Below are 54763 nucleotides of genomic sequence, written 5' to 3'. Positions count from 1 at the left end.
GCCGAGCTGGTCGCCATCGCCGGGCACTACCGGGTGTTCGAACAGATTCCGAAGGACCTGGAGGGCCAGAGCGTGCAATGCTGGCTGGAAGGGGAAAAACTGCATATCGCCCGGCTGTGAACGGGCCCACTACAAAAGCATAAGCGGGAGATGAGCCTTGACTGAGATTATCGTTGTCACGTCCGGCAAGGGCGGCGTCGGCAAGACCACCACCAGCGCATCCCTGGCCACGGGCCTGGCGATGGCCGGCAAGAAGGTGGCGGTGATCGACTTCGACGTGGGCCTGCGCAACCTCGACCTGATCATGGGCTGCGAACGTCGCGTGGTGTACGACTTCGTCAACGTGATCCACGGCGAGGCCACGCTCAAGCAGTCGCTGATCAAGGACAAGCGCCACGAGAACCTCTACGTGCTGGCCGCCAGCCAGACCCGCGACAAGGACGCGCTGACCCAGGAAGGCGTGGAGAAGGTGCTCGACGAGCTGGGCAAGGAAGGCTTCGACTATGTGGTGTGCGACTCCCCCGCCGGCATCGAGAAGGGCGCCCACCTGGCGATGTACTTCGCCGACCACGCGGTGGTGGTGGTGAACCCCGAGGTGTCCTCGGTGCGCGACTCCGACCGCATCCTGGGCCTGCTCTCCAGCAAGACCCGCCGCGCCGAGCGCGGCGACGGCGCGATCGCCCAGCACCTGCTGCTGACCCGCTACAACCCCGCGCGCGTGGCGATCGGCGAGATGCTGAGCGTGAAGGACGTGGAGGAGATCCTGGGCATCAACGTGGTCGGCGTGATCCCCGAATCGGAGAACGTGCTGGCCGCCTCCAACGCCGGCGTGCCGGTGATCCTGGACGAGCAGTCCAACGCCGGCCACGCCTACCGCGACACCGTCGCCCGCATTCTCGGCGAGGAGCGTCCGCTGCGCTTCGTCGACGTGGCCAAGAAGGGCTTCTTCCAGCGCGTGTTCGGAGGTTGATCACGATGGGCATTCTCGATTTCCTGAAGCGCAAGCCGGAACCCACCGCGACCGTCGCCAAGGAACGCCTGCGCATCATCGTGGCGCAGGAGCGCTCCACCCGTGGCGCGCCCGACTACCTGCCGCTGCTGCGCAACGAGCTGCTCGAGGTGATCAAGAAATACGTCCACGTCGACATCGAGGCGATCAACATCAACGTCGAGCGCGACAGCGGGCACGAGGTGCTGGAACTCTCCGTGGCGCTGCCGGACGGCAAGCCCGCCACCTCGTCGGCGGGTTGAAACGAATCGTCGTTCCGGCGCAGGCCGGAGGCGCTTCACAACAGCGAAGCTGGTCATCCAGTCGCGACCGAGCAAAGCCGTGGAGCGGCATCGCCGCTCCGCACGCCCCGTCGCTGGATTCCGGCCCGCGCCGGAATGACGGGATATATCGCACCGTGAACACACCCGCCGCCGCCTTCTCCACTACCTCCGTCGACGTGCTGCGCCTGGCCGACATCGGCTTCGCGGCGCCCGCCGCCCTGCTCGCCCGCTACGGCCTCGCTCTGGAGCGCGTGGCGGATGGCGCGGCCATCCCCGGCAGCTTCTGGGGCGATGAGGAGGCCGGGCTGATCGGCAGCACCGTGTACGCCCGCACCGACACGCCGGTGCACTCGCTGCTGCACGAGGCCGGCCACCTGATCGTGCTGCCGCCGGAGCGCCGCGCCGCGGTGCACACCGACGCCACCGACTCGATCGAGGAAGAGGACGCCACCTGCTACCTGCAGATCGTGCTCGCCGACGAGCTGCCCGGCGTGGGCCGCGAGCGCCTGATGGCCGACATGGATGCCTGGGGCTACTCCTTCCGCCTGGGCTCCACCCGCGCCTGGTTCGAGCAGGACGCGGAGAACGCGCGCCGCTGGCTGGCCGAACGCCGGCTGCTGCCGGACGCGCGCTGACCTTCATCGCAGAGGATTGGCCATGGCGATCGACACCGTGATCTTCGACCTCGGCGGCGTGCTGATCGACTGGGACCCGCGCCGCCTCTACCGCCGGCTGTTCGACGAGGAGGCCGAGGTCGAGCATTTCCTCGCCACCGTCTGCACGCCCGCCTGGAGCAGGACGCCGGCCGGCCGCTGCGCGAGGCCACCGAGGCGCTGGTGGCCGAGCATCCGCGGCACGAGGCGCTGATCCGCGCCTACTACACGCACTGGCACGAGATGCTGGGCGGCGCCATCGAGGCCACCGTGGGCGTGCTGCGCGACCTGCGCGAGGCCGGCCGCTGCCGGCTGATCGCGCTCACCAACTGGTCGGCCGAGACCTTCCCGGTGGCGCTGGAGCGCTACGACTTCCTGCACTGGTTCGAGGGCATCGTGGTCTCCGGCGCCGAGCGCCTGGCCAAGCCCGATCCGGCCATCTACCGCCTGCTGTGCGAGCGCCACGGCGTGGTGCCGGCACGCGCGCTGTTCACCGACGACGCCCCGCGCAACATCGAGGCGGCCCGCGCGCTGGGCATGCACGCGGTGCCCTTCACCGGCGCCGACGCGCTGCGCGAGGCCCTCATCGACCACGGCCTGCTGCCCGCCTGATCGGACCGCGCCATTCCCGCTCCCCGCTCCCCGCTCCCCGCTCCCCGATTCCCGATTCCCGATTCCCAGCTCCCAAGCTAGACTCCCCACCCAGGGAGATGGCATTCCTCCTCGAACCGCCGCAAGGCTGATGATGCCTGGTCAACCCCACACGGGGCGGCTGGGCGTTCCCGCTTCCAGCCCGTCCGCCCCGCCAACCGAACCGGAGCCCGGATGCGCATGGATCTTCTCTCGCTACTCGCCGTCGGCGGCGGCGCTTTTCTCGGCGCGGTGCTGCGCTGGGTGCTCAGCCTGCTGCTCAACCCGCTGTTTCCCACCGTGCCGCTCGGCACGCTCGCCGCCAACCTGCTGGGCGGGCTGCTGATGGGCCTGGCGCTCGGCCTGTTCGCACAGTTCGACGCGCTCTCGCCCACCGCGCGGCTGTTCTTCACCACCGGTTTCCTCGGCGGGCTCACCACCTTCTCCACCTTCTCCGCCGAGACCACCACCCTGCTGCTGCGCCAGCAGTACGCCTGGACCCTCGCCATCGTGGCGCTGCACCTGTTCGGCAGCCTGCTGATGACGCTCGCCGGCATCGGCCTGGTGCGCGCCATCGCGCGCTGATCCGGCCCCGCTTTGGAGGACCACGCGATGAAAGGCTATTCGCTGCGTTTCTACATGGCCGAGAACCAGAAGCACCACGGCACGCTGTTGTACGAGTGGCTGCTGGAGCAGGCACGCCGGCTCGGCGTGCCTGGCGGCTCCGCCTTCAAGGCCATCGCCGGCTACGGCCGGCACGGCCAGATGCGCGAGGCGCACTTCTTCGAACTGGCGGGCGAGCAGACGGTGCTGGTGGAGTTCATCGTCGGCGAGGAGGAGGCCAGCACGCTGATCGAGATCGTGCGCGGCGACCATGCGCCGCTGTTCTGGGCGCGCTTCCCGGCCGAGTTCGGCGTGGTCGAGCCGAGACCCTCCTGACCGCAAGATTCCACGCGACGAAGGCCCGCCGGACGGGTGTAGGATCGGGCGCCATCGGGCGATCGCCAGGGACGCCGCCGCCGCGGCCGACGATCGTCCGCGCGTCTTTGGTCACAGCGATGGCGGAGCGAATGAGCGTCGAGTCACTGCAAGAGAAAGCACGAACCCTGCTGGCCCATGCCGGCATCCACATCAACGGCGACGGCCCCTGCGACCTGCGCGTGCACGACGAGCGCCTCTACGCGCGCGTGTTCGCCCACGGCTCGCTCGGCCTCGGCGAGGCCTACATGGACGGCTGGTGGGACTGCCAAGACCTGCCCGGCCTGTTCGCCCGCCTGCTCGGCTCGCACCTGGATCAGGAGCTGAAGACCCTCGACACCCTGCTCGCCCACCTGCGCGCCCGCTTCATCAACCTGCAGCGCGGCGAGCACGCCTACGAGATCGGCCGCGCCCACTACGACCTCGGCAACGACCTGTTCCAGGCCATGCTCGGCAAGCGGCTGGTGTACTCCTGCGGCTACTGGGCCGAGGCGACCAACCTCGACGACGCGCAGGAGGCCAAACTCGACCTGGTCTGCCGCAAGCTTAAGCTCAAGCCCGGCATGCGCGTGCTGGACATCGGCTGCGGCTGGGGCGAGGCGCTGAAGTTCGCCGCCGAGCGCTACGGCGTGGAGGGCGTGGGCGTCACCGTGTCGAAGGAGCAGGCCGAGTTCGCGCGCGCGCTGTGCGCGGGGCTGCCGATCGAGATCCGGCTGGAGGACTACCACGCGCTCGACGAGCGCTTCGACGCGGTGTTCTCCATCGGCATGTTCGAGCACGTCGGCGGCAAGAACTACCGCGGCTATTTCGAGACGGTGCGCCGCTGCCTCGCCCCGCAGGGGCTGTTCCTGCTGCACACCATCGGCAGCAACGAGTCGCCCGGCCGGCCGGACCCGTGGATCGAGAAGTACATCTTCCCCAACTCGGTGATCCCGGCCGCCAGCCAGGTCGCCACGGCGCTGGAAGGCCTGTTCGTGGTCGAGGACTGGCACAACTTCGGCCCCGACTACGACCGCACGCTCACCGCCTGGCAGGCCAACTTCGACGCCGCCTGGCCGGCGCTGTCGGCCAGCTACGACGAGCGCTTCCGGCGCATGTGGCACTTCTACCTCACCGTCTCCGCCGCCGTGTTCCGGAGTCGCCGCGACCAGCTGTGGCAACTCACGCTTAGCCCCGACGGCGTGCCGGGCGGCTACCGCGTGCCGCGCTGAGCGCCGCCCCGCTGTCGTAAGGAGCGCGCCGCCGCGCGAGCGCGGCGTGACGGCGTGCGCATCGGCCCGAAGCGGCGAGAAGCCGGCGCGCGCCGGCGCGCTCCTGCAACGGCATCGCCCTGCGATGACGGCCGAGCCTGCCTGCTTCTTCACATACGCCCCGCTAGCCTCGGCGCATGCCAGCACCACGACCCGACATCGTGGCGACCGACGTGCCCGCGCGGCTGGACCGGCTGCGCTGGGGGCGCTTCCACACCCTGGTGGTACTCGCGCTCGGCATCACCTGGGTGCTGGACGGGCTGGAGGTCACCGTCACCGGCGCGGTCGCCGGCGCGCTCAAATCCAGCCCGGTGCTGCACCTCACCGACGCGCAGGTGGGCCTGGCCGCCAGCTGCTACCTGGCCGGCGCGGTGGGCGGCGCGCTTGGCTTCGGCTGGCTCACCGACCGGTTCGGACGCAAGCGCCTGTTCAACGTGACGCTCGGCCTCTACCTGCTCGCCACCGCGGCGACCGCGTTCAGCCCCGGCTTCGGGATCTTCGCGCTGTGCCGCGCGCTGACCGGCGCCGGCATCGGCGGCGAGTACGCGGCGATCAACTCGGCCATCCAGGAGCTGGTGCCCGCGCGCTACCGCGGCCGCACCGACCTCGCCATCAACGGCAGCTTCTGGCTGGGCGCGGCGCTGGGCGCGCTCGGCGCGGTGCTGCTGCTCGACCCGCGCCACCTGCGGCCGGAGCTGGGCTGGCGACTGGCCTTCGGCATCGGCGCCGTGCTGGGCCTGGGCATCCTGTGGCTGCGCCGCTACGTGCCGGAGAGCCCGCGCTGGCTGATGCTGCACGGCCGCCTCGGCGAGGCCGAGCGCATCCTGGAAGACATCGAGCGGCAGGCCGGCGCCCCGGTGCTGGAAGCCACGCTGCCCCGGCTGCGCCTGCGGCCGCGCCCGCTGCGGCCGTCGGACCTGGCGCGCACCCTGCTGCGCGCCTACCCGCAGCGCACCGCGGTCACGGTGGTGCTGATGGCGGCGCAGGCGTTCTTCTACAACGCGATCTTCTTCACCTACGCGCTGGTGCTCGGGCGCTTTTTCGGCGTGGCGGACGAGCGCGTGGGGCTGTTCCTGCTGCCCTTCGCGCTGGGCAACTTCCTCGGCCCGCTGCTGCTGGGCCGCTGGTTCGACCTGCTGGGCAGGCGGCCGATGATCGCCGGCACCTATGCGCTGTCCGGCCTGCTGCTGGCGCTCACCGCGTGGCTGTTCCGGTTCGGCTGGCTCGATGCATCGGGCATGACGCTGTGCTGGAGCGTGGTGTTCTTCTTCGCCTCCGCCGCGGCCAGTTCGGCCTACCTCACCGCCAGCGAGAGCTTTCCGCTGGAATTGCGCGCGATGGCGATCGCGCTGTTCTACGCCTTCGGCACCGCGGTGGGCGGCGTGGCGGGGCCGTGGCTGTTCGGCGCGCTGGTGGGCAGCGGGCGGCGCGAGGCGATCGCCTGGGGCTATGCCTTCGGCGCCGTGCTGATGCTGGTCGCCGCCGCCGTGGCCTGGCGCTGGGGCCTCGCCGCCGAACGGCGGCCGCTGGAGCACGTGGCGCGGCCGCTTTCGCACGAGGACGAATGACGCCCGCCGCATGGCGTGCCAGCCGCGCCCGCCGCTCCGATATGCTCAAGGGCGACACCCACCGGGCGGACGCACGACACGGCCGCCCGCGCCGCCAGGACCACGCATGAAACGCCCGCGCCTGCTCGCCGCACTCGCCTGCCTCGCCCTGCTCCTCGCCGCGCCGCTCGGCGCGCGCCCCGCGCTGTGGACGGTGAAGGATGCCGACACCACCATCTACCTGTTCGGCACCGTGCACCTGCTGCCCCACGACGCCGACTGGCACTACCCCGCGCTGGACCAGGCCCTGGCCGCGAGCCGCGCGCTGTACATCGAGCTGACCGACGACGGCCAGGCCAACATGACCGCGCTGGTGCTGCGCTACGGCCTGGACCCTTCGCACCCGCTGTCGGCCCAGCTGAGCCAGGCCGACCAGGGCCGGCTGGCGCGCGCGGCGCAGCTCGCCAACGTGCCCGGCGGCAGCGGCGCGCTGAACATCATGCGGCCCTGGCTGGCCGCGCTGACCCTGGCGGTGGCGCCGCTGACCCAGGCCGGCCTCGATCCCGCCCTGGGCGTGGACAAGCAGCTGCGCGCGGCGGCGGAGAAGGCCGGCAAGCCGGTCGAGGGGCTGGAAAGCGCCGAGCAGCAGATCCGCTTCCTCGCCGACATGCCGAGCGCGCTGCAACTCGCCCTGCTGCGCGCCACCCTGCACGACACCGACCGCGCCAAGGTCGAGCTGAAGGCCTTGATCGAGGCCTGGAAGCGCGGCGACGACGCGGCCATCGCCCGGCTGGAGAACGACACCCTGCGCAAGGAGGAGCCGCAGCTCTACCAGCGCCTGCTGGTGACCCGCAACGAGGACTGGGCCCGGCGCATCAAGGCCATGCTGGACCGGCCCGGCACCGTCTTCATCGCCGTGGGCGCGGCGCACCTGGCCGGGCCGGACAGCGTGCAGGCGCAGCTCGGCAAGCTGGGCGTTGCGGCGACGCGCGAGCAGGCGCCATGAAGGCCGCGTGGGTCGCCACGGCGGCCCGCTCCGCTCAAGCCGGCTCGCGGCGGTGTATCGCGCCGGCCAGGGCCGGCGCGTCGCCCACCTGGATGAGCCCCGCCCGCCGCGCCGCCTCCACCAGCCACGCGGCGATGCGCTCGCCCCACTCGCGCTGCCCGGCCTCGTCGGCGATCAGGTCCTGGCGCACCTCCAGCTCCACGTGCGGCAGGCCACGACGCTCGCCGTACACCGGGATGGCGTAGTCGGAAGCGTCGCTCACCGCGTAGGGCTGGTTGTCGCCCACGGTCCAGCGGCCGTCCTCGCGCATGAGCGCGAGCAGCGCGTGGGCGAGGCGCGCGTCGCGCTGGTAGAGCACACCGAGCTGCCACGCCCGCTCCTCGTCCAGGTAGACCGGCGTGAAACTGTGCACGGTGACCAGGATGGTCGGCCGGCCCAGGGCCGCGCGCCGGTCCAGCTCATCCTCGGTGCGCCGGTGGTAGGGCAGGAAGATCTCCTCGCGCCGCGCGGCGACGGCGGCGGCATCGAGGTCGCGATTGCCGGGCACGTCGGTGCGCTCGCTGCGCAGGGGGATCGAGGTCGGCGATTCGAACGGCCGGTTGCAGTCGATCACCAGGCGCGAATAGGTCTGGCAGATCAGCCACGCATCGAGCCGCCCGGCGAGCACGCGGGCCAGGCCTTCGGCACCGATGTCCCAGGCGATGTGGCGTTCCAGCTCGCTGGCCGGCAGGCCGAGCGCGCGCAGGCGCCGCGGGACGAGCCTGCCGGCGTGGTCGCAGGTGAGGAAGAACGGCGAGCCCGCGTCGGGCCGGTGGACGGTGAACGGCGCGGGCTCGTCGTCGGCGAGCAGGCGCCGGACGGCATCGGAATGGGGTTCGGCGGAATCGGGCATGGCGAAGTGGGCGCGGGAACCGGGGCCGCTCCATGCTAGCGCCTGGCGGCCCCGGCCGCAGGACTCGGGCGATGCACGGGACGGGCCCCGGCGCAACCTGTCCCCCTCGGGCCGCTTCTGGCACCATCGTCCGGTTGTCGGCGCGCCATGGCGCCCAGTGGAACCGCACGATGAACCTGCAAGCCAATTACGAACAGATCCCGCTCAAGGAATACGCCGAGCGTGCCTACCTCGACTACTCGATGTACGTGGTGCTCGACCGCGCCCTGCCCTTCGTGGGCGACGGCTTAAAGCCCGTGCAGCGGCGCATCGTCTACGCGATGAGCGAGCTGGGGCTCAATGCCGCGGCCAAGCCGAAGAAGTCCGCGCGCACTGTGGGCGACGTGATCGGCAAGTTCCATCCGCACGGCGACAGCGCCTGCTACGAGGCGATGGTGCTGATGGCGCAGCCGTTCTCGTACCGCTACCCGCTGATCGACGGCCAGGGCAACTTCGGCTCGCCGGACGATCCGAAGAGCTTCGCGGCGATGCGCTACACCGAGTCCAAGCTCAACCCGATCGCCGACGTGCTGCTGGGCGAGCTGGCGCACGGCACGGTGGACTGGGTGCCCAACTTCGACGGCACGCTGGAGGAGCCGAGCTGGCTGCCCTCGCGCCTGCCGCACGTGCTGCTCAACGGCTCCATGGGCATCGCCGTGGGCATGGCCACCGACATCCCGCCGCACAACCTGCGCGAGGTCGCCTCCGCCTGCATCCGCCTGATCGACGACCCGGACGCCACCGTCGCCGACCTCGCCGAGCACGTGCCGGGCCCGGACTACCCGACCGAGGCGGAGATCATCACCCCGCGCAACGAACTGCTGCTGATCTACCAGACCGGCACCGGCTCGGTGCGCGCCCGCGCGGTGTACCGGCAGGAAGACGGCAACATCGTGATCACCGCGCTGCCGCACCAGGTCAGCCCGTCCAAGATCCTCGAGCAGATCGCCGCGCAGATGCGCGCCAAGAAGCTGCCGATGCTGGAGGACCTGCGCGACGAGTCCGACCACGAGAACCCGATCCGCCTGGTGCTGGTGCCGCGCTCCAACCGCGTCGACACCGGCGAGATGATGCAGCACCTGTTCGCCACCACGGACCTGGAGAAGAGCTTCCGCGTCAACCTCAACATGATCGGCCTGGACGGCCGGCCGCAGGTGAAGGACTTAAAGCGCATCCTGAGCGAGTGGCTGAAGTTCCGCGTCGACACGGTGACGCGCCGCCTCGAGCACCGCCTCGGCAAGGTCGAGCGCCGCCTGCATCTGCTGGAAGGCCTGCGCATCGCCTACCTCAACCTCGACGAGGTGATCCGCATCATCCGCACCGAGGAAGAACCCAAGCCGGTGCTGATGGCGCGCTTCGGCCTCAGCGAGGAGCAGACCGACTACATCCTGGAAACCCGCCTGCGCCAGCTGGCGCGGCTGGAAGAGATGAAGATCAACGGCGAGCGCGACCAGCTGGAAGAGGAGCGCGCGCGCATCAACGTGCTGCTGAAGTCGCCGGCCAAGCTCAAGGGCCTGATCAAGGAAGAGCTGCGCGCCGACGCCGCCAAGCACGGCGACGACCGCCGCTCGCCACTGGTCCAGCGCGAGGCCGCGCAGGCGCTGGACGAGAGCGCGCTGGTGCCGAGCGAACCGGTCACCGTGGTGCTGTCGCAGAAGGGCTGGATCCGCGCCGCCAAGGGCCACGACGTGGACGCCGAGGGCCTCTCCTACCGCGAAGGCGACGGCCTGCTCGCCGCGGTGCGCGCGCGCACCACCCAGCAGGTGGCGGTGATCGACTCCACCGGCCGCAGCTACTCCACCCCCGCCCACACCCTGCCCTCCGCGCGCGGCAACGGCGACCCGCTCACCGGCCGCTTCAGCCCGCCGGCGGGCGCCCGCTTCGACGCGCTGGTCGCCGCCGACAACGACACCCGGCTGGTGCTCGCCAGCGACTTCGGCTACGGCTTCGTGACCCGCTTCGAGGCGCTCACCGGCCGCAACAAGGCCGGCAAGCAGATCATCACCCTGGGCGATGGCGCCCGCGTGCTGGCACCGCAGGTCAGCGCCGACCCGGCGCGCGACCGCATCGTGGTGGTCACCACCGAGGGCCACCTGCTGATGTTCTCGGTGGCCGAACTGCCGGAACTGGACAAGGGCAAGGGCAACAAGCTGATCGAGGTGCCCAAGGCCAGGCTCGCCAGCGGCGAGGAGCGCGTGGCGGGCATCGCGGTGGTGGCCGAGGGCAAGGGCGAGGTCACGCTCTACGCCGGCCAGCGCAAGCTCACGCTGAAGTGGTCGGACCTGGTCGAATACGGCGGCAGCCGCGCCACCCGCGGCGGCTTGCTGCCGCGCGGGCTGCGGCGGGTGGAGCGGATCGAGACGACGGGCTGATCCGCGAGGGATGCCGTGGCGGGGCTGATGATTGGCCGCGCGGCCTGATCGATGCCGTTGCTTGGTTGGCCGCGGGCCCGCGAGCGATCCACCGATGGCGGCGGCGGTACGGGCCGCGCCATGGGGCACGCTTCCACGCCTCCTCACGCCTTACGGAAGGCGGCTCCTTGGCTTTTCTCCCGCTCCCCGGCGGGGAGAGGGTCGGGGTGAGGGGCCGGTGCTCGCGGGAACGCCCCCTATCCCGCTCTTGTTCGGCCACTCTTGCTCGGCCGCTTTCGCTTGTCGTTCCGGCGTAGGCAGGACAAATGCGCAGAACGTCCGAAGAACGTCCCCGCAGGGGCGAGCGGAGCGAGTCACCCGGTACCGCGCATTTCGCTTCAAACCCAGGCGTACGGCGCTGGGTGACCCGCTTCGCTGTTCTGTTGTGAAGCGCCTCCGGCCTACGCCGGAACGACAAGGCAAGAGCGGCGAGCAAGAGCAGAGTCGCTGCGTTCCCGCACACCCATGGCTACCGCAAGACGCGCTCCATGGCTCCAGCCCGTCGACGGCAAGATCGCGAACAGGCTCAGAGGCGTGAGCCCTGGTTCGCGGCATTCCTCCGGCTTGCCGTTGGCCACCGCGACACAGCGATGGCCGGTGATCGCCTCCGGCGACAGCGCTCCTTCTTCGCATGCGTTGGAGCGTCCGCGGATGCGTTAGAGCGCCACGCCCTCGCGGCACCCGCGGCCCCATGCTCCCCGCCGGTAGTTCTTTCCGGCGCCGGTAAATAGTGCCGAGCCCGCCGTTGCGGCGGCGCGCCCCCAGCTCTTCCAAACCGCGCCCCGATGCGGTCCGGCACCCCGCTTCAGCGCGACGAACCCATGGCATGGATGTTGCGATCCGCCCTAGCACCGCATGCGGTGCGCCGGCCCTGCGCCGGCGTCCTTCACTCAGCGGAGAACCCCGCCATGGCCACCAACACCCAGCAAGGCACCGGCTCCGGCACCAGCAACCGGGGCTTCGCCGGCATGAAGCCGGAGCGTCAGCGCGAGATCGCCAGCGAAGGCGGCCGTGCGGCGCACGCCAGCGGCAACGCGCACGAGTTCGACTCGGAGGAAGCCCGCCGCGCCGGACAGAAAGGTGGCGAGGCGGTCAGCCAAAACCGTGAGCACATGGCCACCATCGGGCGCAAGGGCGGCGAGCGCAGCCACGGCGGCACCACGCGGCGCACCAAGCGCACCGACCAGGACACCGGCAGCACCGGCAGCACCGGCAACGCCGGCAACGAGTGAACCCGCGCTTCGCGCACCTTGCCCGCAGCGCTCCGCAGCACCGTCAAGGAGAACCGCCATGCCGCATCGCATCCGCTGGATCGCCACCCTGACCCTGCCGCAATCGCCGCCCGACGTGAGCAGCGCCAGCCACCGCTCTTCGTGGCGACGGCCTCCGCCGACGGCGCGGCCGAAGTCGAACTGGGACAGCTCGCGCTGCAGACATCCAGCTCGGCCGGCGTGAAGCAGATGGCGCAGCGGATCATCGACGACCACACCCGCGCCAACCGCGAGCTTGCCGGGCTCGCCGGCCGCAAGCAACTGACGCCGGCCAGCCACCCCGACGCCGCCGCGCAGGCCACGGCCCGGCGCCTGCAGGCGCTGGACGGCGTCGCCTTCGACCGTGCCTATGCCGGCGAAATGGTGAAGGATCGAGCGGACCTCCACCGGCAACGGCAACCGCGACCTCAGGCGCTTCGTCGCCGACACCCTGCCGGCGCTCAGGCACCACCTGCAGATGGCCCGTGCGCTGGCCGGCAACGGGCACGGCGAGACGGCGCCGGAGGAACGCTCCGCGCCGCGCGACATACACGACAGCGGCAACGCCCGGCCCATGGGCGTTGAGTTCTCGGCGCGGCAAGTGCCGGCAGTGTCCTTTCCCCACCACGCACATGCTCAGGAGAACCCCATGAACCATCGTTACAACCCCTCCTCGCCACGGGACGAATTCAGCCGCCGGGAAAGCCAGCAAGGCCACCAGGGCTACGGCCGGCAGCAGGGCGACGACTTCGAGGCTCAGCGCTGGGAGCGCGACTACGAGCCGGGCCAGTCGCCCGAGCGTGAGCCCTACCGCGGCCGCGCCTCGGCCTCGGAACGTGGCTACAGCGAATATGGACAGGACTACGATTCGCCCTGGGGCGAATCGGGCGCCATGCGCGGCGGCAGTTACGGCCAGCGCTACGGCGGCGAAGGCGGCTCCCGCGGGCAGCCCGGCGGCTACGGCGGGCGGCAGGGCTACGGCGGCCAGCACGGCGGCTACGGCCAGGGCCGCTTCAGCCACAGCCAGTCCAGCCATGGCTGGTACGGCGGCCAGCGCGAAGAGCCCTGGCAGGGCCAGGGCGGCGGCTGGCAGAACCTGGGCTGGCAGGATCAGGGCGGCGACGACCTGCGCTACGTCGGCGGCCGCGAGTCCGGCGGGCGCGGCGGCGAGCAGCGCTACGGCGGCGAGTACCAGGCCGGCCGCTACGGCGGCATGGGCGGCGGCATGGGCCAAGGCCAGGAGATGGGCCAAGGCATGGGCGGCGGGATGGGCCGCAACCTTCGCGGCAAGGGCCCCAAGGGCTACCAGCGCTCCGACGAGCGCATCCGCGAGGACGTCTGCGAACGGCTCAGCGACGATCCGGAGATCGACGCCAGCGAGGTCGAGGTGCAGGTGAAGCAGGGCAACGTGACCCTGCAGGGCGAGGTGCCCTCGCGCTACATGAAGCACCGCGCCGAGGACTGCGCCGACGCCTGCAGCGGCGTGAAGGACGTCGACAACCGCATCCACATCAGCGCATCCGCCACCGGCGAGGCGCAGGGCGCGACGCTGCGTGGCGAAGGCCCGCGCAGCGGCATGGGCGCCACGCCCGGCGGCGGCACCGGCAAGCCCAGCTGAGGGGTGGACCGGGAAGCGGACGGCCTGCCGGCGGAAAGACGGGCGCCGGCAGGCCGGGAGCGTGCGGGGCCGTTTCTCGACGGCGCCTAGACTTCCTTGCGGGCATGCTTCATCGGCCAAACCCCGCTCATACCCGTCGCGCCGCATTCTGGGAAAGGTCGCAAGACGGGGGCCACGTTTCAGGAGCCCGCATGCGCCGTGCCATCCCAACCGTCTTGTTGGTCGACGATGATCAGGACTTCTTGAACTCCGCCTCGGCCTACGCCCGCCTGCGCGGCTGCGAAGTGTCCGTGGCCTCCACCCTCAAGGACGCCGCCCGGCTGGTGAGCGAGGCGCGCCTGCCCGACCTGATGCTGCTCGACATCGGCCTGCCCGACGGCAACGGCCTGGACCTGCTCGAACGCATGCCCGCGGACAGCCGCAGCCGCGTGGTGGTGGTCACCGGCAACCCCAGCGTGGACACCGCCCTGCACGCGATGCGCCACGACATCATGGACTACGTGGTCAAGCCGGTGGAGCAACGCCGCCTCGACGCGCTGCTGGAGCGCGCCAGCGTGCACGCCAGCGCCCGCCTCGACGTGCCCGGCGAACCGGAGAGCTGCGGCGGCCTGCTCGGCAACACGCCGGCCATGCGCAAGCTGTTCCGCATGATCCGGCGGGTGGCGCCGCTGGAGAACACCGTGCTGCTGTTCGGCGAGAGCGGCACCGGCAAGGAACTGGCCGCGCGCGCCATCCACGACTTGAGCGGCCGGCCCGGCGCCTTCGTGGCGGTGAACTGCGGCGCGGTGGCGCCGGAGCTGCTCGGCAGCCAGCTGTTCGGCCACGAGCGCGGCAGCTTCACCGGCGCCGTGCGCGACCACGCCGGCTACTTCGAGCAGGCCCAGCACGGCACGCTGTTCCTGGACGAATGCACCGAGATGCCGCCCTCGCTGCAGACCTACCTGCTGCGCGTGCTGGAGAGCAAGAACGTGACGCGGCTGGGCTCCAGTGCCCGCCGCACGCTGGATGTGCGCGTGGTGGCCGCCTGCAACCGCAACCCCGCCGAGGCGGTGCGCGACGGCGCGCTGCGCGCGGACCTCTACTACCGCCTGTCGGACTTCCCGCTGCTGATGCCGCCGCTGCGCGAGCGCGTCGCGGACATCCCGCTGCTGGCCGAGCGCTTCCTGGCCCAACTGAACGCGCAGTACCGCACCGCGCACACGCTCTCCGCCGCGTCGATGGAACGGCTGCTGGCGCACGGCTGGCACGGCAACGTGCGCGAGCTGCAGCACGTGATCAACCGCGCCTACGTGCTGGCCGAGAACGGCATGCTGGAGGCGATGCCCGCGCACCCGCCCGGCTGGGCGGCCGGCGACAGCGCCATCCTGGTCGGCCAGACGCTGGAAGAGATCGAGAAGCGCGCCATCCTCACCGCGCTCGACCGCTACAACAACGACAAGACCCGCGCCGCCAAGGCGCTGGGCATCAGCGTGAAGACGATCTACAACAAGCTCACGCGCTACCGCGAGGGCACCGGCCCCGGCCAGACGTGACCGCCGGCGCCGGTCCGCCGTGGGAACGCGCCCTGCACCTGGCGGCCGCCCGCGCCCTGCGCGCCGGCACCGCCGCGCATGCCACCCATGAACTGCTGGCGACCGCCGCGCAGGCACTCGCCGCACCGCTGGCGGTGCTGTTCGAGTTCGCGGACACGCAGCACGGTCCGCACCTGCTCGGCCTGTACGACCCCGAACACCGCCTGCGCGGCGGCGACATCGCCTCGGCCGAGATCCACGCCGCGCGCGCGAGCGCCCGCGCATGCCGCTGGCGCCGCACCGAAGCCCCCCGCTGGTTCGAGCCCGAAGGCCTGCTCGACGGCTGGGCCGTCCGCCTGCCCGCCTCGCACGCGGGCGCGCCCGTGGTGTTCGCGCTCTATGCGCGGCTGCCGCTGGCCACGCTGCCCAAGGCGCGCTTCTTCCACGCCGTGGCCGCCTGGCTCGCCGCCGTGCAGGCACGCCCCGCCCCGGCCGACGAGGCCACCGCCGTTCCGGACGGCCTGATCGCTTCCGGCTGGCTGCACCGGCTCAACAACCGGCTGGGCGTGATCGCCATGCAGGCCGACATCGGCCGCCTGCACGCCCGGCAGCGCGAGGACAAGGAACTGGAAGCGGTGTTCGAGCAGATCGCCGCCTACTGCATCCAGTGCTCGGTGGAGGCGCGCCTGCTCGATACCGGCCGCGGCACTTGAGCGAAGGCGACGGATTTCGCCGCGCCAATGGAATCAGGACATCAAGATCGGCGAGGGCATGCCGCCGCCCTCGCCTGCCTGCGGCCGCTCGCCGGGCGGCGGGATCGGGTCCTGGATCGGCGGCGGCGAAGGTTCGGGGTCGGTCAGCGGCGGCCGCGCCGGCTGCGGCGAGGGCGGCTCGCCGGGCGGCAGGTCCGGGTCGGGCTCCGCCGGCGGCGAAGGCGGCTTCACCGGGTCCGGCGGCGGTGCAGGCTCCGGTGGCTCCGCGCCGAACCGTACCCGCGGCGGCTCGTCCAGCCAATGGGAAGATGAAGGCGTGACGTGGATGCGCGGATTCATAGCGAGGCGGGGTCCTGGATCTTAAAGGATGCGTGATGGCGGACGGGGCCGGCGACGGGGACGGCGAGGCGGCCGCGCCGGGGCCGCCGGGCGGGTGCTCGCCACGACTGCAGCCGGCCAGGGCCTGCAGCGCCCACAGCCATGCGCCTCGACGGATCATGCTCCGCCGGATGGCCCGCGGCCCGCACCCGGCGCGCTTTCGTATGGACGTCCATACGCCCACGTCAATGCGGTATGGAAACGCTCTCGAACACCTCGGCCTTGAGCGAGCGCGCGTCGGAGCGCTCCAGGTCGGCCAGGGCGACAATGCCGCAGATGGCCTCGTTGCGGTCGGTGATCGGCACGCGGCGGATGCGGTGGAAGGCCATCAGGTTGGCCAGCTCCTTCACGCTCGCGTCGTCGTGCAGGCTGAGCGCGGGTGCGGTCATGCACTGCTCCACGCTGACCTGGCTGGGTTGATCGCCTGTCGCCACGCAGCGTGTGACGATGTCGCGATCGGTGATCACGCCGACCAGGTGCCGCTCCTCGTCGATCACCGGAATCTCGCCCACGTCCTCCTCGCGCATCAGCATCGCGGCGCGGTGCAGGGTATCGCCCGCCGTGCAGCAGCGGGGGTTGGGGGTCATGATCTCGCGTACGTTCATGCTGCCTCCTCGTTCCGGTCGCGCCGCGGCGGGCGGACGCCACGGGGCGACCCGTGGCGTTCCCTCCGCTCAGCTGTTCTTGTGACTCTGCTGGCCGGCCCGAACGTGCTGCTCGTGACTGCCGCCCCGGCTGCCGGCGCTCTTGGCCGCGCCTTCCTTGCCTTCCTTGCCCTGGCCACCGTGACTGACGCGGCCGCCCTTGGCGGCGGCCTCGCGCTGCTTGTTTTCGTCCATGGCACCGAAACCGCGTTTGTCGCGCTCGTTCGCCATCTCGCCTCTCCGTCTCTTCAGCGGGCGCGCGTAGATCGGGGCCGCACGGACACGCGCCCTCGATCCGCGCAGGCATGCAGCATGGCGCAGTCGACCTAAACGCGGCGCATGGGAAACATCAACGACCTCGTCGACATCGTTAACCGGCGCGGCGAGCGCGAGCGGACGCGCCGCGCGTCCTACGTCGCCGCCTCAGGCGTGCAGCCGGGCAGCCGCAGTTCCACGCAGGTGCCTTGCCCCGGCGCGGTGGCGAGGTGGATCTGCCCCTTCGACTGCTTCACGAAGCCGTGGATGATCGAGAGCCCCAGCCCCGTGCCCCGCCCCAGCGGCTTGGTGGTGAAGAACGGATCGAACACGCGGGCCGCCATCTCCGGCGACATGCCCACGCCGGTGTCGGCCACGCTCAGGGCGACGAAACCCGCCTCCCCGCCCTCCCCGGCCACGGCGCGCGAGCCGATGGTCAGCGTGCCGCCGCCCGACATCGCGTCGCGGCCGTTGATGGCGAGGTTGAGCAGCGCGTTCTCCAGCTGGCCGGCGTCGCACATCACATGCAGCGCGCCCTTGGCCAGCGCGATGCGCAGGCGCACGTTGCCGCCCAGCGTGCGTTCGAGCAGGCCGCCCATCGAACGCACCAGGGCATTGACGTCCACGCAGGCCGGCCGCAGCGGCTGGCGGCGCGCGGCGGCGAGCAGGCGGCGGGTGAGCTGGGCCGCCCGCTCGACCGAGCGGATGGCGCTGTCGAGGTGGCGCTCGACCAGATCGGGGCGCCCGCGCTCGCCTTGGGCACGCGCGATCTCGAGCGAGCCGCTGATCGCCTGCAGGATATTGTTGAAGTCGTGCGCGATGCCGCCGGTGAGCTGGCCCAGCGCCTCCAGCTTCTGCGCGTGGAAGAGCTGCTCGCGGGTGGACGCCAGCTCGGTTTCCGCCGCGTGGATCTGGCTCAGGTCGCGGGTGACGTGCGCATAGCCGCGCAGGGTGCCGTCCGCCTCCCGCAGGGCGATCAGCGCGATGTGGGCGAGGAGGCGCGAGCCGTCCTCGCGCAGGCACCAGTGGTCGGCTTCGTAGCGGCCGTGCGCCAGCGCCTCGCGCAGCATGTGCTCGGGCAGGCCGGCGGCACGGTCCTCCGGCGTGTACAGGCAGTGGATGGAGCCGCCGAGCACGCTCTCGGCGCGATGGCCGCTGATCCGCCGCATGCCGGCGTTCCATTCGTCGATGCGGCCGCCCGCGTCCAGCATACAGATCGCGTAGTCCGGCGCGGCGTCCATCAGCAGGCGGAAGCGCCGCTCGCTTTCCTCCATGCGGACCTGCGCCTCCCAGCGTGCGGTGACGTCGCGGGTGACCTTGGCGAAGCCGATCAGCCGGCCGTGTGCGTCGCGGATCGCGTCGATGGCCACCATCGCGCGGAAGCGGCTGCCGTCCCGGCGCACGCGCCAGCCCTCGCCGTTGTAGCGGCCCTCGCGGCTCGCCACCGCCAGCGCCGCCTCGGGTTGCCCGCGCGCCCGTTCCTCGGCGGTGAAGAACATCGCATAGGAGTGGCCGAGCACTTCCTCGGCGCGGTAGCCCTTGATCTGTTGCGCGCCGCGGTTCCAGCTGCTGACGCGGCCCTGCGGGTCGAGCATGTAGATGGCGTAGTCCACCACCGACTGCACCAGCAGCTCGAAGCGATTTTCCGTGGCGGTGACGCGGAAAGCCTGTTCGCCCCTGGAAAGCCCGCTGTCGCCGCGGCGATCCGGCGTGTTCGTATTCAAGGACAGGCCTCAGGAAACCACTTGCCGGGCGCGCCCGCAGGCGCCGGCGACGGTGCCGAGCAGCGTGCGGCGGTCGTAGGGCTTGGGCAGGAAGACCATGCTCGGGTCCAGCGGCGTATCGGCCCAGCCCAGGTCGCCCGACACCACCACCACCGACGCCCGCGAGCCGCGCGCGCGCATCGCGTTGGCCATCTCGATGCCGTTCATGCCGCGGCGCAGGTTGACGTCGGTGAACACTACGTCGATGTCGGGCCTCGCGGCGAGCACGTCCAGTGCCTGCTCGGCGTCGCTGGCGTGCACCAGCTGGTAGCCCGCATCCTCCAGCAGCAGGGAGGTCACTTCCATCACGTCCGGGTCATCCTCCACCAGCAGTACGACTTCCATGGGCACACCCCTGGCAAAGCCATAAACGTTTTCACAGCGATTACCAGTCCAACGCAGTCGCCGTCGGCATTTCGTGATGGACGCGGACGCGGTGCGTGACGTGTGACTTGGCACGCATTTGCCGGCGCATTGACGGCGCCGCGCCGATCATGGGCCGACCTGGAGCACCCGCATGGCGACAGCTTTCCAGATCCTCCGGCGCAGTGCGTGCATCGTCCCCGGCGTCGCGCCGGACGCGATCGTCGCGATGCCCGTGCACCACGACACGCACGACCTCGCGGCCTGCCTCGGCGGCCTGGGCGAGCAGCGCGACGAGCAGGGCCGGCGCTATGCGCCCGGCCGCGTGCTGGCGGTGCTGCTGCGCGAGCAGCGTGGCGATGGCGCCTTGCCGGCGATCGCGGCGGCGGATGCCGGCACGCTGTCGCGGAGCGCCGACACGCTGTCGCGGGGCATGCCCTCGTGGGTGCTGATCGAAGGCGTGCTGCCGCGCACGCAGCGCCACGCCGGCGGCGTCCGCCGCGAGGCGCTGCGCACCGCGCTGTTCCTGGCGGCGCCGGCGACCGGCCTGATCGCCACCACCGATGCCGACAGCCGCCTCCCGCCGAACTGGATCGCGCGCCAGCTCGATGCGCTGCGCGCCGGCGCCGACCTGGTCGCCGGCGTCGCCGACGTCGATCCACGCGAGGAACTGCGCCTGCCCTGGGCGCTGGCCCGCCGCAGCCTGCTCGAAGGCTGCTACGCGCACTGGCTGGAACGCATCGACGCCTACCTCGACCCGCTGCCCTACGACCCCTGGCCGCGCCATCGCACACCCACGCGCGCCAGCCTGGGCTTCGGCGTGGCGGCGCTGCGCCGGATGGAACCGCTGCCCGCCCCCGCCACGGACGAGCATCGCGCCCTGATCGAGCGCGGCCGCGCGCTGGACCTCAAGATCCGCTTCGATCCGGAGCTGCGCGTGGTCGCCCCGCTCCGGCCCGCGGAAACGGTGCGCGGCGGCACCGCCGGCTTTCGCTGCCCCGCCTATGCCAACGCCGCCAGCGAGTCGCTGCTGGAGCCGCTCGACCGCGCCATCTTCCGTGCCCGCCTGCGCGCGCGCTGGCGCCGGCTGCATGCGCAGGGCCTGCTGGCCGGTTCGCTGGACCGCTTCCTGCTCGGCTTCACGCGCGAGCATTGGCTGCGGCTGATGGCCTCGCCCACCTTCGGCGTGCTGTGGCTGCAGGCCGAGCGCGACCTGCCCCGCCTCGCCCGCCGCCCGTTGCGGCCGGATGAACTGATCGGGCAGATCCACGCCGCGCGCGAGTGGTGGTGCGAGGTGCTGCGCCACAACCCGCCGCGCACGCCCCCGGCGCCGGCGGCGTACCTCGCGCACGAGATGCTGCCGTGACGCCAGGCGCGCGACGGGCCCGCGCTCAGTCGTCCGGCGCCTTGGCGGGAATGAAGGGCGCGACCGGGTCGCTGGCCGGGAAGGTTTCTTCCAGCGAATGATCCTGGTTGAGGTCTTCCTTGGCCTTGCGCTGTTCGCGCTCCTCCTTCGTCTCCTCGCGCTGCGTCGGGGGACGATCCGAAGGATGACCCTTGTCTTTGCGGTCGTGACTGCTCATGGGCGCCTCCACCTCGGCCGGCGGCCCATCATCCGCCCCGGCCGGTAAAGCGCGCATCGGTATTTCCGCGGCGCGCGTTCACGCCCCGCGTACACGGCACCGCGCGGGCCGCCATGCGGCGATGACGCCATGCCGACATGCGCTGGCCGATGCTCGGGCCATGCGCTGCCAGCACCGCCCGCCATGAAAGCAACGCACGCCGCACCGTTTTTCCGCCCGGGGAAGCCTCCCCGCCGCGCCGGCACGGGCCGGCGGTAGAGGCGCGCATGGCGAAGGCCCGCATCGGCATCTCCGGCTGGCGCTACGCGCCCTGGCGCGGCGACTTCTACCCGCGCGGGCTGCCCCAGCGCAGCGAGCTGGAGTACGCCTCGCGCCGCTTCGACACCATCGAGATCAACGGCTCGTTCTACGCGCTGCAGCGGCCGACCAGCTACGAACGCTGGCGCACGCAGGCGCCGCGCGGCTTCGTGTTCGCGGTCAAGGCGCCGCGCTTCATCACCCACGTGCGGCGGCTGCGCGACGCCGCGCAACCGCTGGCCAACTTCTTCGCCTCCGGCGTGCTTCGCCTGCGCGAGAAGCTCGGCCCCATCCTGTGGCAGCTGCCGCCCAGCTTCCGCTACGAGCCCGCGCTGGTGGACGAATTCCTGGCCCAGCTGCCGCACGATACCGAGCAGGCCGCGAAGCTCGCCCGGCAGCCGCACGAGGGGCCGCGGCGGCGCCTGCGCCACGCGCTGGAAGTGCGCCACGAGAGCTTCCGCGACGAACGCTTCGTCGCCACCCTGCGCCGGCGCGGCGTGGCCCTGGTGGTGGCCGACACCGCCCGCCGCTGGCCGCTGTTCGAGGACGTCACCGCCGGCTTCATGTACCTGCGCCTGCACGGCGACGAGGAGCTGTACGTGAGCGGCTACAGCGAGCGCGCGCTGGTGGCCTGGGCCGAACGCATCCGGCGCTGGCTGGACGGCGCCGAGCCCGACGACGCGCGGCGTATCTCCGCCCGTGCCGCCCGGGGCCGCCGCGGCCGCGACGTGTACTGCTACTTCGACAACGACGCCAAGGTGCGCGCGCCCTGCGACGCGCAGCACCTCGCCCGGCTGCTGGAGCGCCGGCCGGACGCCGCGCACCGGCCGCGCCAGCGGCACGAGCCGCACGTCCACGCGCACCGGCATGCGTAGCGCGCCGCCGGCGAGCGGGCCGGTCAATCCATCGGCTCAATCCATCGGCTTGTGCCGGATCACCGTGATGCGCCCGTTCGGCTCCAGCCGCGCCTCCTCCACCTCGCGCTCGTCGTGCAGCCCCTCGGCGCGCAGCGCGCGCTGGAACACCGCCGCCGGCATGTTGTGACGGCGCAGCGCGGCGGGCGAGACCTTGCCCGCCCGCGCCAGGATCGCCGGCACGCCCTCCACCCAGCGGTTGAAGCGCGCCGAGCGCGCGGCGACGTAGCCGAGCAGCTTGTCCAGCGCGAGGATGGTCGCCACACCGATGAAGGCGGCGCCGAGCGAGCCGTCCTGGTCCACGATCGCCGTGCGCAGCGTGCCGCCCACCAGGATCAGCACCAGCAGGTCGCGCTGGATCGCGCGCTGCCGGCCGGCGGTGGTGCGGGATGCCCCGCTGCTCTTGGCTGCCCTGGTGGCCATGCGCCTGTCTCCCGTGGAATGCGCTGCGGACCGCCGATGCTGGGCGCGACGTGGTCAAGGCGCGGTCAACAGGCCGTCAACGGTTTCCCGTCGAAGCACGCACGCCCGGATCGACGCGGCCGCGGCCTGCGCGGATGTCCCGCGGGCGGGCCTCAACCGGCGTTGCGCCGCCCCCGGCGCGGCGCGCCCGCCGACTTCTTGCCCGCGGGCACGGGCTTGCGCGGCGCGGCTTTCTTCGCCGTCGCGCGCTTGGCCGCGGCGCGCTTGGCCGGCGCGCTCTTCTTCGCCGTGGCCGGCTTCGAGGGTGCGTTCTTGGCCGGCGTGCGGCGGTTGCTCGCCAGGCTCTTCTGCAGCAGCGTCATGAAGTCGACCACGTTGGTGGCGGCGTTGGCCGGCATCTCCTCGGCCTGTTCCGCGGGCGGCACCACCAGACCCTTGGACTTCATGCGCTTCTCGATCACCTGGCGCAGGCGATCGCGGAAATCGTCCTTGTAGTCCTTCGGCTTCCACTTGCCGCTCATCGACTCGATCAGCTGACCGGCCATCTCCAGCTCGCGGGGCGAGACGCGGTAGTGCTCCAGCTCGGCCTCGGGCACCGCGTACTCGTCGGCGTCGACCAGCTGCTGCGGATAGCGCAGCAGCAGCAGCCACAGCGCGTTGTCCCTGGGCATCACCGCGGCCAGGTATTCGCGGGTGCGGATCACCACCCGGCCGATGCCCAGGCGGCCGGTGCGGCGCAAGGTCTCGCGCAGCAGCACGTAGCCCTTCTCGGCCTTCTTGCCGGGCACCAGCAGGTAGGGCTTCTCGAAATATTCCGGGCCGATCTCGCCGGCGTCGACGAAGGTCTCCACGTCGATCGACTCGCGCCGCTCGGAGGCGGCCGAGCGGATGTCCTCCGGCTCCAGCACCACGTAGCTGCCCTTCTTGTATTCGTAGGCCCGCACGATGTCCTTCCACGGCACCTCCTCGCCGGTCTCGGCGTTGACGCGCTCGTAGCGGATCGGCGTGTTGCTGCGGCTGTCGAGCATGCGGAAGTGCAGGTCGATGCTGTGCTCGGCCGACATCACCGAGACGGGGATGTTCAACAGCCCGAAGGAGAGCGTTCCGCTCCAGATGGGACGAGGCATGGCGCGCACTCCGCGTGGCCCGCTGCCGGGCCTTCCATCATCCCAGCCCGCGCGTCGAGCCGGCGTGCAGCCGGCGTCAAGACGGCGCGGCGGTGTCCTCTTCCAGCGAGGCATGCAGGGCGGCGGCCAGGGCCGCGTCGCCGTTCACCAGGGCCTGCCAGCTCAGGCTGAGCCCCTTGCGGCGGCCACGCTCGGTGATGCGCAGGCCGAGCGGGTCCAGCCGCACCGTGTAGTCCTTGCCGTCCACGGTGATCTGCCGGCGCAGCGTGCGGTCGAGTGGCGTCATCGTCGGGGTCCTTGTCGGGTCGGGCCGTCGGCATAGCTGAAGCACCCGCCGCGTGGCTCCGGCGTGAAGGCCGCCCGGTTGCACGCCGCCTTCATGCCGCCGCTGGCAGGGTCGGACACGACCGCGACACCGCCCGCCGCGGCGCATGCCCCGCGCACGCCGCCATGCGCCGCGCCGCCTCCGCCGACCGCCGCATGAGCCTGCACGACTACCAGCGCAAGCGCGACTTCTCCCGCACCCGCGAGCCCGGGCCCGGCACGCCGGCGCCGGCCGGCGCGCGGGCCATCTTCGTGGTGCAGCTGCACCACGCGCGCCGCCGCCACTACGACTTCCGCCTGCAGGTGGGCGACGCGCTCAAGAGCTGGGCGGTGCCCAAGGGCCCGAGCTACGACCCGGCGGTGAAGCGGCTCGCCGTGGAGGTGGAGGATCACCCCGTGTCCTACGCCGACTTCGAGGGCGACATCGAGGAAGGCTACGGCCAGGGCCACGTGGACCTGTTCGACCGCGGCGTGTGGGCCACCGACGGCGACGCCGAGGCGCAGCTGGAGAAAGGCCACCTCGGCTTCGAACTGTTCGGCCGCCGCCTCAAGGGCCGCTGGCACCTGGTGCGCAGCGGCCGCCGCGAGCGCAAGCCGTCGTGGTTCCTGATCAAGGACGGCGACGCCTTCGCCGGCAAGCTCGAGGCCGACGACCTGCTCGACGCCAGGCTCGTCGCCAGCACGCGCCGCGCCACCCGGAGCGGCGGCGCCAGGGAGGTAGCGGAGAAACTCGCCGCCGGCCGCCGCCGCGCCGCGCCCAAGGGCGCCACCGTGGCGCTGGCGCCGCTGCGCCGGCGCGCCGCGGGGATCCCCGGCGCGCGCAAGGCCGCCATCGACACCGCCTTCTTCGCGCCGGAGCTGACTCGCCTGCGCGAGACGCCGCCGCACGGCGAGGGCTGGCTGCACGAGATCAAGTGGGACGGCTACCGCATCCTCGCCGCGATCGCCGGCGGCGCCGTGCAGCTGTGGTCGCGCAACGCGCTCGACTGGAACGCGCGCGCGCCCGAACTGGTGCAGGCGCTCGAACAACTGGGCCTGCGCGAGGCCCGGCTCGACGGCGAGCTGATCGCCCTGCACGCGGGCCGCAGCGACTTCAACGCCCTGCAGCAGACCCTCGCCGGCGAGGCGCAGGCACCGCTGGTCTACATGCTGTTCGACCTGCCGCACTTCGAAGGCTGGGACCTGCGCCGCAGCCCCCTGCGCGAGCGCAAGGCGCTGCTCGAGGCGCTGATCCCGCCCGGTTCCGGCCACCTCGCCTTCAGCCGCCACTACGAGGAAGACGGCGAGGCCGTGTTCGCCATGGTCACCGCGCAGGGGCTCGAAGGCATCGTCTCCAAGCGCGCCGACTCCGGCTACCGGCCCGGGCGTGGCGACGACTGGGTCAAGGTCAAGCGGCTGGAATCGGACGAGTTCGCCGTGGTCGGCTACACCCCGCCCAAGGGCCGCCGCAGCGGCTTCGGCTCGCTGCTGCTGGCGCGCCCGGACGCGGGCGGCGGCTGGCGCTACGCCGGGCGCGTGGGCAGCGGCTTCAGCGACGCGCAGCTGCGCGAGCTGGGCGCCGCCTTCGCCGGCAAGGGCCGCCGCACGCCGCCGGTGCGCGTGGACGCCATCGACCCGCTGCTGCGCCAGGCGTACTGGGTGCACCCCAGCCTGGTCGCGGAGGTGTACTACCGCGGCATCGGCAACCAGGGGCTGCTGCGCCAGCCCAGCCTGAAGACGCTGAGGGACGACAAGATGCCCAACGAGCTGCGCGACGCCGACCGCCCCGCGCCCGCCACCGTATCCCGCGCCGCCGCGCGCGGAAGCGGCACGCCGGTGCGCCTCACCCACCCCGAGCGCGTGGTGTACCCCGGCGAGGGCATCACCAAGCAGGACGTGTTCGACTACTACGCCGCGGTGATGGAGTGGTTCCTGCCCGGCGTGCAGGACCGCCCCACCTCGGTGCTGCGCTGCCCCGACGGCGTCGACGGCGAGTGCTTCTTCCAGAAGCACTTCACCCGCGGCCTCAAGCACGTGGGCATGGTCAAGCTCAAGGAGGAATCCGGCGCGCAGGCGGTCTACATCTACCCGCGCGAGACGGATTCGGTGCTGGAGCTGGCGCAGTTCGGCGTGATCGAGTTCCACCCCTGGGGCGCCACCGTGGCCGAGCCCGACCGTGCCGACCGCGTGGTGTTCGACCTCGACCCCGGCCCCGGCGTGGGCTGGGACCGCGTGAAGGCCGCCGCGCGGCAGGTGCGCAAGCAGCTAGACCGGCTCGGCCTGCAATCCTTCCTGCGCACCACCGGCGGCAAGGGCATGCACGTGGTGGTGCCGCTCGCCCCCGCCTGCGCCTGGCTGGCGGTGAAGGCCTTCGCCCACGCCTTCGCCGACACGCTGGCGCAGCTGCATCCGCTGGAGTTCGTGGCGGTGGCCGCCAAGTCGCAGCGCGGCGGCCGCATCTTCATCGACTACCTGCGCAACAGCCGCGGCGCCACCAGCATCGCCTCCTACTCCCTGCGCGCTCGCCCCGGCGCCCCGGTAGCGATGCCGCTGCGCTGGAGCGAACTCGGCGCGCTCGCCAGCGGACGCGCTTTCGATCTGCGCACGGCGCCGAAGCGGCTGGCCCGGTTGCGGTCGGATCCGTGGGAGGAGATGGGGGAGATTCGGCAGAATCTGGATGAGGTGTTGGAGCGATTGGAGAGGGGGCAGGCGTCGGAGTGAAGCGGGATCCGCAACTCTCTTTCCATTGGTGGAGGGTTGGGGTGAGAGGCGGGTGTCGCGGGGACGCGACTATCCCGCTGCGCTCCCGCACACCCATGGCTACCGCAAGACGCGCTCCATCGCCCCAGCCCGTCGACGGCAAGATCGCGAACAGACTCTCAGCAAACCACCCTTCAGCGGTCGTCGCGCGTCCAGATCAGCCCGTCCACCTCGCGCACCGGGAACTTGGCGATCGGCTCGTAGGCCGGCGGGCAGGTCACCGCGCCGCTGCGCAGGTCGAAGCGGGCGCCGTGGCGCGGGCATTCCACCTCGTAGCCGTGCACCGTGCCGCCGGCGAGGTCGCCGCCGTCGTGGGTGCATACGTCTTCCACCGCGTACAGCTCGCCGTCGATGTTGTACACCGCGATCGGCGTGTCGCCGTCGTACACCACCTTGAACTCGCCGGGCAGCAGCTCGCTGCGCGCGGCCACTTCCACCCAGCCGGTCATGTCCGTGCTCATGCCTGCAGATCCTTCACCAGCACCTCGAAGCGCAGGTCGTCGCGGCGCGGCAGGCCGAAGCGCTCGTCGCCGTAGGGGAAAGGCTGGTATGCGCCGGTGCGGCGGTAGCCGCGGCGGAGGTACCAGGCGATCAGCTCCTCGCGCTGCACGATCACCGCCATGCGCATCGCGCGGCAGCCCCATTCCTCGCGCGCGATGCGCTCGGCCTCGGCCAGCAACGCCTTGCCCAGGCCGTCGCCCTGCAAGGCCGGGTCGACCGCGAACATGCCGAAATAGGCTACCTCGCCCTGCCGTTCCAGCTGGCAGCTCGCACGCAGGCGGCCGCCCTGCTCCAGCAGCACGATGCGGCCCTGCGGCCCGGCGATCAGCGCGGCCACGTCCTCGACGTTGGTGCGGCGGCCGTCGAGCAGGTCCGCCTCGGTGGTCCAGCCGCGTCGGCTGGCGTCGCCGCGGTAGGCGGATTCGACCAGCGCCACGACGGCTTCGGCATCGGCCGGGGCGGCGCTCCTGAAAACGGGGGAAAATGAGGAGGTCATCCGCCCATGATACCGTCCCGCCGGCGCTTCCCGCCGCACGCAGCGCAAGGACCGCGGCGCCGGACGCGGCATCGCCGCCTACTTGCATTGCGACCGCACGCACCGCGAGTGCCGCGGCACTGCATCGCCCCCGCCTTCGCAGGCACACTGCGCGCCACGGGCCTCCTTCCTTCGACATGGCATGGCATGCGTCCCTCGTACTTCAGGCGGCTGCGCGGCCCCCTCGTCGTCCTGCTGATGCTCGCCCTGCACGGCACGGCGCACGCCGGCGGCGCGCCGCCGTGGACTTTCCCGCTCGACGCCCCCGCCGTGTCGCCGGCGCCGCTGCGCGTGAGCGTGTACCTGCCGCCCGGCTACGCCCCGCATCGCGGCCGGCGCTACCCGGTGCTCTACGCCAACGACGGCCAGGACATGGACGCGGTGGACCTCTCCGGCACGCTCGCCGCGCTGTACCGCGAGCGCACCATCCGGCCGGTGATCGTGGTGGCGGTGGACATGCCGGCCGACCGCGCCGACGCCTACGGGCTCTCCGACCGCGCCATGGGGCGCAGCGTGGTCGGCGGCTCGCGCATCGGCCCCATCGGCAGCCATGCGCAGGACTACTCCGCCTGGTTCGCCACCCAGCTGGTGCCCTGGGTCGACGCGCACTACCGCACCCAGGCAACGCCCCGCGGCCGCAGCCTGCTCGGCTGGTCGCTGGGCGCGCTCAACGCCTTCAACCTCGCCTGGGAGTACCCGGAACTGTTCGGCCGCGGGGGCGCGTTCTCGCCCTCGTTCTGGCTGGCCGGCGACCGCACGGACGCCCGCCGCATCCAGCACACCCGGCTGGCGCAGGCGATGGCGGACCGCGGCCCGCCGCGCAAGGGGCTCGCGTTCTGGTTCGCCGTGGGCGGCGCCGAGGAAAGCGGTGACCGCGACGGCGAGGGCGTGATCGACGCGGTGGACGACCTGGATGACCTGGTCGAGGGCTACCGCGACGGCGACGGCTTCCGCACGCGCGGCCTGCGCCAGCTCGGCTACACCGTCGCCATCGACCCGGCGCCCTCGGCCCGCCGCGCCGACGTCACGCTGGTGCATTGGCAGGACGGCCAGCACAACCAGGCCACGTGGAAGCGCATGCTGCCGCCCTTCCTGCGCCGGGCCTACGGCCGCTGAGGCGGCGGCAGGCAGCCGATGCCGGCCAGGGTGATGCGCAGGGCCTCCTCCAGCGGCGTGTACGGCGAGCCGCCGAGGACGGCCCGCAGCTTGCGGTCGTCCAGTTGCAGCGGCTCGCGCCACAGGTAGCGCATCTTGCGCAGCTCGCGCAGCGTCTCGTTGAAGGGCGCGCCCAGCGCCACCTGCCACCAGGGAAAGCGCGCCAGCCGGAGGCCCGGCCGGCCGGCCGCGCAGGCGATGGCCGCCGTCAGTTCGTGGCCGTCGAGCCAGTAGCCGCCGAAGTGGAAGCACTCGACTTCGGCCAGTTCGTCTTCGCGTTCCAGCAGGCGGGCGGCCGTCTCGGCCACGTCGGGCAGGTAGGCCCAGGCGTGCCGGTGTTCGGGCGCGGCCGGATAAGACACCCGGCGCGGCGGCACGCCCGCCTTGAGCAGCCCCAGGGAGAACCAGCTGTTGCCGGCGTGCGGCCCGAAGAAATCGCCGCAGCGCAGGATCAGCGTGCGCACGCCCCCGTCCGCCGCCGCGGCCAGGCGCTGCTCCATCGCCACGCGGATCTCGCCCTTGCGCGTGGGCGGCCGCTGCGGCGCGTCCTCGGCCACCAGCGGAAACGTCTCGGGGCCGAAGTTGTAGACCGTGCCCGGCAGCAGCACGCGCGCGCGTTCGGCCCGCGCCGCGGCCAGCGTGCTGTCCAGCATCGGCAGCACCCGCTGCCCCCAGCCGCGGTAGCCGGGAGGGTTGACCGCGTGCACGATCACCTGCGCGCCTTCGGCGGCCCGGCGCACGTCTTCGGCCTGCATCACATCGCCGCGATGCCAATCGACGGCATCCGGCACCGTCGCGGGCTTCGCCGAGCGGGCCAGCGCGCGCACCCGCCAGCCGCGGCGCGACAACGCCCGCACCATCTCCCCGCCGACGCCGCCGCCGGCCCCCACCACCAATGCCGTCCGCTCCACCGCCATCGCACCATCCTCGCTCATGGAGGCACCAGCTTGCGGGCGGCAACGGTCTATGAAAATTACCTATTGGCGAACGTCTGCTATACATTTTTGCATGACCAGGACAAACCCCAGCTGGGACCTGCACCGCTCCTTTCTCGCCGTGATGCGCGAAGGCAGCCTCTCTGCCGCCGCCCGCGCGCTGGGCATGACCCAGCCCAGCCTCGGCCGGCACATCCGCGAACTGGAAACGGCGCTGGGCGTGGCGCTGTTCGCCCGCTCGCCGCAGGGGCTCGCGCCCACCGAGATCGCCCATGCGCTGGTGCCGCACGCGCAGGCCATGGCCGCCGCCTCGGCGGCGCTGCACCGCGCGGCCTCCGCCGGCAAGGAGGAGATCCGCGGCACGGTGCGCGTCACCGCCAGCGAGGTGATCGGCGCCGAGGTGTTGCCGCCGATCCTCGCCGCGTTCCGCGAGAAGCACCCGGGCATCGTGATCGAGCTGGTGCTGTCCAACCGCTCCGCCGACCTGCTGCGCAAGGATGCGGACATCGCCGTGCGCATGGTCCGCCCCACCCAGCAGGCACTGGTCGCCCGCCACGCCGGTGCCTCGCCGCTGGGCCTTTATGCCCACCGCCGCTACCTCAAGGCCCACGGCCGGCCACGGAGCCTGGCCGAACTCGCCGGGCACAGCCTGATCGGCTTCGACAACGAGGCGCCTTATGTCCGCGCACTGCGCCCCGCCGTCGGCGCGTTGCCTTACGCGCGCGAGCATTTCAGCCTGCGCACCGACAGCGACCTCGCCGCCCTGGCCGCCCTGCGCGCCGGCTACGGCATCGGCATCTGCCAGGTCGGCGTCGCCCGGCGCGATGCCAGGCTGGTGCAGCTGCTGCCGCAGACGCGCCTGCCCAGGCTCGACGTCTGGGTGGTGATGCACGAGGACCTCAAGGCCAGCCTGCGCAACCGCGCGCTGTTCGACCATCTGGCCAAGGAAATGGCCGTCTATACGGCGGTATCGAACGCCCCGCCGGAGCGCCGGGACGGCTGAATGCGATTCCTGTGAAGCAGTTCTCGCCCCGAGCCCGAAAGTTCCCCGCGCGGTAACGCCGGCTTTACGCGAGGCGGACGCCTAATACGCCTCACCGCCGCGCCCGCTTCGCCGCGCGGCCGCTGCACCTGCCCCAGCCCCGGGGCCGCCGACGGATCGGCGCTCGTCGCCGGGGCGAACCGCACTTGGGGCGCGCTCACCCGGTCGTTGGAAGCCGCACCACGCATCGCGTCGCGCCGTAGCCGGTCCACTGGAAAGTGGAGAACGCTGCATGACTGAGCCCCGCCAGCACGCCAGGACCGCCAGGCGCCCCGCGCCGCCGGTCGGCTGCACCCGCGCGGCCCGTGCCGCGCGCGCGCTCTGCGCAGTGCGCCGCGGCCACCCCGTCTCCCAGGGAATCCACGCCACGCACGTTCGCGGCAACGAGGGGCGCCGGCGCGCACAGCGCCTGCCGTGGTCGCCGAAGGCCAAGGCCTTCTGGCACCCCTCGGCCGCCCGCCCGCCGCCTTGACCGGCCCCGCGGCCACGGCGTCCGCGCCGCCCGGCCATGCCGGCGGCGCGGGCCCGGCACTGCACCAGGGGCCGACCGGGGAGGGCGGCCTCATTCCAGGGGAAAGGCCAAGCCTCGCGCCGTCGGCGCGGGAGAACGGGCCGCTTCGAGCGAATCCAAGGAGCACATCATGGCTACATCCAGTGGCGGGAGGTGCCGCGCGCGGCGGTTCGCGCGGGCGTGTCTCGGGTTCTGCCTGCTCATAGGCCTCGCCCACGCGCAGAGCCAGCTGCCGCGCCCGACGGGTGCCGTGCCGGTGGCCGGCACGCTCACCCTGATGCTCGACCCAAACCCGGGCCCGGCCGCCGCCGTGCCGTCGGCACGGCGGATCGAGCTGCCGGACGTGGACGTGTTCCTGCGCGAGGCGGCGTCCGGCACTGCCGGCCCGAGGAGCAAGACCCAGCTCGACGGACGCTTCCACCTCGCCGCGCCGGCGCCGGGCATCTACACCGTTTGCTGGGAGGCGCCGGGCATCGGCGCCGGCTGCGGCGGCCGCTTCAGGGCCGGCCCGGATGCGGTGTACCTGCAGGTCGTGCCGGTCCATGCGAAGGGCGGCTTCGTCTACGGCAAGGTGCTCACCGCCGACAACCGGCCGTGCTGGGTGAGCGATGCATTCTTCGGCCTGGACGTGTCCACCCGCGTCGTCCTGTTCGACAGCCGCCAGCATCCGGTGCAGCCGGCCATGCGCGCCAACACCGAGGGCGAATACGTGTTCGCCGGGCTGAAGGCCGACCGCTACCAGGTGCGCGCCGCCTGCGAGAAGGCCCAGGCGCAGGCGCTGGTGTCGGCCGGCGAGGCGCCGGCCGCGGCCAACCTCACGCTGCCCAACCATGCGCCGCGGGTGGCCGGCATCGCCGCCTTCGACGGCACGCGAGGCATCACCCGCGCCGGCACGGGCGCGGCGATCAAGATCGCGGCCAGCGTGCGCGATGCCGAGAACGACCCGCTCGACTACATCTGGAAACCCGCCGAGGACGCGGGCCCGCTGGCCGCCGTCAACGCGGCGCAGCAGCCATGGACCACCGGCGCGCAGGCGGGCTTGCAGACGCTCTACCTGATGGCCCGCGACGGCAAGGGCGGCTATGCCTACAAGCGCTTCGACCTGCCGGTGGGGGGCCGGGAGGTGGTCTTCGCCGGGCGCGTGATCGACGAGGTCACCGCCGCCCCCGTCGCCAAGGCGGCGGTGGCGGTGAACGGCGCCGGCACCACCACCAACGCGCAGGGCTGGTTCAGCCTGAAGACCGCGCCGGCGGTCGCGCCGGAGCGCTACGTGCTCACCGTCTCGCACCCGCAGTACGCGCTGCTGGCGCGCGTCCACGACAAGGCCGCCGCGGGCGACGTCTATCCGCTGATCCGCGTGCAGGCCGCCAGCGCGGACCCGGCGGGCGTCATCGACGTCACCGACACGCGCAGCAGCGGCCCCTGCGGCGGCAAGGCGCCGGCACGGCCGCTGCCCGGCCACGACCGCCGGGCCACGCTCGCCATGCAGCAGGCCACGGACCGTTACGCGCGCCCGTGCCGGCGCGAGGGCGCCCGGCTGATCCTGCCGGCCGGCGCGCTGGTGGACGCCGGCCAACGCCCGGCGCAGGGGCCCGTCTCGGTGCAGTTCGCCACGCTCAACCCCGCCCGCCGCGCCCTGCCCGGCGACTACCGCGCCACCGACGCCGCCAACGCGCCGGCCGAGCTGCTGAGCTACGGCGCGCTCTACGCGCAGTTCCGCGACGTCGCCGGCCGGCCGCTCAACCTCAAGCCCGGCAGCAGCGCCGAGATCCGCGTGCCGATCCCGCCCGAGCAGCAGGCCTCGGCGCCCGCCTCGATCGCGCTGTGGTCGTTCGACCAGGGCCGCGGTCTGTGGGTGCAGGAGGACACCGCCACGCGGCAGGGCGCGATGTACGTGGGCAAGACCCGGCACTTCTCCACTCTCAACATGGACGTCGCCGGCAATGACCCGGCGCAGGCCACCTGCGTGCGCTTCACGCTCGGCGCCTCGCTGAGCGGCTGGAGCAATCTCGTCGTCCGCGCCTACGTCTCCTACGGCGGCAACGCGGTGCAGGTGAAGGAGACGGCGCTCAACGGCGACCAGTACCACGCGATCTACCGCATCCCCTACGCGCCGCCGGCGCCGGCGCCGAACACGCTGCGGCTGGAGCTGCGCGGCACCTACGGCGGGCAGGAGGTGGTGCTGCTCAACAACATCGTCAACACCGACGCGCCGCGCCCGAAGATGACCGGCAACAACCTCTGGCCGCCCTACCCCTACGCGGAGTGCGGCGACGCGATCACGCTGGAGGCCGACCCGGTGAACCTGCCCTACTACGGCGACATCGACGCCACCGGCCGGCCCGCCTTCCTCACCGGCCCGTTCGGCCAGTTCGCGCCGGCCAACGGCGAGCAGGTGGCCACCGACTACTACAACACCCTCGACCCGGGCAACGCGACCTTCCCCACGCTGGCGGCGTGGTGGACCCAGCATGGCTTCGCCGCCGACGGCGGCGGCGGCACGCGGGCCGCCTACCTCAACCACAACGACCTGGGCTTCGGCCGCGACATGCACTGCAAGCAGACCGGCGCCGACCTGGCCTGCTACGTGACCAACTACGGCGCGCCCGACCAGAACCCCGCCAACGCGGACGCGGCGGAAAGCCAGGACCCGGCCAGGCGCGGCGCGACGGTGGCGATGGAGTACAGGAGCAGCGAGCCCGCCGACCGCCGCGTGCGCTTCTACGTGTACGCGGGCGGCGACCCCGCCGCCGCCGGCAAGCTGAAGTTCGCCGACCTGGACGGGCTCGGGCCCAAGTCGGTGCCGCACCTGTGCCTGGTCTGCCACGGCGGCTCCTACGACGGCACGGCCAACAACGCCCTGCAATCGCGCTTCCGCGAGTTCGACCTGCAGTCGTTCAAGTATTCCGGCGGCCGTTCCTGGGACTACCCGCCCGCGCCGGACAGCAACAGCCTGAGCGCCGCCGAGCTGACCACCTTCGCCACGCTCAACCAGCTGGTGCACGACGTCCAGCCCGGCAGCAGCGCGATCAAGACACTGATCGACAACTGGTACCCGGGCGGCTTCAACCCGGGCACGAAACCCTCGCAGGCCAACGTGCCGCCCGGCTGGAGCGCCGGCGGCGACCCCGCCGTGTACCGCAACGTGTATGCGAAATCCTGCCGCACCTGCCACGTCGCGCGCGACGGCGGCGTGGCGAACGCCTTCATCACCTTCAGCAGCTCCAGCCAGTTCGCGCCCACCGACTACGCGGTCTGCGGCACGCCGAAGTTCATGCCCAATGCGTACATCACCTACAAGAACTTCTGGAACGACCCGCAGCGCGTGATCGACTACAAGAACTTCACCGGCGCCGGGACGTGCCAGTGACCGCCGCCGCACTGGGCGCCGCGCCCGGGTGAAGGCTCGGCGGGCGCCCTGGGCGGCGCCCGCCGGCCTGCCGCTAGAGCTTCTTCTCCGCCCCCAGCAGCACCGACTGGTTGTCGCGGCTGCTGTTGTCGAGCAGGTTCTGGTATTCGAACCGCAGCAGCCAGCCGCGCAGCAGTTGCAATTGCAGGCCCGCGCCGAGCAGGGTGTGGTTGCGCGACTGGTTGTTGAGCGTGGCGCGGTACAGCGGGCCGTCCAGCAGGTCCGCGTAGCGCATCACGGCCTGGCTCGAACCCTGGAAGTCGTGGCCGAACTCCACCCGCAGCTGCGGCAGCCACATGCCGTAGTCGCGCTTGGCCGACCACTGCGCGCGCAGGCCGAGCGTGCCGGTGCTGGTCTTCACCGTCTGCCCGCGGTAAGCCAGCGCGAACACCTCGTCGCCGTGCTCGGTATAGCCGTCCAGATGTGCCCGGGCGATGTCGAGGCGGCCGTAGGGCGACAGCAGCATGCCCTCGCTGCGGTGCTCGTAGCTCAGCGAGAACGAGCCGAACAGCTGCTTGCCGTCGCGGCTGCCGCGCACGGTGTTGCCGTTGTCGGTGACGTAGCGGCGGGCGTCGAACGACAGCCACTGGTAGCCCACCAGCGCGTCCGCGTACACCGCCTCGAACGGCCGGTAGCTGGCGTAGAGGGCCAGGTTGTAGCTGTCCACCGTGCTGCGGCTGGTGTTGCGGCCGATGTCGGAAGTGTCGTGGCCGTAGCCCAGGCCAATGCCCAGCGCGAGGGCCTCGCTCACCCGCTTGTCGGCGCCCACGCTCACCCCCGAGGTGGTGAAGTCGATGCCGTCGTCGCTGCTGCCCGGCTGGCTCTTGCCGAAGTTCACCGCGCCGCCGGTCCAGATCGACACGTCGCCCGGTAGGCTCGCGCTCCCGGCGCGCTCGCCCGAAGGCGGCGCGGCGGCGGCGTCGGGCTGCACCATGCCCAGGCGCTCCCAGTCGTCGCCCGCCGTCGGCCCCTGGCGCAGCGGGTCGCGCTGCTGCCGGGCGCCGGCCGAGCTGAAGGTGATGCCGTTGCTGAAGCCGCCGATCGCGGCCGCCCCGCCGTGCAGGCTTTCCAGCCGGCGCTGGAAGTTGCCGATCTGCCCGATGGCCATGCGCCGGGTGGCGTCGGCCTGCGCCTCCAGGATACCGAGCACCTCGGCGTTCTTCGACGGGTCGCTGCGCGCCGTCACGCTCACCGTGATGCTTCCCGGCGCCGAGGTCGCGTAGGCATTGCTCAGCGTGTAGCCGAGCTGCGCCGCGCCGCTGAAGGTGGCCGACGCGGTGAAGTCCAGCCGGTAGCCGGTGGCCGTGGCGCGGACGCTGGCGGTGCCCGCATTGCTTGGTGAAACGGAGAGCACCCGGGCGCCGGTGAACGGGCCGCCGCGCGCGCCGGCGGTGAGGTCCATGTGCACCGTGGTGCCCGCGACCGCCTCGGCGCTCAGCGCCGCCGGCACCGGCAGCGGATTCACCGTGAGGGTGATGCGCGCCGGCGCGGAGGCGCCGAAGGCGTTGCTCAGCGTGTAGTCGAAGCCGATCGTCCCGGTGGCGTCCGCCGCCGGCGTGTAGACGATGTCCGTACCGTTGACGGCCAGTTGGCCGGTCGAGGGCGGATCGACCACGTGCAGCGCCGTGAACGGCCCGCCGGTGGCGCCCGCCGCGGCGTGGATCGTCACCGCCTGTCCGGCGAGCACGGTCGCCGCCTGCGCCGCCGCGGTCGGCACCGCCAGCGGCGTCACCGTGACGGACACGGTCGCCGGCACGGAGGTGCCGCCGGGGCCGATGGCCGTGTAGGTCAGCGTGTCGCTGCCGTAGTAGTTGGTGGCCGGCGTGTAGACCACATCGAGGCCATTGACGCTGGCGCTGCCGTGCGCGGGCGCCTGGGCGATGGCGATGCTGGCGATCGGGCCGGCGTCGTTGGCGGTCACCGCGATCGTCGCCGGCGCGTCCGCGGGCATGCTGAAATTGTCGTTCTGCGCCACCGGCACCGGCTGGGCGACGGCCACCGTGTAGGCCTGGCTGCCGGTGAAGTGCAGCCCGTCGGTGGCGGTGATGGTGAAGCTGTAGCTGCCCGCCGCGCCCGGCGTGCCGGCGAGCAGGCCGGCGGCGCTGAGGCTCAGGCCGGCCGGCAGCGTGCCCGCCGACACGCTGAAGGCATAGCTGCCGTCGCCGCCGCTGGCCGCGAGCTGCTGGTGGTAGGCCACGGCGGCCTGGCCGCCCGGCAGCGTGGCCGGCGTCACGGTGATGGCCGGCGCGCCGATGCTCACCGTGTAGCTGTGCGTGGCGTTGAACGGCGCGCCGGCACCCGTGCTGCTGTCGGTGACGCGCACCGTGAAGCTGAAGCTTCCCGCCGCGCTCGGCGTGCCCGACAACTGCCCGGTGGCGGCGTTGAGGCTAAGCCCCGCCGGCAAGGCGCCGGCGCTGACGCTGTACGCATACGGCGCCACGCCGCCCGTCGCGGTGAGGCTCTGCGCATACGCCGCCTCGGCCATGCCCGCCGGTAGCGTGGCCGGGCCCAGCGCGAGCGTCGGCGCCGCCACGTTGACCGTGTAGGCCTGGCTACCCGTGAAGCCGTGGCCGTCCTGGGCGCTCACCGTGAAGGTGAACGAGCCCGCCGCCGTCGGCGTGCCGGACAGCACGCCGGCGCTGCTCAGGCCGATGCCCGCCGGCAGCGCGCCGGCAGCAAGGCTGAAGGTATAGCTGCCGTCGCCGCCGCTGGCGGCCAGCGGCTGGTTGAACGGCGCGGCCACTTGCAGGGCCGGCAGCGCGGCCGGCGTGACGGCGATCGCCGGCGCGCCGATGGTCACGCTGTAGCTGCGCGTCGCGCTGAACGGCGCGCCGCTGCCCGTGCTGCTGTCCGTGGCCCGCACCGTGAAGGTGAAGGTGCCCGCAGCCGTCGGCGTGCCCGACAGCGTGCCGCTCGAACTCAAGGCCACGCCCGGCGGCAGCGAGCCCCCACTCAGCGCATAGCTGTAGGGCGCGATGCCGCCGCTGGCCACGATGGTCTGGGCATAGGCGCTCTCGGCCGTGCCTCCCGGCAGCGAGGCCGGGCTCAGGCTGATCGACGCCGCGCCCGCGCTCAAGGTATAGGCCTGGCTGCCCGTGAAGCCGAGGCCGTCGTGCGCGGTGACGGTGAAGTTGTACGTGCCGGCTGCAACGGGCGTGCCGGAAAGCAGGCCGACGGAAGACAGGGCCACGCCCGGCGGCAGGGCGCCGGCCGCGAGCGAGAACGTGTAGCCGCCGGTACCGCCGCTGGCGGTCAGCGCCTGCGAGTAGGCGGTGCCCACCTGCATCGCGGGCAGCGAGGCCGGCGCGAGGGTGATCGTCGGTGCCGCCACGGTGAGGCTGTAGGCGCGCGAGCCGGTGAACGGCGCGCCGGTGCCCGTGCTGCTGTCCGTCGCCCGCACCGTGAAGGTGAAGGTGCCCGCGGCCGTGGGCGTGCCCGACAAGGCGCCGCCCGAACTTAAGGCCATGCCCGGCGGCAGCGAACCCGCGCTCAGCGAGTAGGTGTAGGGCGCCGTGCCGCCGCTGGCGGTCAAGGCCTGGCTGTAGGCCGCCTCGGCGGTGACGCCCGGCAGGGTTGCCGGGTCGAGCGTGATGCTGGCTGCGGCCAAGGTCACGCTGTAGGCGCGGCTGCCGGTGAAGCTGTGCGCGTCCGTCGCCGTGATGGTGAAGTTATAGGTGCCGCCCGCCGTCGGCGTGCCGGACAGGCTGCCGTCCGAGGCGAGGGTCAGGCCCGCCGGCAGGCTGCCCGCAGTGACTGCATAGTTGTACGGTGCGCTGCCGCCCGCCGCCGACACGTTCTGGCTGTAGCCGACGCCGACCACCGGCGCGGGCAGCGAGGCCGGCGAGAGCGTCACCGTGGGCGCCGCCACCGTCAGCGTATAGCTGCCGGAAACCGTGTAGGGGCCGCTGCCGGTGCTGCTGTCCGTGGCGGTGATGGTGAAACCCGCCGTGCCCGCCGAGGTGGGCGTGCCGGACAGGGTGCCGGTGGAAGTGGAAAAGCTGAGCCCCGTCGGCAGGGTGCCCGAGTTCACCGTGAGGCTGTAGCTGTACGAAGGGGTGCCGCCGCTGGCCGTGAACGTCTGGCTGTAGGGCACGCCGGCGCTGCCGCTCAGGCTGCCCGGCGCCGGGCTGAGCGCCAGGGTGGGTGCGTTGACGTTGAACGTGTAGGCGCGCGAGCCGGCGAACGTGCCGCCGCTGGTGCTGTCGGTGGCCGTGACGGTGAAGTTGAACGCACCGCCCGCCGTGGGCGTGCCCGACAGCGCGCCGGAGGAAGACAGCGCCAGGCCCGCCGGCAACGCACCCGCCGACATCGCGAAGGTGTACGGCGCAGTGCCGCCGGCGCCGATCAGCGTCTGCGCGTAGGCCGTGCCGACCGTCGCCGCCGGCAGCGCCGGCGGCAACACCGACACCGTGGGCGGCGCGATGACCAGCGTGAGGTTGCCGCTGGTCACGCTGAAGGGGCCGGTGCCCGTGCTGCTGTCCGTCGCGGTGACGCGGAAATTGAAGGTGCCCGCGGCCGTGGGCGTGCCCGAGAGCGTGCCGTTGCTGGCCAGCGTGAGGCCGGCCGGCAAGGCGCCCGAAGTCACCGCGTAGGTGTACGGCATGGCGCCGCCGCTGGCGCCGGTGAGCGACTGGCTGTAGGGCACGCCCGCCGTGCCCGCGGGCGGATTGGCCGGCGTGTAGCTCAACGTCGGCGGCGACACGGTGATGCTCGCCGTGGCCGGCGCCGACGTGCCGGAGCCGTTGGTCGCGGTGTAGGTGAAGCTGTCGCTGCCGGCATAGCCGGCCGTCGGCGTGTAGGTGATGGAGGTACCGCTGGCCGTGGCCGTGCCGTGCGCCGGCGCCGTGCCGACGGCCACCGACGCGGGCGTGCCGCCGGTGATGTTGAGCGTGATGGGGTTGGCCGAGCTGCCGTAGGCCACCGTGGCGCTGACCGGGTTGGCCACCGGCGGCTGGTTCTGCACCGTCACCGTGAAGCTGGTCGCGCCGAAGTACGGGCCGCCGGCGCTGCTGTCGGTGGCCCTGATGGTGAACGTGCTGGTCTGCAGCGTGGTGGGCGTGCCACTGATCACGCCGCCCGGGGACAGGCTCAAGCCCGCCGGTAGCGAGCCGGTTTCGAGTGAGTAGGTGTACGGCCCGGTGCCGCCCGTGGCCGACAGCGCCTGGTTGTAGGGCGTATTGATCGCGGGGTTGGGCAACGTGGTGGGAATGGTGATGGTCGGCGACGGCACCGTGATCGCGTAGCTCTTGGTGCCGCTCGCGCTAGTGTTGTCGGTGGCCGTGAAGGTCACGCTGTAGCTGCCGCCGGTGGTCGGCGTGCCGGAGATGGTGCCGCCGCTGAAATTCAGGCCTGGCGGCAGGCTGCCGGAGGTCAGCGCGATGGTGTAGGGCCCCGCGCCGCCGCTGGCCGTCAGCGTCTGATTGTAGGCGACACCGACCTGCGGCGCCGGCAGCGTGGACGGGGCGATCGCGATGCTGGAGGTGGGCGCGGCGATGTTGACCGTTACGGCCACCGTGCCCGAGTCGCCGTCCAGGAACTGGAAGTGGTCCTGCACCGCGCCGCCGGCGATGACGGTGTTGGTGTAGGTGACCTGGTTGCTGAGGTTGTTGTAGGCGATCGTGCCGTAGGTGGAGGAGGCGTCGCCGCCGTTCAGCCCGAAGCCCGTGTCGCAGGCCGTGGCGTCGATGGTGACGGAGCCGCCGGAGGCGACGGAAACGGTGTAGGGCCCGCAAACCACGGACGTCGCCGCCCTCGCCTGCCCCGTCGCCAGCATCAGCGCGCCCAGCAACCATAGCCCCCACAGGCGCGGCGAACGAACGAACGCCGCCAACGCCCACAGCGTGGTGCGACAGATCCCTAGACCCTGCATGGTCCTTGCCCCTTGTTGCGCACCCGGCCCCGCACCGCGCCGCGCGCCCCGGAGAGCGCCCGACCAGCGATGGAACCAGGCAGCCACGGCTTCCCGCTAGCCGTCCCCTGTATCGACATGCGCAACACCGCAGGACCCGCCGTGTCGCTCCCGGCTTCGCGCACATCCGCGGCATCCTACCCCTTGCCGACGCCCCGGACCCGACATTGTGTTCGCGCGCAGGAATCCCTTGTCAAGCCACTCGTGGGTGCGCAAAAGTAATTCGACCCGGCGACCAGGACGCGCCTGCCGGGCACCACCAGGGGGAATCCACATGTCAGATCCGTATCTCGGGCAGATCATGCTTACGGGCTTTGGTTTCGCGCCCCGGGGCTTCGCCGCCTGCAACGGCACCACCATGTCGATCGCGCAGAACCAGGCGCTGTTCGCGCTGCTCGGCGTGCAGTACGGCGGCAACGGCACCACCACCTTCATGCTGCCCGACCTGCGCGGCCGCACGCCGCTCGGCACCGACAACACGACCTACCCGGTCGGCAACCTCGGCGGCTCGGAAAGCGTGACGCTGCTGACCGGCCAGCTGCCGCCGCACGTCCACCTCGCCAACGCCAGCGGCAGCGCCGGCACCACGCGCAACCCGACCAACGCGCTGTTCGGCGGTTCCGGCAGCACGGCCCTCTACGGGCCTTCCACCAGCGCGCAGGTGGTGCTGAACGCGGCCAGCCTCGACAGCGCCGGGCAGAGCGGGCCGCATTCGAACATGCAGCCCTACGGCGTGCTCAATTTCTGCATCGCCTTGAACGGCCTCTATCCCCCCCGCAACTGACGCCGGAGCCACGACCATGACGACACCCTACGTCGGCGAAATCCGGCTGCTGCCCTACTCCTTCGCCCCGGTCGGCTGGCTCGACTGCGACGGCCGCCTGCTGTCCATCTCCAACTACGAGCTGCTGTACACCCTGCTGGGCACCCTCTACGGCGGCGACGGCCAGACCACCTTCGCCCTGCCCGACCTGCGCGGCCGCGTCCCCCTGCACATGGGCACCGGGCAAGGGCTCACGCCGCGCACGCTCGCCGAACTGGGCGGCACCGAGACGGTGACGCTCACGCCCGGTCAGATGCCCGCGCACAGCCACCCCTACGCCGCGACCAGCGCCACCGCCGGCAGCAGCACCCCCGGCGCCGGCGTGCAGCTCGGTGCGGTCAGCAGCGACACGCTGTACACCGGCGACATCACCGGCCTCGCCAGCGCCGACATGGCGGCAACCATGATCGGCCCCAGCGGCGGCAGCCAGCCCCACGACAACACCATGCCGACACTGACGGTGCGCTTCTGCATCGCCACCGACGGCGTCTTCCCCTCGCAGGGCTGAGCCGTCCACTACGACAGCTTCCAGGGAGAATCCACGATGAGCGAGCCGTTCCTCGGCGAAATCCAGCTGTTCGCCTTCAATTTCGCCCCCCGCCAATGGGCACAGTGCCAGGGGCAGCTGATGCCACTCAACCAGTACACGGCACTGTTCTCGCTGCTCGGCAACATCTTCGGCGGCGACGGGCAGCACAACTTCGCCCTGCCGAACTTCAGCGGCAGCGCCGCCTGCGCGCAGGGGCAAGGCAACGGGCTGACCCCGCGCACAGTCGGCGAGAGCTTCGGCTCGGAGAGCGTGACGCTGCTGGGCAACCAGATGCCCAGCCACACCCATGGGGCTCGGGTCTACAACCAGCGCGATACCAGCAAGCGCCACGGCATCCCGGCCGCCGGCGACGCCGTGGTGGCGCCGGCCACCCTACAGCCGTTCGTCGCCGCCTCGCCCGACACCGCCTTCCCGCCGAACGTGGTGGGCGCCAGCGGCGGCGGGCTGCCCCACGAGAACCGGCAGCCCTACCTGGCCGTGAACTTCTGCATCGCCCTGGCCGGCGCCTACCCCAGCCGCCCTTGAGCGGCCTCTCGGCGCTCGCCTTCCCGCCGGCCCGGACCGCACTGCTGTCCGGGCCGGCGGGCCTCGGCGTGGAGCTGCGGCCGGCGCAGGACGGCGACCTGCCGTTCCTGCGTACGCTGTACGGCGAGCTGCGCACGGCCGAGCTAGCGGCCGTGCCCTGGCCCGAGGCGGCCCGGCAGGCCTTTCTCGACAACCAGTTCGCCCTGCAGCACCGCCACTACACCACGCACTACCTGCCCGCCGACTTCCTGGTGATCGAACACTCCGGGCATCCGATCGGACGTCTATACGTCCATCGTGGCGAGCGCGAGGCGGTACTGGTTGACATCGCGCTGCGGCCCGCCTGGCGCGGTCGCGGCATCGGCCGCCGGCTGATCGGGCTCGTCCAGGCCGCCACGCGGCAGGCCGGCCTCGCCGCGCTCGCCTTGCATGTGGAGCTGGGCAACGCCGCCGCGCAGCGCCTGTACGAGCGGCTGGGCTTCGTGGCCGGCGAGGTGGCCGGCCATCACCGCGCCATGCGCTGGGACGTAGCCCGCGACCGGGCAGTCAGTTGAACAGCGCCTGGTAGATGAAGCCGTCGCGGTCGCGCGCCACCGGCACCAGGAAGATGCCGAACTCGCCCAGCGCCGCATGCTTCATCTGGTAGATCTTCTGCGGAAAGAGAATCGCCGACTCGTGCCGGAACAGCAGCGAGAACGGCGCCCGCACCATGCCCGGCACCGCCCGCTGCACCGGCAGCGGCCGCGCCTCGACCAGGGTGAAGACCGAGCCGCCGTCCTGGTCCAAAGCCACGTCGAACGTCTCGTTCACGTGGCCGGCGAAGTGTTCCAATCCGAAGAACTGCATGGCGTCGTTCCCCCGTTCGAGCCCGCGCTTTTTCCAGGCCGGAAGTCTGGCACAACTGGGCCGCACGCACCCGGCATCCGGACACGGCGCGCCAGGCCGCCGGGCGCCGTCCAGCGCTGGCGCTGGCCGCCCGTGTTCGGCATGATCGCGCCGTCGGCGGGGCGCCCGGTTTGCACCGCCTCGTCCGGCCCGCTACCCAGCCCAGGCGCACCGACATGTCCGACATCGGCCTCACCCACGTGGCGCTGCCCGTGCATTCGCTGGAGGCCAGCATCGCCTTCTACGCGAAGTACGCCGGCATGCATCCCGTCCACCGCCGGCCAGGGGTGGTCTGGGTCAGCGACCGCACGCGGCCGTTCGCCATCGTCCTGATCGAGACACAGGGCGAGATCAAGCCACTGCTCCCCATGGCCCACCTCGGGGTCGGCGTGCCGACGCGGGAAGAAGTGGACCGGTTGTCCGAGTTGGCGCGCGCCGATCGCTGCCTCATCCGCGAACCCGAGGATGCGGGGCCGCCCGTCGGCTACTGGGCCCTGATCCGGGACCCGGATGGCCATACGCTCGAGGTTGCCTACGGGCAGGAACTGGGCCACACGGTCGAGGACGTACCCGCCACGCCTACCGGGCCAATGTCCGGCTGACTGCGCCCACCCCGCCGCTCACGGCAAGCAGCCGCTGCAACGCCGCGAAAGTGCGCTCCACATCCGCCACCGTCGTGCGCCAGTTGCAGAGCGCCGCGCGCAGCACCGGGCGGCCGTCGAGCACGGAGGGCGAGAGATAGGCCGTGCCGTCCTCGTGCAGGGCCTGGCGCAAGGCGGCGAGCCGGGCCGCATCGCCGTCGGCCAGGGCGAAGCAGACCACGTTGAGGCGCACCGGCGCGGCCAGGCGGAAGCGCGGGTCGGCCCCGATCAGTTCGCCCAGCCGCGCGGCGGCGGCCGCGTTGCGCTCGACCAGTTCGGCGTAGCCCTCGCGGCCGTAGGCGAGCAGGCTCGCCCACAGCGGCAGCGCGCGGAAACGGCGCGAGTTCTCCGGCGCCAGGTGTAGGAAGTTGTCCGGTACCGCCTGCGGCGGCGGCAGGTAGGCGGAGTGGTTCTGGAACACTTCCCGTTGCAGCGGCAGGTGCGCCGTGTAGGCCACCGCGCAGTCGTAGGGCACGTTGAGCCACTTGTGCGCGTCCACCGTCACCGAGTCGGCCGCCCCGATGCCCGCCAGCCGCGGGCGATAGCGCGCGCTGGCCGCGGCGATGCCGCCGAAGGCCGCGTCCACGTGCAGCCAGAAGGGGGTGCGGCGCTTGAGCGAGGCGATGGCGGCGAGATCGTCGAAGTCCACCGTGTTCACCGTGCCCGCACTCGCCACCACGATGGCCGGCGCCTCGCCGTGTTCTTGCAGCGCGCGCTCCAGCGCCGCCACGTCCAGCGCCTCGCGGCCGGGCAGCAAAGGCAGCGCGCGCAACGCGGCACGCCCGAGCCCGGCCATGCTCAGCGCCTTCACCGTGCTCGAATGCGCGCTGCCGGCGAACACCGGGATCGGCGGCAGGCCGAGCAGGCCGTCCGCGGCCACGTCGCGGCCATGGCGATGCCCCGCCCACTGCCGCGCCAGCGCCATGCCGACGTAGTTGGCCATGGTGGCACCGGTGACGCACACGCCGGTCCACGCCGGCGGCCAGCCGAGCAGTTCGCCCAGCAGGTTCACCGCCTGCTGCTCGATGGCCGCGGCGCAGGTGTCGCCGTTGCGCTGGGTGTTCTGGTCGAAGGCGCCCACCAGCCAATCCGCCGCCAGCGCCGCGGGCGTGGCGCCGCCGGTGACGAAGCCGAAGTAGCGCGGGCCGGAGCTGCCGGAGAGCGCATCGCCATGCTCGCGCATGAAGCGCCGCAGCACGGCGAGTGCGCCCTCGCCCTGCTCGGGCAGCGCGATGCGCGCGGGCAGCGCCGGCGGGGTCGCGGCCGCAGGCCGCTCCGGTAACTCGCGCAGGTAGCCGCCAGCGATCGCGCGCGCCTCGTCGAGGATCGCGTCGAGCCCGGCGAGGTCTTGCTGGAAGCGGGGGTGCATGGAAGTCATTCGGATATCCGTGAGTCGAGCGGGAGGCAAGCCTGCGGCATGGCGCGCCGCGTGGCCGCCCAGAAAACCAGGGCCGCCAGGCTGACCGCGGCGCCGAGCAGACACACGGCCGGCCAGCCGGCCCGGGCGTAGACGGCGGTGGCGGCCGTGGCACCGCCGCCGCTGCCCAACCCGTAGAACAGCATGTAGCCGCCGAGCAGTCGGCCGCCGGCTTCCGGACGGCCGTGCAGGATCATGCTCTGGTTGGTGATGTGGATGGCCTGCGCGGCAAGGTCGAGCAGCACCACGCCGAGCACCGTGGTCCACAGGCCGAACCGCATCGCCGCCAGCGGCAGCCAGGCGGCGAGCAGCAGCAAGAGCGCTGCGCCCGTCGCGCGCTGTCCCCGGCCACGGTCCGCCCACTGCCCGGCGCGGCCGGCAGCCCAGACGCCGACCAGCCCGGCCAGGCCGAAGGCGCCGATGGCCGTGTGCGAGAGCGCATGCGGCGGTGCGCCCAGCGGCAGGCTGAGCGCGCTCCAGAAAATGCCGAGCGCCGCGAACATCAGCAGGGCGATGCCGCCGCGGATCTGCAGCACGCGGTCGTATCGCAACACGTGCAGCAGGCCGACCAGCAGACGCGGATAGGACGGCGCGCCGGCCGCCGGCAAGGCCGGCAGGCGCCGGCGCAACAAGGCCAGCAGGACCACGGCGACGGCGGCGGAGCCCGCGTACAGGGCGCGCCATCCGGCCACGTCCGCCACCACGCCGGCCACTGCCCGCGCCGCGAGCAGGCCAACCATGACGCCGGCGCCCACCGTGCCCATCATCCGCCCGCCTTCGCCCGGCGGCGCCCAGGCGGCCGCGTAGGCCAGCATGCCCTGCGTCATCGCCGTGCCCAGCAGGCCCAGGGCGAACGCGCTCGCCAGCAGCATCGTCGGGCTCGCCGCCAGCGCCATCGCCAGCGAGGCAAGGCCGAGCAGTGCGGCCAGCACCAGCGCCAGGCGCCGCCGCGGCACCCGGTCGCCCAGCGGGACCAGCAGCACCAGCGCCAGCAGCGAGCCCAACTGCGTCACGCCGAACACCGCGCCGATGGCCGCATGGCCAATGCCGAACTCCGCCGACAGTGCGTCGAACAGCGGCTGGGCGTAGTACACGTGGGCCACGCTCCAGGCGCAGGTGGCGGCGAACAGCAACCGCAGCGCGCCGTCGCCTGCCGCCACCCCTGCCCGCATCGCGCGCCCCAGACTGTCCACACCACCTCACAGTTGCAAAAAGAAACTACATGCAGTGTGTGGAAACTGGTTTTACAATGCAACCACGAAACAAGAACGCCACTACCGAGGACCGCCATGGCCGCCAGGGAACAACTCAAGCATGCGCCCTGCCCCGTGGCGCGCGCGCTGGACGCGGTGGGCGACGCCTGGTCGCTGCTGATCGTGCGCGACGCCTACGACGGCAAGCGCCGCTTCGGCGAATTCCTCGACAGCTTGGGCATCGCCCGCAACATCCTGTCCGGCCGCCTGCGCAAACTGGTGGAGGCCGGCATCCTCGAGGAGGCCGCCGCCTCCGACGGCTCGGCCTACGGCGAATACCGCCTCACCCGCAAGGGCATGGATCTCTTCCCCGTGGTGGTGGGCCTGCGCCAGTGGGGCGAGAAGCACCTGTACGGCAGGCAGGAGCGCCACTCGCTGCTGATCGATGAGGCCAGCGGCAAGCCCATCCCGCGCATGCGCCCGGCCGCGGCCGACGGCCGCCCGCTGACACCCGCCAACACCCGCGTCAGGAAGCTGCCCGATGGCCGTGCCTGAAAGCCTGTCCAGCTCTTCTCATCACGGCGCACCGCCGCTGTAGACATAAGGAGCGCGCCTTGCGCGCGACAAGCCTACGCAGCGGCGACGGCATGGTGCCCCGGTCGCGCGCAAGGCGCGCTCCTACAGTTCGTTCCGTGGCCGGCGCCTACATCAGCAGCTTGCGCACCTTGAGCAGCGCGGCGACGAAGGCGTCCACTTCCTCGCGCGTGTTGTAGAAGGCCAGCGAGGCGCGCAGCGTGGCGGGCACGCCGTAGAACTGCATCAGCGGATGGGCGCAGTGGTGACCCGAGCGCACGGCCACGCCCTCGAGGTCGAGCAGGGTGGCGAGGTCGGTGGCCTGGGCGCCCTCGACCAGGAAGGAGATCACCGGCTCCTTCTCCGCCGCCTCGCCGACCAGGCGCAGGCCGGGGATCTCGCGCAGGCGTTCGGTGGCGTAGGCGAGCAGCTCGCCCTCCCACGCGCGGATGGCGTCGAAGCCGAGCGTGCGGTAGTAGCCGATGGCCGCGCCCATGCCGGCGAAGCCGGCGATGTTGGGCGTGCCGGCCTCGAACTTGTGCGGGGCCTCGGCGAAGGTGGTGCCGGAGAACTTCACCTCGCGGATCATCTCGCCGCCGCCGAAGAACGGCGGCATCGCATCGAGGTGTTCGCGCCTGGCCCACAGCAGGCCCGTACCGGTGGGCGCGAGCATCTTGTGGCCGGTGACGGCGTAGAAATCGCAGCCCAGCGCCTGCACGTCCACCGGGCGGTGCGGCACCGCCTGCGAGCCGTCCACCAGCAGCGGGATGCCGCGCCGCCTGCACTCGCGCGCAAGCTCGCGCACCGGGTTGACGGTGCCGAGCACGTTGGAGACGTGCGCCACGCAGGCCAGCTTCACCTCCGGCGTGAGCAGCTCGACGAACTTCTCCACGATCAGCTCGCCGCGCTCGTCGATCGGCGCCGCCTTCACCGTGGCGCCGGCGCGCGCGGCCACGATCTGCCACGGCACGATGTTGGCGTGGTGCTCCATCACCGTGGTGAGGATGGCGTCGCCGGGCTTGAGACGCGGCAGCGCGTAGCTGTAGGCCACCAGGTTGATCGACTGCGTGGTGCCGGAGGTGAGCACCACTTCGTCGCGCGAGGGCGCGTTGATGAACTTCGCCAGCTGGTCGCGCGCGCCCTCGTAGGCGGCGGTGGCCTCCTCGCCCAGCTGGTGCACCGCGCGCGCCACGTTGGCGTTGTGCTCGCGGTAGTGCGCGTCCACCGCGTCGATCACCTGGCGCGGCTTCTGGCTGGTGTTGGCGTTGTCGAAGTACACCAGCGGCTTGTCATGCACGCGGCGGGCGAGCAGCGGGAAGTCCTCGCGCACGCGCTCGACGTCGAACGTCGCGGCGGAGGCGGCGGAGGCGGTGGTGGCGGGCTTGGCGGTCATGGCGGAACTCCGTTGGCGCCCTCCCGGCGGGCGGGAGGGGCGAGAGGCTTACGACGGCAGCTGGCCGATCAGCAGCGTGTCCAGGTGCTCGCGCAGCGCGGCGTCCGGCAGGTCGTCGAACACCGCGCGGCAGAAGGCGGCGGTGAGCAGCGCCCGCGCCTGGGTCTGCGGCAGGCCGCGCGAGCGCAGGTAGAACAGCGCGCGCTCGTCGAGCTGGCCCACGGTGGCGCCGTGCGCGGCCTTCACCTCGTCGGCGTAGATCTCCAGTTCCGGCTTGGTGTCGATCTCGGCCTGGCCGGAGAGCAGCAGGTTCTTGTTGCTGAGGCTGGCGTCGCTGCCGTCGGCGCCCGGCGCCACCACGATGGCGCCGCGGAACACGCCGCGCCCGCGCTGGTCGGCCACGCCGCGCCAGATGGATTCGGAGGCGGTGCCGAGCGCCTGGTGGCGGATCGCGAGCTGGGTGTCGATGTGCTGGCGCCCCGTGGGCATGAACACGCCGCGGGTGACGAAGCGCGCGCCGTCGCCGGCAAGCTCCGCCGCCAGGTCGTGGCGCACCAACGCGCCGCCCAGCTCCAGCGCGTGCAGCGTGGCCTGCGCCCGCGCCTCCAGCCGGTAGCCGCTGCGGCGGACCAGGGTGGCGCCGGCGGCCGCGCGCTGCAGCAGCACGTGGCGCAGCTGCGCGCCCTCGCGCAGCACGAAGTCGGACACCTGGGTGCCGAGGTGGCGCTGCTCGCCGGTGGCGAGGTGCTGTTCGATCAGCTCCAGCTCCGCGCCCTCGCCCAGCTCGACCACGTGGCGCGCGTGCCAGGCCAGCTCGCCCTCCGCCGGCGCACCGACGATGAGCAGCCGCACCGGCTGCGCGATCTTCGCGCCGGCCGCCACGCGCAGCACCGCGCCGTCGCCGGCCAGCGCCGCGTTGAGGCGGGCGAAGGCCTCGCCGCCGTCGCGGTAGAGCCGCGCCAGCGCGAAGCGCAGCGGCTCGGGCTCGCCGGCCAGCACCTGTGACAGCGGTTCGAGGCTGAGGCCCGCGGGCAGGTCGTCCAGCCGGGAGAGATCGGCGCGAAAGGCGCCGTTGACGAACACCAGCGCCGGGCCGTCGATGCCCGCCAGCGCCAGCGCGGCCGCCTCGACCGGGCGCGAGGCGGCCTGCGCGTCGCCCAGCGCGAACGGGCGCTGTGCCAGCGCGCGCAGCGCGGTGTACTTCCACGCCTCGTTGCGGGTGTCGGGCAGGCCCGCGGCGAGGAAGGCGTCGAGATTCTCGCACCGCGCGGCGTCCAGCCAGCCGATGCCGCGGCCGGGCAGCGCGGCGGCCGCCGCGGCCTCGCGCAGCGACTCGACGAACGGGGTTCGCGCGGCCTCGCTCATGCCCGCTCTCCGACCAGGGCCTGGCCGGCGAACTCCGGGTGGCGCTCGGCGATCCAGGCGTAGCCATGCTCTTCCAGCTTGAGCGCCAGCGACTTGTCGCCGCTCTCCACGATGCGCCCGCCGGCCAGCACGTGCACGTAGTCGGGCACGATGTAATCGAGCAGGCGCTGGTAGTGGGTGACCACCAGGAACGAGCGCTCCGGCGAGCGCAGCGCGTTGACGCCCTCGGCCACCTGCTTGAGCGCGTCGATGTCCAGGCCCGAGTCGGTCTCGTCGAGGATGGCGAGCTTGGGTTCCAGCACCGCCATCTGGAAGATCTCGTTGCGCTTCTTCTCGCCGCCGGAGAAACCCTCGTTCACCGCGCGGTGCAAGAGCTCGTCGGAGATCTGCATGATCTTGAGCTTCTCGCGCACCAGCTTGAGGAACTGCATGGAGTCCAGTTCCTTCTCGCCGCGCGCCTTGCGCTGCGCATTGAGCGCGGCGCGCAGGAAGTAGGTGTTGTTCACGCCCGGGATTTCCACCGGGTACTGGAAGGCCAGGAACAGGCCGGCGGCGGCACGCTCCTCCGGCTCCAGCGCCAGCAGGTCCACGCCCTCGAAGCTGACGCTGCCGGCGGTGACCTCGTAGCCCTCGCGCCCGGAGAGCACGTTGCCCAGGGTGGACTTGCCGGCGCCGTTGGGGCCCATGATGGCGTGCACCTCGCCCGGCTTCACGGTGAGGCTCAAGCCCTTGAGGATGTCCTTGCCCTCGACGCGGGCGTGCAGGTTTTCGATCTTCAGCATGGTGGTCACTCAGTGGAATCCGGCGTCTCCGCCGCAGCGGCGGAGCACGACATAGGTGAAAGCTTGCTCATTGCCCGAGGGCGTGCGATGCACGTCGCGATGCTCGGTCACCGGCTCGTAGGCCGGCGCGAAAACGGCCGCCGGCGAAAGCGCGTCATAACGCACGACCGGCAGCCCGGTGCAACGCTCCGGCCCGTCCGCGGCGAACGTGCCGACGACGGCGAAACCACCGGGGCGGACGGCGCGCACGGCCGAGGCCACGTAGCGCGCGCGGTCGCCGGCCTCGGAGAGGAAATGGAACGTCGCACGGTCGTGCCACAGCGCGAAATGCGCGGCCGGCAGCGCGACCTCGGTGACATCGCCGACGATCCAGCGCACGGTCTGCGCCCGCGCGCCGAGGTGCCGCTTCGCCTCGGCCAGCGCCACGGCGGAGAGGTCCAGCACGCTCACGTCGGTGAAGCCGCGCGCGAGCAGGTCGTCGACCAGGGTGGAGCGGCCGCCGCCGACGTCCAGCACGGGCAGGTCGCGTGGCAGATCCAGCGCGTCGATCAGGCGCAGCGACGCTTCGAGGTGCGGGCGAAACCAGCTGGTCTGCGCCTCGCTCTTCGCGCTGTACACCGCATCCCAATGCGCCTGGCGCATCGCGTTCATCCCACTGCGCCTTCCAGCGAGACTTCCAGCAGCTTCTTGGCCTCCACCGCGAACTCCATCGGCAGCTCCTTGAACACCTGCTTGCAGAAGCCGTCCACGATCATCGACACGGCGTCTTCCTCGCCGATGCCGCGGGCGCGGCAGTAGAACAGCTGGTCGTCGGAGATCTTGGAGGTGGTGGCCTCGTGCTCCACGATGGCGCCGGGGTTCTTCACCTCCATGTAGGGGAAGGTGTGGGCGCCGCACTGCTTGCCGATCAGGAGACTGTCGCACTGGGTGTAGTTGCGCGCGTTGTCGGCGCCCTTCTCCACCTTCACCAGGCCGCGGTAACTGTTCTGGCCGCGGCCGGCGCTGATGCCCTTGGAGACGATCTTCGAGCGCGTGTCGCGGCCGATGTGGATCATCTTGGTACCGGTGTCGGCCTGCTGGCGGTGGTGGGTGAGCGCCACGGAGTAGAACTCGCCCACCGAGCGGTCGCCGCGCAGCACGCAGCTGGGGTATTTCCAGGTGATGGCCGAGCCGGTCTCCACCTGGGTCCAGGAGATCTTGGAGTCCGCGCCGCGGCAGTCGCCGCGCTTGGTCACGAAGTTGTAGATGCCGCCGACGCCGTTCTCGTCGCCGGGGTACCAGTTCTGCACCGTGGAGTACTTGATCTGCGCGCGCTCCAGGCACACCAGCTCCACCACCGCCGCGTGCAGCTGGTTCTCGTCGCGCATCGGCGCGGTGCAGCCTTCCAGGTAGGAGACGTAGGCGTCGTCCTCGCACACGATCAGGGTGCGCTCGAACTGGCCGGTGTTCATCGCGTTGATGCGGAAGTAGGTGGACAGCTCCATCGGGCAGCGCACGCCCTTGGGCACGAACACGAAGGAGCCGTCGGAGAACACCGCCGAGTTGAGCGCGGCAAAGAAGTTGTCGCCGGCCGGCACCACGCTGCCCAGGTACTTCTGCACCAGCTCGCCGTGCTCGCGGATCGCCTCGCTCATCGAGCAGAAGATTACCCCGGCCTCGGCCAGCTCCTTGCGGAAGGTGGTGCCCACGGAGACGGAGTCGAACACCGCGTCCACCGCCACGCCCGCCAGCTTGGCGCGCTCGTGCAGCGGCACGCCGAGCTTGTCGTAGGTTTCCAGGAGCTTGGGGTCGACCTCGTCCAGCGACTTGGGGCCGGCCTTGGGCGCGGCGTAGTAGCTGATGGCCTGGTAGTCGATGGGCGAGAGCCTGAGCTTGGCCCAGTCCGGCTGCGGCATGGTCAGCCAGTGGCGGTAGGCCGCAAGGCGCCATGCGGTCATCCACTCGGGCTCCTGCTTGATCGCGGAGAGCTGGCGGATGATGTCCTCGCTCAGGCCCGGCGGCAGGCTGGTGGTTTCGATGTCGGTGACGAAGCCGGCCTCGTAGCGGCGGCCGAGCGCCTCCGCCACCTCGGCGTTGTCGCGAAGCGTGGCTGACACGTCGCTGCGTTCGCTGCTCATGGTGCGGTCCTGCCTTTCAATTCGGTGAGTGGCACGGTGGCGACGGCCGGGCGCGGGGCGGGCAGCATGTCGGCCAGGCTCATGGTGCGCAGCGCGCCGTCGAGCACGCTGTTGATGCGCCGCCAGCTGCCGCGCACGTTGCACAGGCCCTCGCGCTCGCACTGGCCCTCGGCCACGCTGCACTCGGTCATGCCGAGCGGCCCTTCCATCGCCTCCACGATCTCGGCCAGGCTGATCGCCTCGGCCGGCCGCGCCAGCCGGTAACCGCCGTTGACGCCGCGGAAGGAGTCCACCAGCCCGGCGTGGCCGAGCGACTTCAGCAGCTTGCTGACGGTGGGCAGCTCCAGGTGCGTCTCGTCGGCGATCTGCGCGGTGCTCAGCACCGACGCCGGGTGCGCGGCGATGCAGGTCATCACCACGGTGGCGTAATCGGTGAGGCGGCTGACGCGGAACATGGGCGGTGGAGGAGGCGGGCTTAATCCAGACCAAAATGGTACAGATTGCGCCGGGGGCGGTCAATGAAGCCCCGGGGGCACGCCCTCCCATTGCACCACCAGCGAACAAGCGGCGCACCTCATCCATGCAATACGGTGACCGGCAAGGCCCCGGAAACCGCCTGGCGCCTGCCTTGGCGGCCGACTGCGCCGGCTGGCACGCAAGATGCTGTAGCGCAGCATCCGCCGACGTTTTTAGAGGGGAGTCGTAATGAAGTGGATTACCGCCGTGATCAAACCATTCACGCTCGACGATGTGCGTGAAGCGCTGGCCGAGGCCGGCGTGCAGGGCATGACCGTCACCGAGGTCAAGGGCTTCGGCCGCCAGCACGGGCACACCGAGCTGTACCGCGGCGCCGAGTACGTGGTCGATTTCCTGCCCAAGCTGAAGATCGAGGTGGCCGTCACCGACGACCAGGTCGAGCGCGTGGTCGAGGCGATCACCGGCGCGGCCCGCACTGGCAAGGTGGGCGACGGCAAGATCTTCGTCTCGCCGCTGGAGCAGGTCATCCGCATCCGCACGCAGGAGGTCGACGCCGATGCGCTGTAAGCCTTTCGCCCTCGCCGGCGCCGCCGGCCTGGCCGGTCTCGCCGCCCTGCCCGCCCTCGCCCAGACCGCCGCGCCCGCGCCCACGCTCAACAGCGGCGACACCGCCTGGATGCTCACCTCGGCGATGCTGGTGCTGCTGATGACCATTCCCGGCCTGTCGCTGTTCTACGGCGGCATGGTGCGGGCCAAGAACCTGCTCTCCGTGCTGATGCAGTGCTTCGCCATCACCGCCCTGGTGACGGTGCTGTGGCTGGCGTACGGCTACTCGCTGGCCTTCAGCACCAGCGGCATGCACGCCGGCGAGATCAACCTGCACTCCTTCGTGGGCGCGCTGGACCGCGCGATGCTGGCGGGCCTCAAGCCCGACTCGCTGTACAACACGGTGCCCGAAAGCGTGTTCGTGATGTTCCAGATGACCTTCGCGATCATCACCCCCGCGCTGATCGTGGGCGCCTTCGCCGAGCGCATGAAGTTCAGCGCCCTGCTGTGGTTCAGCGGCCTGTGGCTCACCGTGGTCTACCTGCCGATGGCGCACATGGTGTGGAGCGGCCCGGGCTCGCTGCTGGGCGACCTCGGCGTGCTCGACTTCGCCGGCGGCACGGTGGTGCACATCAACGCCGGCATCGCCGGCCTGGTCGCCTGCCTGGTTATCGGCAAGCGCCGCGGCTACCCCACCACGCCGATGCCCCCGCACAACCTGGGCTACACCATGATCGGCGGCAGCCTGCTGTGGCTGGGCTGGTTCGGCTTCAACGCGGGCTCCGCCGTGGCCGCCAACGGCAGCGCCGGCATGGCCATGCTGGTGACGCAGATCGCCACCGCCGCGGCCGCGCTGGGCTGGATGGTGGCCGAGTGGATCGCCCACGGGCGCCCCAGCGT

At 72.0% G+C, this 54763-nt stretch carries 54 protein-coding genes, 1 pseudogene and 1 riboswitch (1 of these 56 cut by a window edge); of the genes and pseudogenes, 32 read left to right on the top strand and 23 right to left on the bottom strand.

Translation table 11 applies throughout. The annotated features are described in order from the left end of the window. From minC to ACH65_RS08185, 11 genes and pseudogenes are all read left to right on the top strand, one after another. Nucleotides 1-120 (top strand): annotated as a pseudogene (gene minC, locus ACH65_RS18895) (septum site-determining protein MinC); the annotation flags it as partial. A 37-nt stretch (nt 121-157) separates the two neighbouring features. Continuing rightward, nucleotides 158-970 (top strand): septum site-determining protein MinD, encoded by an 813-nt coding sequence (minD, locus tag ACH65_RS08225; protein ID WP_049622089.1) that lies wholly within the window; start codon nt 158-160, stop codon nt 968-970. Between the two features lie 5 nt (nt 971-975). Beyond that, nucleotides 976-1251 (top strand): cell division topological specificity factor MinE, encoded by a 276-nt coding sequence (gene minE / locus ACH65_RS08220; protein WP_049622088.1) that lies wholly within the window; start codon nt 976-978, stop codon nt 1249-1251. A gap of 155 nt (nt 1252-1406) precedes the next feature. Next, complete coding sequence (locus tag ACH65_RS08215; protein WP_049622087.1) at nt 1407-1907, top strand: hypothetical protein; 501 nt, start codon at nt 1407-1409, stop codon at nt 1905-1907. Nucleotides 1908-1929: 22 nt separating this feature from the next. Then, nucleotides 1930-2139: a hypothetical protein gene (locus ACH65_RS21090; protein ID WP_336884802.1), complete on the top strand. Its 210-nt coding sequence runs from the start codon at nt 1930-1932 to the stop codon at nt 2137-2139. After that, on the top strand, nt 2109-2537 hold the full coding sequence (locus ACH65_RS08210; RefSeq protein WP_336884801.1) for an HAD-IA family hydrolase: 429 nt from the start codon (nt 2109-2111) through the stop codon (nt 2535-2537). The genes ACH65_RS21090 and ACH65_RS08210 overlap by 31 nt, the downstream gene beginning before the upstream one ends. Nucleotides 2538-2622: 85 nt before the next feature. After that, nucleotides 2623-2684, top strand: a riboswitch (Fluoride riboswitch). 66 nt (nt 2685-2750) lie between these two features. Continuing rightward, nucleotides 2751-3140, top strand: a complete 390-nt coding sequence (gene crcB, locus ACH65_RS08205) for a fluoride efflux transporter CrcB (RefSeq protein WP_153242525.1) — start codon at nt 2751-2753, stop codon at nt 3138-3140. Nucleotides 3141-3167: 27 nt separating this feature from the next. Next, a complete protein-coding gene (locus ACH65_RS08200; RefSeq protein ID WP_049622086.1) occupies nt 3168-3494 on the top strand; it encodes a DUF190 domain-containing protein in 327 nt (108 codons plus the stop codon). A 131-nt stretch (nt 3495-3625) separates the two neighbouring features. After that, nucleotides 3626-4744, top strand: coding sequence for a cyclopropane fatty acyl phospholipid synthase (gene cfa, locus ACH65_RS08195; RefSeq protein ID WP_049622085.1), 1119 nt, complete (start codon nt 3626-3628; stop codon nt 4742-4744). A gap of 176 nt (nt 4745-4920) precedes the next feature. Further along, complete coding sequence (locus ACH65_RS08190; protein ID WP_049622084.1) at nt 4921-6351, top strand: MFS transporter; 1431 nt, start codon at nt 4921-4923, stop codon at nt 6349-6351. A gap of 106 nt (nt 6352-6457) precedes the next feature. Continuing rightward, complete coding sequence (locus tag ACH65_RS08185; RefSeq protein ID WP_049622083.1) at nt 6458-7336, top strand: TraB/GumN family protein; 879 nt, start codon at nt 6458-6460, stop codon at nt 7334-7336. Nucleotides 7337-7370: 34 nt separating this feature from the next. Here the strand turns inward: ACH65_RS08185 and ACH65_RS08180 are convergent, their stop codons facing one another. Next, the gene (locus ACH65_RS08180; protein ID WP_049622082.1) at nt 7371-8228 is read right to left on the bottom strand and encodes an N-formylglutamate amidohydrolase; all 858 of its coding nucleotides are present in this window, start codon (nt 8226-8228) and stop codon (nt 7371-7373) included. 170 nt (nt 8229-8398) lie between these two features. On the opposite strand from ACH65_RS08180, the gene parC reads away from it, so the two are divergent. The 6 genes from parC to ACH65_RS08155 all read left to right on the top strand — a co-directional run bounded on the left by parC (nt 8399) and on the right by ACH65_RS08155 (nt 15770). Further along, nucleotides 8399-10639 carry a DNA topoisomerase IV subunit A gene (parC, locus tag ACH65_RS08175; protein ID WP_049622081.1) on the top strand — a complete coding sequence of 747 codons (2241 nt, stop codon included), beginning with the start codon at nt 8399-8401 and terminating at the stop codon, nt 10637-10639. Nucleotides 10640-11586: 947 nt separating this feature from the next. Continuing rightward, nucleotides 11587-11910 carry a KGG domain-containing protein gene (locus tag ACH65_RS08170; protein WP_049622080.1) on the top strand — a complete coding sequence of 108 codons (324 nt, stop codon included), beginning with the start codon at nt 11587-11589 and terminating at the stop codon, nt 11908-11910. Nucleotides 11911-11928: 18 nt separating this feature from the next. Beyond that, nucleotides 11929-12513 (top strand): DUF4142 domain-containing protein, encoded by a 585-nt coding sequence (locus ACH65_RS18890; protein ID WP_082190205.1) that lies wholly within the window; start codon nt 11929-11931, stop codon nt 12511-12513. A 64-nt stretch (nt 12514-12577) separates the two neighbouring features. Continuing rightward, the gene (locus tag ACH65_RS18465) at nt 12578-13546 is read left to right on the top strand and encodes a BON domain-containing protein (RefSeq protein ID WP_053096215.1); all 969 of its coding nucleotides are present in this window, start codon (nt 12578-12580) and stop codon (nt 13544-13546) included. A gap of 191 nt (nt 13547-13737) precedes the next feature. Continuing rightward, nucleotides 13738-15078, top strand: coding sequence for a sigma-54-dependent transcriptional regulator (locus ACH65_RS08160; protein WP_161805603.1), 1341 nt, complete (start codon nt 13738-13740; stop codon nt 15076-15078). Next, nucleotides 15075-15770, top strand: coding sequence for a hypothetical protein (locus ACH65_RS08155; protein WP_049622078.1), 696 nt, complete (start codon nt 15075-15077; stop codon nt 15768-15770). The genes ACH65_RS08160 and ACH65_RS08155 overlap by 4 nt, the downstream gene beginning before the upstream one ends. 33 nt (nt 15771-15803) lie before the next feature. Here the strand turns inward: ACH65_RS08155 and ACH65_RS19760 are convergent, their stop codons facing one another. The 5 genes from ACH65_RS19760 to ACH65_RS08130 form a co-directional block, all read right to left on the bottom strand. Continuing rightward, entirely contained in the window at nt 15804-16109 is a 306-nt protein-coding gene (locus ACH65_RS19760) for a hypothetical protein (protein WP_153242523.1), read from the bottom strand. 224 nt (nt 16110-16333) lie between these two features. Further along, a complete protein-coding gene (locus ACH65_RS08145; protein WP_049622076.1) occupies nt 16334-16753 on the bottom strand; it encodes a CBS domain-containing protein in 420 nt (139 codons plus the stop codon). A 69-nt stretch (nt 16754-16822) separates the two neighbouring features. Next, on the bottom strand, nt 16823-17023 hold the full coding sequence (locus tag ACH65_RS08140; protein WP_049622075.1) for a KGG domain-containing protein: 201 nt from the start codon (nt 17021-17023) through the stop codon (nt 16823-16825). Between the two features lie 179 nt (nt 17024-17202). Next, nucleotides 17203-18771: a hybrid sensor histidine kinase/response regulator gene (locus tag ACH65_RS08135; RefSeq protein ID WP_053096213.1), complete on the bottom strand. Its 1569-nt coding sequence runs from the start codon at nt 18769-18771 to the stop codon at nt 17203-17205. A 9-nt stretch (nt 18772-18780) separates the two neighbouring features. Next, nucleotides 18781-19155 (bottom strand): response regulator, encoded by a 375-nt coding sequence (locus ACH65_RS08130; RefSeq protein ID WP_049622074.1) that lies wholly within the window; start codon nt 19153-19155, stop codon nt 18781-18783. A 172-nt stretch (nt 19156-19327) separates the two neighbouring features. On the opposite strand from ACH65_RS08130, the gene ACH65_RS08125 reads away from it, so the two are divergent. After that, nucleotides 19328-20539, top strand: a complete 1212-nt coding sequence (locus ACH65_RS08125) for a glycosyltransferase family protein (RefSeq protein ID WP_049622073.1) — start codon at nt 19328-19330, stop codon at nt 20537-20539. A 25-nt stretch (nt 20540-20564) separates the two neighbouring features. Here the strand turns inward: ACH65_RS08125 and ACH65_RS08120 are convergent, their stop codons facing one another. Beyond that, on the bottom strand, nt 20565-20756 hold the full coding sequence (locus tag ACH65_RS08120; RefSeq protein ID WP_049622072.1) for a hypothetical protein: 192 nt from the start codon (nt 20754-20756) through the stop codon (nt 20565-20567). A 266-nt stretch (nt 20757-21022) separates the two neighbouring features. Here ACH65_RS08120 and ACH65_RS08115 point away from each other — a divergent pair, with 266 nt between their 5' ends. Continuing rightward, the gene (locus tag ACH65_RS08115; protein WP_064504834.1) at nt 21023-21928 is read left to right on the top strand and encodes a DUF72 domain-containing protein; all 906 of its coding nucleotides are present in this window, start codon (nt 21023-21025) and stop codon (nt 21926-21928) included. Between the two features lie 36 nt (nt 21929-21964). On the opposite strand, the gene ACH65_RS08110 is transcribed toward ACH65_RS08115, so the two are convergent. The 3 genes from ACH65_RS08110 to ACH65_RS08100 all read right to left on the bottom strand — a co-directional run bounded on the left by ACH65_RS08110 (nt 21965) and on the right by ACH65_RS08100 (nt 23803). Next, nucleotides 21965-22390, bottom strand: coding sequence for a DUF421 domain-containing protein (locus ACH65_RS08110; protein ID WP_049622071.1), 426 nt, complete (start codon nt 22388-22390; stop codon nt 21965-21967). Between the two features lie 152 nt (nt 22391-22542). After that, nucleotides 22543-23517: a non-homologous end joining protein Ku gene (ku, locus tag ACH65_RS08105; protein ID WP_049622070.1), complete on the bottom strand. Its 975-nt coding sequence runs from the start codon at nt 23515-23517 to the stop codon at nt 22543-22545. A 76-nt stretch (nt 23518-23593) separates the two neighbouring features. Continuing rightward, entirely contained in the window at nt 23594-23803 is a 210-nt protein-coding gene (locus ACH65_RS08100; protein ID WP_049622069.1) for a hypothetical protein, read from the bottom strand. Nucleotides 23804-23997: 194 nt separating this feature from the next. Here ACH65_RS08100 and ligD point away from each other — a divergent pair, with 194 nt between their 5' ends. Beyond that, nucleotides 23998-26541, top strand: a complete 2544-nt coding sequence (gene ligD / locus ACH65_RS08095) for a DNA ligase D (protein ID WP_049622103.1) — start codon at nt 23998-24000, stop codon at nt 26539-26541. A gap of 173 nt (nt 26542-26714) precedes the next feature. On the opposite strand, the gene ACH65_RS08090 is transcribed toward ligD, so the two are convergent. Next, the gene (locus ACH65_RS08090; RefSeq protein ID WP_049622102.1) at nt 26715-27029 is read right to left on the bottom strand and encodes a non-heme iron oxygenase ferredoxin subunit; all 315 of its coding nucleotides are present in this window, start codon (nt 27027-27029) and stop codon (nt 26715-26717) included. 8 nt (nt 27030-27037) lie between these two features. Next, nucleotides 27038-27577, bottom strand: a complete 540-nt coding sequence (locus ACH65_RS08085; protein WP_049622068.1) for a GNAT family N-acetyltransferase — start codon at nt 27575-27577, stop codon at nt 27038-27040. A gap of 186 nt (nt 27578-27763) precedes the next feature. Here ACH65_RS08085 and ACH65_RS08080 point away from each other — a divergent pair, with 186 nt between their 5' ends. Further along, entirely contained in the window at nt 27764-28732 is a 969-nt protein-coding gene (locus tag ACH65_RS08080; protein WP_049622067.1) for an alpha/beta hydrolase, read from the top strand. On the opposite strand, the gene ACH65_RS08075 is transcribed toward ACH65_RS08080, so the two are convergent. Then, nucleotides 28720-29688 carry an NAD-dependent epimerase/dehydratase family protein gene (locus ACH65_RS08075; protein ID WP_049622066.1) on the bottom strand — a complete coding sequence of 323 codons (969 nt, stop codon included), beginning with the start codon at nt 29686-29688 and terminating at the stop codon, nt 28720-28722. The genes ACH65_RS08080 and ACH65_RS08075 overlap by 13 nt on opposite strands. 91 nt (nt 29689-29779) lie before the next feature. Here ACH65_RS08075 and ACH65_RS08070 point away from each other — a divergent pair, with 91 nt between their 5' ends. The 3 genes from ACH65_RS08070 to ACH65_RS08065 all read left to right on the top strand — a co-directional run bounded on the left by ACH65_RS08070 (nt 29780) and on the right by ACH65_RS08065 (nt 34629). Next, a complete protein-coding gene (locus ACH65_RS08070; RefSeq protein ID WP_049622065.1) occupies nt 29780-30709 on the top strand; it encodes a LysR family transcriptional regulator in 930 nt (309 codons plus the stop codon). A 271-nt stretch (nt 30710-30980) separates the two neighbouring features. Beyond that, nucleotides 30981-31220, top strand: coding sequence for a hypothetical protein (locus ACH65_RS20275; protein WP_161805602.1), 240 nt, complete (start codon nt 30981-30983; stop codon nt 31218-31220). Nucleotides 31221-31389: 169 nt separating this feature from the next. Continuing rightward, nucleotides 31390-34629 (top strand): carboxypeptidase regulatory-like domain-containing protein, encoded by a 3240-nt coding sequence (locus tag ACH65_RS08065; RefSeq protein ID WP_153242522.1) that lies wholly within the window; start codon nt 31390-31392, stop codon nt 34627-34629. 73 nt (nt 34630-34702) lie between these two features. Here the strand turns inward: ACH65_RS08065 and ACH65_RS08060 are convergent, their stop codons facing one another. After that, nucleotides 34703-40537 carry a putative Ig domain-containing protein gene (locus tag ACH65_RS08060; RefSeq protein WP_082190203.1) on the bottom strand — a complete coding sequence of 1945 codons (5835 nt, stop codon included), beginning with the start codon at nt 40535-40537 and terminating at the stop codon, nt 34703-34705. 313 nt (nt 40538-40850) lie between these two features. Between ACH65_RS08060 and ACH65_RS08055 the strand changes: the two genes are divergently transcribed. Genes ACH65_RS08055 through ACH65_RS08040 form a run of 4 tightly spaced genes read left to right on the top strand, consistent with a single transcriptional unit; the run spans nt 40851 to nt 43028 of the window. Then, the gene (locus ACH65_RS08055; protein WP_049622063.1) at nt 40851-41360 is read left to right on the top strand and encodes a phage tail protein; all 510 of its coding nucleotides are present in this window, start codon (nt 40851-40853) and stop codon (nt 41358-41360) included. Nucleotides 41361-41376: 16 nt separating this feature from the next. Next, nucleotides 41377-41907, top strand: coding sequence for a phage tail protein (locus ACH65_RS08050; protein ID WP_049622062.1), 531 nt, complete (start codon nt 41377-41379; stop codon nt 41905-41907). A 36-nt stretch (nt 41908-41943) separates the two neighbouring features. Beyond that, nucleotides 41944-42474: a phage tail protein gene (locus ACH65_RS08045; RefSeq protein ID WP_049622061.1), complete on the top strand. Its 531-nt coding sequence runs from the start codon at nt 41944-41946 to the stop codon at nt 42472-42474. After that, complete coding sequence (locus tag ACH65_RS08040; RefSeq protein ID WP_053096210.1) at nt 42471-43028, top strand: GNAT family N-acetyltransferase; 558 nt, start codon at nt 42471-42473, stop codon at nt 43026-43028. Before ACH65_RS08045 ends, ACH65_RS08040 begins: the two co-directional genes overlap by 4 nt. Here ACH65_RS08040 and ACH65_RS08035 read toward each other — a convergent pair. Then, nucleotides 43021-43320, bottom strand: coding sequence for a DUF6916 family protein (locus ACH65_RS08035; protein WP_049622060.1), 300 nt, complete (start codon nt 43318-43320; stop codon nt 43021-43023). The two genes, ACH65_RS08040 and ACH65_RS08035, sit on opposite strands and share 8 nt — an antisense overlap. Nucleotides 43321-43535: 215 nt before the next feature. Here ACH65_RS08035 and ACH65_RS08030 point away from each other — a divergent pair, with 215 nt between their 5' ends. Next, the gene (locus ACH65_RS08030) at nt 43536-43961 is read left to right on the top strand and encodes a VOC family protein (protein ID WP_049622059.1); all 426 of its coding nucleotides are present in this window, start codon (nt 43536-43538) and stop codon (nt 43959-43961) included. Here the strand turns inward: ACH65_RS08030 and ACH65_RS08025 are convergent. Continuing rightward, nucleotides 43939-45378 (bottom strand): pyridoxal phosphate-dependent decarboxylase family protein, encoded by a 1440-nt coding sequence (locus ACH65_RS08025; protein ID WP_202594168.1) that lies wholly within the window; start codon nt 45376-45378, stop codon nt 43939-43941. The two genes, ACH65_RS08030 and ACH65_RS08025, sit on opposite strands and share 23 nt — an antisense overlap. Beyond that, complete coding sequence (locus tag ACH65_RS08020; protein ID WP_237561474.1) at nt 45375-46610, bottom strand: MFS transporter; 1236 nt, start codon at nt 46608-46610, stop codon at nt 45375-45377. Before ACH65_RS08020 ends, ACH65_RS08025 begins: the two co-directional genes overlap by 4 nt. Nucleotides 46611-46706: 96 nt before the next feature. Between ACH65_RS08020 and ACH65_RS08015 the strand changes: the two genes are divergently transcribed. Beyond that, nucleotides 46707-47165 carry a winged helix-turn-helix transcriptional regulator gene (locus ACH65_RS08015; protein ID WP_049622057.1) on the top strand — a complete coding sequence of 153 codons (459 nt, stop codon included), beginning with the start codon at nt 46707-46709 and terminating at the stop codon, nt 47163-47165. A gap of 148 nt (nt 47166-47313) precedes the next feature. Here the strand turns inward: ACH65_RS08015 and ACH65_RS08010 are convergent, their stop codons facing one another. From ACH65_RS08010 to ACH65_RS07985, 6 genes are read right to left on the bottom strand one after another with little or no spacing between them, the layout of a single operon-like run. Next, entirely contained in the window at nt 47314-48576 is a 1263-nt protein-coding gene (locus ACH65_RS08010; RefSeq protein WP_049622056.1) for a cysteine desulfurase, read from the bottom strand. Nucleotides 48577-48624: 48 nt separating this feature from the next. Beyond that, on the bottom strand, nt 48625-49941 hold the full coding sequence (sufD, locus tag ACH65_RS08005; RefSeq protein WP_049622055.1) for a Fe-S cluster assembly protein SufD: 1317 nt from the start codon (nt 49939-49941) through the stop codon (nt 48625-48627). Further along, nucleotides 49938-50732 (bottom strand): Fe-S cluster assembly ATPase SufC, encoded by a 795-nt coding sequence (gene sufC, locus ACH65_RS08000; protein ID WP_425478273.1) that lies wholly within the window; start codon nt 50730-50732, stop codon nt 49938-49940. The genes sufD and sufC overlap by 4 nt, the downstream gene beginning before the upstream one ends. Then, complete coding sequence (locus ACH65_RS07995) at nt 50733-51374, bottom strand: class I SAM-dependent methyltransferase (RefSeq protein WP_049622054.1); 642 nt, start codon at nt 51372-51374, stop codon at nt 50733-50735. Next, complete coding sequence (gene sufB, locus ACH65_RS07990) at nt 51371-52840, bottom strand: Fe-S cluster assembly protein SufB (RefSeq protein ID WP_049622053.1); 1470 nt, start codon at nt 52838-52840, stop codon at nt 51371-51373. Before sufB ends, ACH65_RS07995 begins: the two co-directional genes overlap by 4 nt. After that, nucleotides 52837-53295, bottom strand: coding sequence for an SUF system Fe-S cluster assembly regulator (locus ACH65_RS07985; RefSeq protein ID WP_049622052.1), 459 nt, complete (start codon nt 53293-53295; stop codon nt 52837-52839). The genes sufB and ACH65_RS07985 overlap by 4 nt, the downstream gene beginning before the upstream one ends. Before the next feature lie 250 nt (nt 53296-53545). Between ACH65_RS07985 and ACH65_RS07980 the strand changes: the two genes are divergently transcribed. Next, nucleotides 53546-53884, top strand: coding sequence for a P-II family nitrogen regulator (locus ACH65_RS07980; RefSeq protein ID WP_049622051.1), 339 nt, complete (start codon nt 53546-53548; stop codon nt 53882-53884). Continuing rightward, nucleotides 53874-54763 carry the 5' portion of an ammonium transporter gene (locus tag ACH65_RS07975; RefSeq protein WP_049622050.1) on the top strand. The gene runs 445 nt beyond the window's last position, so 890 of the gene's 1335 nt are visible here — the first part of the coding sequence; the start codon lies at nt 53874-53876; the stop codon falls past the right edge of the window. Before ACH65_RS07980 ends, ACH65_RS07975 begins: the two co-directional genes overlap by 11 nt.

Origin of the sequence: Frateuria defendens (assembly GCF_001182895.1) — a bacterium.
Classification (GTDB): domain Bacteria; phylum Pseudomonadota; class Gammaproteobacteria; order Xanthomonadales; family Rhodanobacteraceae; genus Frateuria_B; species Frateuria_B defendens.
The sequence above is the reverse complement of the archived record's forward strand: the minus strand, read 5'-3'. Positions and strand labels throughout refer to the sequence as shown.

Excerpts from the sequence above, each read along its gene's own strand:
- ACH65_RS08170 (WP_049622080.1), top strand. The coding sequence starts at position 11,587 with ATGGCCACCAACACCCAGCAAGGCACCGGCTCCGGCACCAGCAACCGG.
- ACH65_RS08085 (WP_049622068.1), bottom strand. The coding sequence starts at position 27,577 with ATGACCTCCTCATTTTCCCCCGTTTTCAGGAGCGCCGCCCCGGCCGAT.
- ACH65_RS18465 (WP_053096215.1), top strand. The coding sequence starts at position 12,578 with ATGAACCATCGTTACAACCCCTCCTCGCCACGGGACGAATTCAGCCGC.
- ACH65_RS08045 (WP_049622061.1), top strand. The coding sequence starts at position 41,944 with ATGAGCGAGCCGTTCCTCGGCGAAATCCAGCTGTTCGCCTTCAATTTC.
- ACH65_RS07985 (WP_049622052.1), bottom strand. The coding sequence starts at position 53,295 with ATGTTCCGCGTCAGCCGCCTCACCGATTACGCCACCGTGGTGATGACC.
- ACH65_RS08160 (WP_161805603.1), top strand. The coding sequence starts at position 13,738 with ATGCGCCGTGCCATCCCAACCGTCTTGTTGGTCGACGATGATCAGGAC.
- ACH65_RS20275 (WP_161805602.1), top strand. The coding sequence starts at position 30,981 with ATGACTGAGCCCCGCCAGCACGCCAGGACCGCCAGGCGCCCCGCGCCG.
- ACH65_RS08090 (WP_049622102.1), bottom strand. The coding sequence starts at position 27,029 with ATGACCGGCTGGGTGGAAGTGGCCGCGCGCAGCGAGCTGCTGCCCGGC.
- ACH65_RS08125 (WP_049622073.1), top strand. The coding sequence starts at position 19,328 with ATGGCGACAGCTTTCCAGATCCTCCGGCGCAGTGCGTGCATCGTCCCC.
- ACH65_RS08115 (WP_064504834.1), top strand. The coding sequence starts at position 21,023 with ATGGCGAAGGCCCGCATCGGCATCTCCGGCTGGCGCTACGCGCCCTGG.
- ACH65_RS08050 (WP_049622062.1), top strand. The coding sequence starts at position 41,377 with ATGACGACACCCTACGTCGGCGAAATCCGGCTGCTGCCCTACTCCTTC.
- ACH65_RS08015 (WP_049622057.1), top strand. The coding sequence starts at position 46,707 with ATGGCCGCCAGGGAACAACTCAAGCATGCGCCCTGCCCCGTGGCGCGC.
- ACH65_RS08185 (WP_049622083.1), top strand. The coding sequence starts at position 6,458 with ATGAAACGCCCGCGCCTGCTCGCCGCACTCGCCTGCCTCGCCCTGCTC.
- ACH65_RS07995 (WP_049622054.1), bottom strand. The coding sequence starts at position 51,374 with ATGAACGCGATGCGCCAGGCGCATTGGGATGCGGTGTACAGCGCGAAG.
- ACH65_RS08190 (WP_049622084.1), top strand. The coding sequence starts at position 4,921 with ATGCCAGCACCACGACCCGACATCGTGGCGACCGACGTGCCCGCGCGG.
- ACH65_RS08180 (WP_049622082.1), bottom strand. The coding sequence starts at position 8,228 with ATGCCCGATTCCGCCGAACCCCATTCCGATGCCGTCCGGCGCCTGCTC.
- sufB (WP_049622053.1), bottom strand. The coding sequence starts at position 52,840 with ATGAGCAGCGAACGCAGCGACGTGTCAGCCACGCTTCGCGACAACGCC.
- ACH65_RS08060 (WP_082190203.1), bottom strand. The coding sequence starts at position 40,537 with ATGCAGGGTCTAGGGATCTGTCGCACCACGCTGTGGGCGTTGGCGGCG.
- ACH65_RS08120 (WP_049622072.1), bottom strand. The coding sequence starts at position 20,756 with ATGAGCAGTCACGACCGCAAAGACAAGGGTCATCCTTCGGATCGTCCC.
- ACH65_RS08025 (WP_202594168.1), bottom strand. The coding sequence starts at position 45,378 with ATGACTTCCATGCACCCCCGCTTCCAGCAAGACCTCGCCGGGCTCGAC.
- ACH65_RS08145 (WP_049622076.1), bottom strand. The coding sequence starts at position 16,753 with ATGAACGTACGCGAGATCATGACCCCCAACCCCCGCTGCTGCACGGCG.
- ACH65_RS08070 (WP_049622065.1), top strand. The coding sequence starts at position 29,780 with ATGACCAGGACAAACCCCAGCTGGGACCTGCACCGCTCCTTTCTCGCC.
- sufD (WP_049622055.1), bottom strand. The coding sequence starts at position 49,941 with ATGAGCGAGGCCGCGCGAACCCCGTTCGTCGAGTCGCTGCGCGAGGCC.
- ACH65_RS08080 (WP_049622067.1), top strand. The coding sequence starts at position 27,764 with ATGCGTCCCTCGTACTTCAGGCGGCTGCGCGGCCCCCTCGTCGTCCTG.
- cfa (WP_049622085.1), top strand. The coding sequence starts at position 3,626 with ATGAGCGTCGAGTCACTGCAAGAGAAAGCACGAACCCTGCTGGCCCAT.
- ACH65_RS08075 (WP_049622066.1), bottom strand. The coding sequence starts at position 29,688 with ATGGCGGTGGAGCGGACGGCATTGGTGGTGGGGGCCGGCGGCGGCGTC.
- ACH65_RS08065 (WP_153242522.1), top strand. The coding sequence starts at position 31,390 with ATGGCTACATCCAGTGGCGGGAGGTGCCGCGCGCGGCGGTTCGCGCGG.
- ACH65_RS08100 (WP_049622069.1), bottom strand. The coding sequence starts at position 23,803 with ATGACGCCACTCGACCGCACGCTGCGCCGGCAGATCACCGTGGACGGC.
- parC (WP_049622081.1), top strand. The coding sequence starts at position 8,399 with ATGAACCTGCAAGCCAATTACGAACAGATCCCGCTCAAGGAATACGCC.
- ACH65_RS08010 (WP_049622056.1), bottom strand. The coding sequence starts at position 48,576 with ATGACCGCCAAGCCCGCCACCACCGCCTCCGCCGCCTCCGCCGCGACG.
- ligD (WP_049622103.1), top strand. The coding sequence starts at position 23,998 with ATGAGCCTGCACGACTACCAGCGCAAGCGCGACTTCTCCCGCACCCGC.
- ACH65_RS08055 (WP_049622063.1), top strand. The coding sequence starts at position 40,851 with ATGTCAGATCCGTATCTCGGGCAGATCATGCTTACGGGCTTTGGTTTC.
- ACH65_RS19760 (WP_153242523.1), bottom strand. The coding sequence starts at position 16,109 with ATGAATCCGCGCATCCACGTCACGCCTTCATCTTCCCATTGGCTGGAC.
- minE (WP_049622088.1), top strand. The coding sequence starts at position 976 with ATGGGCATTCTCGATTTCCTGAAGCGCAAGCCGGAACCCACCGCGACC.
- ACH65_RS08140 (WP_049622075.1), bottom strand. The coding sequence starts at position 17,023 with ATGGCGAACGAGCGCGACAAACGCGGTTTCGGTGCCATGGACGAAAAC.
- ACH65_RS08200 (WP_049622086.1), top strand. The coding sequence starts at position 3,168 with ATGAAAGGCTATTCGCTGCGTTTCTACATGGCCGAGAACCAGAAGCAC.
- ACH65_RS08030 (WP_049622059.1), top strand. The coding sequence starts at position 43,536 with ATGTCCGACATCGGCCTCACCCACGTGGCGCTGCCCGTGCATTCGCTG.
- ACH65_RS08130 (WP_049622074.1), bottom strand. The coding sequence starts at position 19,155 with ATGGAAGTCGTACTGCTGGTGGAGGATGACCCGGACGTGATGGAAGTG.
- ku (WP_049622070.1), bottom strand. The coding sequence starts at position 23,517 with ATGCCTCGTCCCATCTGGAGCGGAACGCTCTCCTTCGGGCTGTTGAAC.
- ACH65_RS21090 (WP_336884802.1), top strand. The coding sequence starts at position 1,930 with ATGGCGATCGACACCGTGATCTTCGACCTCGGCGGCGTGCTGATCGAC.
- ACH65_RS08110 (WP_049622071.1), bottom strand. The coding sequence starts at position 22,390 with ATGGCCACCAGGGCAGCCAAGAGCAGCGGGGCATCCCGCACCACCGCC.
- crcB (WP_153242525.1), top strand. The coding sequence starts at position 2,751 with ATGCGCATGGATCTTCTCTCGCTACTCGCCGTCGGCGGCGGCGCTTTT.
- ACH65_RS07980 (WP_049622051.1), top strand. The coding sequence starts at position 53,546 with ATGAAGTGGATTACCGCCGTGATCAAACCATTCACGCTCGACGATGTG.
- ACH65_RS08035 (WP_049622060.1), bottom strand. The coding sequence starts at position 43,320 with ATGCAGTTCTTCGGATTGGAACACTTCGCCGGCCACGTGAACGAGACG.